Raw genomic sequence first — 55,011 nt, 5'->3', positions numbered from 1 at the left:
AATATCCTACAATGCCACACATATATATATATATTATTATTTTTGTAGTATCCTGATTTTACTCCCACCTATTACCTGCTATCGCAAGATATTGACAATCAATGATGCAATAGAAATCAATGTTCCAACGGCAGAGAACCACAATGTAGTAGATGAACCGATAGATGAGTTTTGAGCTTTCACCTTATTTGGTTCTACATAGATAATATCATTCTGCTGCAGATAATAGAATGGTGAATTAATAATATTTGCATCATTCAAGTTCATACGATAAGTATGCTTCTCTCCTGCTGCATCCTGACGAATCAATAATACATTGTCACGCTTACCATAGATAGTTAAGTCGCCACACTGTGCCAAAGCTTCAAGAATACTCATCTTCTCCTGTGGAGCATAAATAATTCCTGGCTTTTCTACTTCACCTAATACAGATACATGGTAACTGCCCATGCGAACCGTAACAATAGGATTTTCTTTTTCTGCCAGATAAGGCTTCACCTTATTCTTGATGAGATCTTCAGCCTGCTTCTTGGTCAAACCACCGACATGCAAGGTTCCAACAACAGGAAACTCAATATTACCATCATTATCAACCAGATATCCTTGCAGTGAACCACTACCATAACTCAGCTGTCCGCCTGTACCCAATGTTTGAGAGACAGAGAGGTTGAAAGGCATGGCAGCCTTTGGATCTGTTGTAATTACTGTAATTGTAAGTTCGTCCTTAGGCATAATCTTGGCTTCATAAAGCATTCTTGAAGCAGCCAAGCTGATAGAATCTGCATTTTGGAAATAAGCTACATTCTTAGTACTTCCACAACTGCCAAGTACTAAGAGCATAGTCAAAGCGACTAAAACTGAACTAACGAGTTTTTTCATTTTCTAAAATTTTCGTTTTAAAATATTGGTGCAAAATTACGGTATTTTTTTGAATACTGCAAATTTTTGCACCAATAATTCTATTTACGTCTATTTTTTTTTGAAATAATAGCCTTTTTTACTTATCTTCGATGCCATTTGATGGCAAATTAAAGCTATAACTGTTATCGAAAATCTTCTTCACTTTATTAATCTCAACGAAGGTTGTGCCTCCACCCTCTCCAAAGCTACCGCTCAGATAAGCAATCTTATCCTCCTCACCTAAGTAGCCTTTCTGGCGAAGCATACGTACCGCAGCAGTAAACATAGCCTTGGTAGAAACCTGATCCTTCTGATGGATTGGAATAATACCATAGCTCAGATTCAACCAGCGCTGAAGTTTCTCCTTATAGCAGATTGCCAATACCGGATTTGGACCACGGAAGGCTGCCAGGTCGCGTGCTGTCTGACCGGTCTCGCCATCGGTAATAATACCAGCAACACCCAACTTCTTAGTAGCTTCAATGGCAGCATGAGCCAGGAAGAGTTTCTGGTCAATCTTACCATCTTCCATTGGATCAATATCATTCAGTGGAGACTTATCCTTCTCTGCCTGCTCAGCAATACGGGCCATGGTCTGCACAGCCTCTACAGGATACTTTCCGCTTGCTGTTTCACCAGAAAGCATCAGCGCATCGGTGCGATAGAAGATAGCATTGGCAATATCGGTTACCTCTGCACGGGTAGGACGTGGATTCTTAATCATGGTATGCAACATCTGTGTAGCAACGATTACCGGTTTCTGCGCCTTCACACACTTAGAGATGATGCGGCGCTGGATGCCTGGAATTCTCTCGATTGGCACCTCGATACCCAGGTCACCACGGGCAACCATGATACCATAGCAGGCATCAATAATCTCGTCAATATTATCAACACCTTCCTGATTTTCTATCTTTGAGATAATCTTGATATCACTGTTGTGAGCATCCAAGATATCCTGAACTGCCTTCACATCGGCTGCATTGCGCACAAAAGAGTGAGCGATGAAATCAATATCCAACTCGATAGCGAGTTCAATATTTCGACGGTCTTTCTCTGTCAGTGCAGGCAGGTCGATATGCTCTCCCGGCACATTCACGCTCTTGTGAGCCCCGAGCACTCCCTCGTTCTGAACCTCGGCAACCAGCATAGGCCCCTGGTTGTCGATAATCTTCATATCGAGTTCACCATCATCGAAGAGCAAATCATCACCTACCTTAACATCGGCTGCGATGTCAGGATAGCTCACATTCACAATATCATGAGAAGACTCCATTTCCGGACGTCCAAAGATTTTCACTACATCACCAACATTGTAGTGGATAGGTTCCTTCACACCTGTAGTTCGCACCTCAGGACCTTTGGTATCAATCATAATACCAATATGTGGAGACACGGCTCTTACATTCTTTACGATGGTGCGTATACCCTCTTCTGTGGCATGAGCAGTATTCATACGAACAACGTTCATACCGGCGAAAAACAGTTTTCGGATAAAATCCTGATCACATCTACGATCACTGATGGAAGCGACAATCTTTGTTTGTTTCATATTTGTAATTAACCTTATTGAAATTTCAATGTTTGCGGTATTTCTACCATATTTCTTAAATTGCGTGCAAAGATACAAAGAATTTCTGAAATAAAAAACATTTGAAATACAAAATATATATAAAATATTGAGTTACTTTCAAATTGAAAGCGCATAAAACAGAAAATCTAGCCAATGGGACACTTCGCGTTCCCATTGACTAGATAACAAATCTATTAATCCCGTTGAAAAACAGGATTCTTAATGATCAATTCTAAATTAGATATCCAAGTCTGGCGCCTTCTCAGCTCCTGCTGCTGCCTCAAACTTAGGCATCACATTGAAATTGAAGAGGCCGGCAATAAGGGCACTTGGCATTTTTCTAACCGTCTGGTTATAGTTCTGAACGGCTTCATTATACTTACGGCGTGCCTCGCTGATACGGTTTTCCGTACCCTCTTCCTGAACCTGAAGAGCCTTGAAGTTCTCGCTGGCTTTCAACTCAGGATATTTCTCGGCTACTACCATCAGTTTGGAGAAAGCATTCGCCAACTCGCCCTGTGCTGCAGCATATTTCTTCAGGCTAGCCTCAGTAAGATTATTGGCATCCAGCTTTACCTGACCAACAGCAGCACGAGCCTTGGTTACCTCGGCAAAGGTTTCTTTCTCATGCTTGGCATAAGCCTTTACGATCTTAGCCAACTGTGGCATCATATCAGCACGACGCTGATACTGAGTCTGAACATTAGCCAACTCTGTGGTAGCCAACTCCTGTTTTTCTACCAATCCGTTATAACCACTGAACATCCATAGTACCAGCACAACTACGATGCCCAGAATAATCCAGCTTTTCTTTATACCTCTCTTTGCCGGTTGCATGTTTGAATTCATTGTCTGTTCCATTGTCATTATTATTAATTATTAATTCTAAACTATAAACTATTAACTATCAAAGGCATCACCATCCTCCGCCAGAGCCACCTCCGCTAAAGGTACCTCCGCCAAAAGAACCGCCCGAGAAACCGCCGCCGGAAGAACCGCCACCTCCCATAAAGAAAGGAGGTATCCAGTCATCGTCGTTGTTTCTCCTACGAGACTGGTTTCTCTGATTGCTCTTCGGTCTTGGCTTCACAATGCCGAGCATCTCCAGAATATACCTGATAAACAGATAGATAGGAATACCGAAGAAGATAAGGAACAGGATAATGACCAGGAACCAGTCCTCTTCGTCATTAACCGAACCTTCATCAACATCCGCAATTCCCGTCCGTCCACTTTTCACCTTATTATATATAGCACGGCTCACAGATGCTACTGCCTCGCCCGGATTGCCTTCGCGCATATACTTCACGATGCAAGCCCGGGCAATATCATCGCAGTCCACATCGGTCAACTCCCCCTCCAGTCCACTTCCTGGAGCAATAAAGTACTTATGGTCCTCCACCGCGATGACGATAACCAGTCCTCTCCGGCTCTTCTTGTAACCGATACCATATTGGTTGCCCACATCCTGCGCCATCCGAAAGGCATCCTGGTTGTCAACCTTTCCCACAATGATGAGCACATTCTGTACGCCACACTCCAACTTCAGTTTCTGAAGATAGAAATTGGCAGAATCCTTCTGAGCCTTGTCAACATATCCATCCGGGTCGGAAACATATTGCGTAGAATCCCTGAGGAAAGGAATCGGTACATTTTTCGCCGTCCAGACCTCCCCAGCCATCAACGCCAATGCATGAAAGGCAACTATCATCAAAGCCAAAAAATATCTCTTAAATCTCATAATTTCTCTATTTTGGTGCAAAAATACGCAATAAAAACCTTATATGCAAATACTTAGAGCATTATTTTTGCAAAAAAAGCCTTAAGTATTTTGTTATATCATAAAAAACTTGTATCTTTGCACACCGAAATAAAGATTAACAAGTAAAATTAGTAAAAAATAAAGAAATGACCAAAGCAGATATCATTAATGAGGTAGCTATCGCTACTGGTATGCCTAAGAAAGAAGTAGGTACTGTAGTAGAGGCTTTTATGGAAGAGGTTAAGAAGTGCCTCATCGAAAAGAAGGACAATGTATACTTGCGTGGTTTCGGCAGCTTCAACATCAAGCATCGTGCTGCTAAGACTGCCCGTAACATCTCTAAGAATACAACCATCACCATTCCAGCTCACGACTTGCCAAGCTTCAAGCCATCAAAGAGCTTCATCGAGGAGATGCAGAACGCTCAGTAATACTGCTGGACAGGAAGAGAGAAATATCATTTTTTATAATAACAATATTTTAAAATTTTAAAATCATGCCAAACGGAAAGAAAAAGAAGGGCCACAAGATGGCTACTCACAAGCGTAAAAAAAGATTACGTAAGAACAGACATAAGAGCAAGTAAGCTAGCATTGTAGCTAGTCTACTATAGCTCTCGGTCAGTTCGTGACTGAGGGGGTGTGTCAGTTCTGATATGGAATGACATACCCTTTTTTTGTATTAATTTAAAGTTAAAAGATTATTGAAGATATGACAAGCGAAGTTGTAATTGATGTCCAACAGAAAGACATCTCTATCGCACTCATGGAGGACAAGCAGCTGGTGGAATACCAGAACGAACCTCGTGAGGCATCGTTCTCTGTGGGCAACATCTACATCGCAAAGGTAAAAAAACTGATGCCGGGTCTTAACGCCTGCTTCGTGGATGTAGGTTATGAACGCGACGCCTTTCTTCATTATCTTGACCTAGGAAGTCATTTTAATTCCTACCAGAAGTACCTTAAACAAGTACAGAGCGACAGAAAGAAACTTTTCCCATTCTCTAAAGCCAGCAAAATGCCTGAATTGGAAAAGGACGGCAGCATACAGAATGTACTCAAAGCAGGACAGGAAGTGCTGGTGCAAATCGTAAAGGAACCAATCTCTACCAAGGGACCTCGACTCACAGGCGAAATCTCATTCGCGGGCCGATACCTGGTACTCATGCCATTCGGTGATAAAGTTTCTGTCTCGTCGAAAATTAAAAGCGGTGAAGAACGCTCCCGACTCAAACAACTCATTCACAGCATCAAACCAAAGAATTGCGGTGTTATCGTCCGCACTGTGGCTGAGGGTAAGAAGGTCGCTGAGCTCGATGCTGAGCTGAAAGTCCTGGTGAAGCGATGGGAGGATGCTATCGCCAAGGTACAGAAGACCCAGCAGCGCCCGCAACTTGCATTCGAGGAGACCGGAAGAGCCGTTGCTCTCTTGCGTGACTTGTTTAACCCATCTTACGAGAACATCTACGTGAACAACGAAGATGTAATGAACGAGGTGAAGAACTATGTTTCTCTAATAGCCCCTGAAAAGGCGGGCATAGTTAAGCTCTACACCGGTAAGGTGCCTATCTTCGACAATTTCAGCATTACCAAGCAGATTAAAGCTGGCTTTGGTCGTGTTGTTAACTACAAGCACGGTGCTTATCTCATCATCGAGCACACCGAGGCCTTGCACGTTGTCGATGTAAACAGTGGTAACAGAACTCGTGAGAAAGGTCAGGAAGCAAATGCACTGGATGTTAACCTCGGCGCTGCTGATGAGTTGGCTAGACAATTGCGCCTCCGAGATATGGGAGGTATCATTGTTGTCGACTTCATCGATATGAATCTTGCCGAAGACCGACAGTTGCTCTATGAGCGCATGTGTAAGAACATGCAGAAGGACCGTGCCAAGCACAACATCCTGCCATTGAGCAAGTTCGGACTGATGCAGATTACACGCCAGCGTGTACGTCCGGCTATGGATGTGAATGTAGATGAAACCTGCCCTACCTGTTTCGGTACGGGCAAGATCAAGTCTAGCATCCTCTTTACCGACCAGTTGGAAAGAAAAATCGACCGCCTAGTCAACAAGATTGGCGTCAAGAAATTCACTTTGTATGTGAATCCTTACGTGGCTGCCTTCATCAACAAGGGCTTCATTTCCCTGAAGCGCAGATGGCAGTTTAAGTATGGTTTCGGCTTCAATGTGATTCCTTCACAGAAACTGGCATTCCTCCAGTACGAATTCTACGACAAGGACAACCAGTATCTGGACATGCAGGAAGAACAGGAAACAAAGTAAGTTTTTAATTATCAGAAAAAAGCTCCATTCGCATCTGATTGCGAATGGAGCTTTTTTATTTTGTTTTTCTACACCTTATTATATATAGGGCATTTTAGTACTCTATCTCATTATTCACCATCTTCTCTGTATCCCAAGGTGCAGGAGCACCACCGAGATAACGATGGAACCAGTCGAGGTGCGCGTTGTAATAGAGCGGCATCGACTTCAGGTTGCTTGGCCAATGACCATCATACTTCAAGACTATCAGTCGCGAAGGAATGTTCAGGGTCTGCAAGGCTGTGAAATACTGCAAACTCTGGGTATACGGTACACGATAGTCCAGCTCGCCCGTCATCACGAGGGTTGGTGTTGAGAAGTTCTTGATGTATGAGGATGGCGACCACTTCTCGTAGAGATCGGAATTATAAGGCTGTCCCTCTAACTCAAAGTTAGGAAACCATACTTCCTCAGTACTGCCCCACATAGAGCGCAAGTCATATACGCCCATCATGGAAGCCAGACACTTGAACCGCTTGGTATGTCCCTGCAGCCAGTTCATCATGTAACCGCCATACGACCATCCCATCGCTCCCATCCTGGTAGAATCAACATATTCCAGAGTTGCCAATTTATCGGTAACCTTCATCACATCCTCAAATACCTTTCCGCCCCAGTCGCCAGAAATGGCACGGGTGAAAGCCTGACCATATCCCGTAGAACCGTGAGGATTAGGATAAGCCACCACATAACCGGCAGCAGGATAAACCTGCCAGTCGCCACGGAAGGAATTCATCCACTGCATCTGTGGTCCGCCATGCACATTGATGATAAGCGGATATTTCTTGCTGGCATCAAAGTTGTGTGGCTTCACGATGAATACCTGTACCTTGTCGCCACCAGCACCCTCTACCCAGATACTCTCAGATGGACGGATATCCACTTCATCCTCCAACTTCTGGTTGAGGAAGGTAATCTGCTGTTCCTTGCCGCTGGCTACAGGAGTTCCATTCCACTTTTTCATCTGCTGGCGATAGAGAGCCGATGGCTTGCCTGTCGTGCTATAGGTATAATATACCATACCTTTATTGTCGAAATCAAACTCCGAGATGGCCTTGCCCGTCAATACCGGCGAGATGGTTTTTCTGGCTATATCGAGCTTGTAGAGCGGCTCAGCGCCCTGTACCTGACCGAGGAAGAAGATACTCTTGCTGTCGGGAGCCCATTTGTAATCATCTACCCAGTTGTCAAACTTCTCTGTTAGGACGGTAGACTTCTTTGCAGCCCGGTCGTAGATAGCAAGACGGAAGCGATCAGACTCATAACCAGGCACTTGCTGCAAGCGGTAAGCGATATACTTGCCGTCAGGCGAATAGGCTGGAGTACCATCCCAAGCCTTGTTCTCCTTCGTGATGCAGACCGGTTCTCCCCCATTCACAGATACCGTCCACAGGTCGGCATTGGTGCTAGCCTCCTGATGCTCATCATGATTGGATACGAAACAGATCTCCTTGCTGTCAGGAGAGAATTGATAGGTGATTCCACCCCCAACCACGAATATCAGCGAATAATTGCCCGGAGTCAGATCCTTGTAAGTCTTCGTCTGTGTATCGAAAAGGATAAGGTGATTGCATCTGCCATCATTATAGCTCGTCCAATGACGGTAGAGCAACTTGTCGGCGATATGCGCCTGTACAGGTCCCTGCTCCTTTTTCTCCATCCGGGCCTTGTTAGCCTTGGCATCAGCTCCCAGGTCGGGATATACTTCTTCGGTAAAGGCAATGTATCGCTCATCCGGAGAGATGACAGGACTACCGATACCCAACTCATAATCAGTTACCTGTTCCGTCTCGCAGGTAGTCAGATCCATGCGAAAGATCTGAGCCGTCCCTTTCTCATAATTAGTAAAGAAGATACTCTTTCCATCCTTGCTCCATACGGCAGAACTGCTCTTTCCATCCTCGGTAAGAGCCTTGGTGTGAGAGCCATCCGCATTCATGATGTAGATGTCGGAGCCAGACTTCTGGTTCTTCAGGTCAGAAGAACTGGCGGTATAGCAAACCGTCTTACCATCAGGCGAAAGGCTCACCGAAGATACGCCCTTCACCCTGTACAAATCCTCGATGGTAACCGCCCTTTTCTGAGCGTTTGCCGAAAGCAGCGTCATCACGAGTGCTGCCGAAAACATCAATCTCTTGTTCATATAACCTATAAATATTTATTTTTCAGATGCAAAAGTAACAATTATTTTTGGATTTTCTGCAACCTTTTCACTACTTTTATCGTCTAAGCTATAAATAACATTGATAATAACATAAAAAAGAAAGGAAAAGACAATGATTTTAAGTACAACTTTACTGGTTTTCCCAGTATTTAAAGGGGTTCTTTGATACTCTGATAACTTGAAAATGCCGCAATCATGCACCATGTTGCACAATTGCGGCTCTTAACGCTTAAAATAAACTGAATAAATACTGCACGGAATTATGGCAACACTTAGACTATATTTAGATACGAGGGTAAAAAGGCAGGATGGTACGTTCTCCATCCGGCTTGCTGTCAACCACCATGGTGGGACTGCCTTCATATCCCTCAATCAATACTGCAAAAAGGATGAATGGGATAAAAGGGCTTGCAAGGTGCGCAAGCGTCCGGATCGTGATGCTATCAACGATTTTCTTCTTGACCGTCTGAATTTCTATAATAGAATGATGATGAAGGCGCAATGCAGGGAAACATACCGTGGCGATATTACGGCTAGGGAACTCCGGGACTTAATCATGCTTGAAGCCGAGCCTGCAAGGGAAAAGGTCGCCTTGCTTCGTGATGGCTTCATTGCCTACGAGGGCAGGAATCTGAAAGAGAACACGATAAACAGATATAAATATACTTGGGCAAAGATTGAAGCTTTCCTTGGGAAGGAAAAAGCGGCTCTGCTTACATACGATGAGATTAACCGCTCTTGGCTTGAAGATTTCGATGCGTTCATGGCAAAGGAAGGCTTGTCGAGGAATACAAGAGCCAGCAGGATGCTCTGTGTCGCTGCTGTCTTCAACTTGGCGATTGATAATGAGCAGACGAAAAACTACCCTTTCCGCAGGTACAGTCTCCGGCTTGAGACAACGAAAAAGCGAGATTTGTCTGTTGAGGAAATCCGCTCTATCTTCGAAGCTGGTGGTGATGAGCTGGTCGACATGTTCCTGCTGATGTTCCTGCTGATTGGTATCAATGTGAGTGACTTGTTCGCCTTGACAAAGGAGAATATCGTCCGTGGTAGATTGGAATACGACCGGGCTAAGACTGGCAGGCATTACTCCATCCTTCTTCATCCAGAAGCTCTCCGAATCATCGAGAAGTACAAAGGGGAAAAGAAGCTGCTTCGTTTCTCGGAGCATTTCAGAAACGTTGATGTTGCAACGGTCATGATTAATAAGAAACTCGCAAAGGTGCGCCCAGGGCTTACTACGTACTACGCTCGCCATACGTGGGCATCCATTGCCTTCAACATTGGTATACAAAAGGACGTGGTGTCGCTTGCGCTGGGTCATTCGTTCGGTGTCCGGGTAACTGATACCTACATCAATGCAGACCTATCGAGAGTAGATGAAGCAAACCGCAGGGTTATTGATTACGTGCTATACAACAAAAAATAGCCTTATTTCTTGCGGATTTGCCGCAGAAACGGCTCAAATTGTTTTCTGGGAAGTTCTACGTGCTTACCACGTAAGCGGCTCAGAACGCAAATTTCGGGGTAAATCGAAAGAAAGAGCACAAAAACATATATAGAATGCAGGTGGTCGGGCTGTTTGCGGAACAAAAAAAAAGGACTGGCTTTCGTCAGTCCCTTTTTATATGATTTATAAACGCTTCGTATCTATTGACTTGACCGTAATGTCGATGGCTTAAAACGTTATTAATTGATATGTTCGTCAATACACTGGTCGTATATGGCTCTCTCTAAAGTCCAATCCTTCTTGGGGTATTCTCCCCATCCTGCTCCGCAGCCGTTATCAACATACCAGAGTTCATCGTCCTCTTTGACAGTTGCAACATGATAACCATTCAGGGGCGAGAAGAAGGCATCTTGATTGTGGTCATAACATACATCAAAAGTTCCGTCTTCGTTATCACTATATCGATAACCTGTCTTAATCAACTCTTCTTCTAACATATTTTTCCGCTTAACCGTGATGCGTAGGGCTTAAATGTTACTAATTTATAATTACTCTTCAACCTTATAATAAAGCTTCAATGGAGCGTCACCATCGCATTTAACGGTGAGGATGCGATGCTCACATACAATCTCTGCCAATTCCTTAGCTTCTTCAACACTCATATCCATATCATAAGCGAGACCATCAGGATTTGAAATGTACTCTTTAGCAATCTCCATAGCCTCTGTCTTAGTGCGAGGGAAAGTATTAATCTTCATAACTCATTGGCTTAACCGTGTTGCCTAGGGCTTAAATTACTGAATGTTTAATGTGCTTATCTCCTAAACACGATGCAAAGATATTAATATTTTTCGGTTCCACCAAATTTTCAAACGATTTTCTTTTTATTTTATTGTTATTTTAATGTTATTTTACATTTACGGCTTAAAATGGGCAAAAAAATACCCCAGCGGTGAAAAGTCGAGCCGCTGGGGTAATAAGTGGAGACCACTTTAAACATTCAGTGATGCAAAGGTACGCTTTTCATTTGAAACCACCAAATTATTTGCCAAAAAATTTCTTTCTCAACAAATCATTGATGAATCGTGACTTGTTGGGCAATGCGTTGAGGAAAGGCAGCAGGTCGTTGTCTATCTGTATTCCAACTAGCTTGACCGTTGCGCCAGCACCCTTCTTCGTTCTCTTGATGTTTCTTCTATTATTCTCCATATCCGCAATTTTTTACTGGTTCTCCGTTTACTCGCAATAGGTTGCGCTGCTCGACACTGCACTTCTTCGGGTACTTGCGTGGAGTGCCATCCTTCTTGCAGGTCTTGCCTTTATATACCAGGCAAGGCAAGGAGGTGTATTCGTAGCCTCTATGTGAAATATCCCAGCCTTCGACCCTTATCGTATCGAAGCAGTCGCTGATATAATCGCCAACCTTAACCGGGTTGTGCTCCGTGGCAAATTCCTTTGCCAGCATTCTTCTTTCATTCTCTGCCTTCACCTTGATTCTGTGCAGGGCTTCTCTGTACTCTTGTTCTGTCATTGTCTTCTGTCTTTTTTAAATTGCCTATCTAACTTTGTTTTCATTCGGTTCATCTTGTGCTCAAGCCTGCCAATCTGCTTGTAGCTTAGCCAGTCGGGTTTGATGTTCAATGCAAGCCAATACTGGCGCATTTCCTTGCAATGCCGGGCGATGCTCGGGAAATAGAGGTGTCGCTCGTATGGGTTGCGAAGGAAGTACTTGCAATCGGATAGCATTCGGGATAGCATCATGTATTTATGCTTTTGCCCTTCTCCGAGACTTACAAGCCTTCCGTTGTCCCCGATCCACAGCATTGCGCCCTCTCCCTTCCAATTAAAGTCGAAAGCCTTGCTTACCGGATAATAATAGCCATCGAGCACCGTACCTTCCTTTAGGTCTCGCCCAATCTCTCGCAGGCATGTTCTTCCCCAGCTGGTCGTTACCTCGACCACTGCTTGTGCTGGTATCTTGTCGTATTCCTTCATATCTTACCAAATTTAAATTTCTCGTTCCGTGATGTAATACTTGTATGTCACTCCACCCATCTTGATTACTTAGCATACAATGTAACTACAAGTCCACGTCTCAAAGCGCAACGGCAAGCGTCCATACCAGCCTTCAATGCTCGCTTGATAAACTTATTGAAGAGTTCTGCACCGATGAGCTTCAAGATACCGCTTACACCTACGAGTGTGTTTATCTTCTTGCCATCCTCTGTGCGTACGAATACCTTGATGCGGAAGTTTGAGTTGATAAACTTTGTAGTGAACTCTAAAATGTTTGAATTTGACTTTTTCATTTTCTTTGGCTTAACCGTGTTGCCTAGGGCTTAAATTACTGAATGTTTAATGTGCTTATCTCCTAAACACGATGCAAAGATATTAATATTTTTCGGTTCTACCAAAACTTTTCCCGAAAGATATTAATATTTTAACTTTTATTGGCTGTTTATGTCGTAAGCACGGCTATTTTCGGTCGTTTTCGGTACGTTTTAGGCTGTTTTCAGTACGCTTTTGGCTGTTTTCGGTACGCTTTCCACGCTCTATATAATAATAACCTGCACGCATTAGCTAGAATGAATATAATCTAACTCTCATAACCCCTACCCCTTTTCTCTCAATGAAAAGTGTTCTTTGCAAAAAAATGGGCAGAAAAACGCTCTCCTGCGCTCCCTGCCCTTTTAAAGATATTATGATTGAACCTATTGAACTCTCTTCTTGATGCGCTCCTTTATCCAGCAAACCGCAAAGATTGCCAGGAATAGCAATACGCAATCTCCAGCGAATAATCTTATCTTGTGCCATGTGCTCGCTGGCTTCTCTACCTCCTTGGTCTTGTATCGGTTAACGTAATATTTGACCTTTACGGTGTCAGTCACGAATTTGTAAATGTCGCCCACGATGGTGTCCGTCTTGGTCGTTGTTCTCCATCTGGTGGTCGTAAGGTTGTGCCACCGCTCTTTGATTATGGTGTCGCCCTTGATATAGACCAGCACGCTGTCCTGCTTGATTACGCTGTCCTGCTGCCGGGTGTCCTGCCAGTGGATCTGCCGATGGCTCACACTGTCACGTCTTAAACTGGTGTGTGCGCTATCGCGATAAACAGTGTTATTTGCGGCTGTTTTTGCGCAGGAACAGCCCAAAATCAAAAGTGGGGTAATTATAAGCATGGCGAGAAATAACGCCACAGAACGCAAATTTCGCCCTTTTCTTGAATTTTCCATACTTTAAAATGTTTGATTGATGTGTTTATTATACAAGCACCTCGATTTTCAAGGATTCCTTGGCTCGCTTCAAATACTTCTCGCAGGCTGCCAGTCCATTATAGCCTCCGTTTATCTTCCTGCGGATAGCCTTCAAGTTGTCTTGGTCTGCCAACTCATTGCAGCCGAAGGTGTCGAATACCCACATCGAGGATTTCGTTGCTCCCAGAGGACGCTCCAGGAGTTCGGGACTGCCCACAACATCGAAGCCGCAATAATTGGCATACTTCCTGTAGTTGGCTCGCCCGGTAATCTGTATCAATCCTCTGCCCTTGTACTTCACGCCATCGCCCTGCTGGGTGTTGCCTAGGTCTTTCCTGCCCTCGTAGGCTCTGCCGCTTGCCAGTTCCTTGGTGTACCTCAACTCTCCGCTTTCGTGGGCAATCTGTGCGAGATAGTGCGCCATTCGCAAAGGAGTATTGATGCGGAAATGCTCTGCCCATCCGTTGATGATTGGAAGATAGGTGTCTGCCCTGCTGCCTGCATTCGGCATTACCTTTATAAGTTGCTCCCTAGTTATCCTCATTGTCTCCTCCTTTCTTCCGCTCTTCTTTCATTATCTCGACAACCGCCTTCGCAATTTCGTCCTTGTTCTCAAGGATCACCTGCATCGTGCGGTCTTGCTTGCGTATCTCAGCCTTCTCGTATGCCTTCTCCCGGATGCTCTTAAATTCGCAAAGAAGCAGATACACCGTCCAGGCAATGGCGAACAAAGGGAAGGGAGAGATAATGCACGTAGCCACGTCCATAAGCGAAGCAATACCGAATGTCGGGAAATACTTCTTCGCCTTGTCGCACGTCTTCTTTAGTCCAGTTGACGTTCTTGCAATATGCAGTTCCTTCGCCTTCTGTATGCCTGCTATCAAGTCAATTGTCATCGCTATCAGAATCGTAGCGAAACAGATAAAAATTACTAGGGCGCACAAATAAAGGTGGTGCACCTGAAAATCGTGAAATACTTCGCTCATATCAATTTATTTTTTTTTGGTTTATTCCAATTTCTCCCAGTCGATGGTAACGCCCTTTCCGATGATGTCTGCCGTCCACCTGCAGAATGCCATACCCTCGTATCCGTCCGGATCACTGGCTACGGCAATAGCATACTGTACGCAGTCGCTCTCGGTCTTGATTACCTTTGGATAGAAGTCCGCATAAGCCATATTTGTCAAATAGAGAATATCCCCGATGGTTGCGCCCTTGGAGATTATCTCGTTGTTTGTTGCCAGCCGGATTTCGTCTACCGTCCAACGGTGGCTCGTTCCGTCTACGTTCTTCATCTGCTCGCTTGCCTTGATTGCTAGCTGCTTCGTGAAGTGGTAGCCGTGCTTGGCAACGTATGCCACATATCCGCTGGCTCCCATGAGTGCCTTTGCTGCCTTCTCGTATGGCAAGCCGTGGATGATGTCGCTCTCTTGGTGCTGGTGTCGCTCTTCCTCGCTGTCGCAAGAATGGCGCAAAACGATGATTTTCTTCATTGTGCGCCCTCCTATCCTAGTTTGTCGAGTAATTGCTTAACCATGCCACGAATGCCGCTTATATCGCCCTCAAGTGCCTTGAAACGCTTTTCGGTTTCCTGCTTCTCCTTGATTGCCGGGTTCAAAGCTGCAAGAAGTTCCTCGCCTTTGGCTTTCCGCTCCTTGCTTGGCTCGTATGCCTTGATTATCTCATCGGCTTCATTTACCAACTTGCCTACTTCGGGCAAAAGGTCTGCCTTATCGGTTGCCAGTACGGTTTCGCCTGCAAAGGTAACTCCGAGGTGTTCGGGTATGGTGTAGATGGTCTGCTTTCCCTCCACCTCGATTGTTACGTCTCGCATTGGCTGTCCGCTGCTGGAAATGGTTGCGATGCCAGTGTTGATGTGCGGCTGGTTGTCTACGACCTTGCCTTCCTTAACTTCCACCGTCTGCTTGTCTAGCAGATAGACCGGGTGATTTCTCTGTATATTCTTAAATTCCATAATGCGCTCTTTTTTAATAGTTCGATAAATAGACAAAAAGGGGTCTCACTGATAGAACAGCGAGTTGCCCCTTGATAGATTTTGTTCAGACCGCCAGCTACGCTCCAGTGGTGGTTGTGGTGGTCTTCAGCTGCTGGATAATGAAACCAGTCTGCTCTCTGCGCTTGCTGTCCTCCAGCTGGATGCGAAGGTCTTGCTCCCAGTGGTTGTTGAGAACGTCAACGATGCGCTGGGTGTTGTCCTTGCCCGAGTTCTTCAAGTCGCAAACGACCGTCTGGATGAGGTTGCCGAGGTTACTGAAACCTCGCTCCAGCCCAGTATTGGTGTAGCAGAACCCCTGCTGCATTGCGTTGATGATGTCCTTCTGCCCCAACTGGTTCTCGTAGCCCATACGGTTGATGTTCTGCTGGGTGGTGCAGCAACAGTCCTTCAACTGCTGGATGATGTTGAGGTTTCCAAGGTTCGCTGCGTTGATTACTCGCTCTGCGCTGAAACCAACCTTGCCGCCTACATTTTGGATTGCTGCCTGCACGCCACAGACTGCATTCTGCAGCTGGTTCATATCGCAGTTAAGGTTCTGCGCCAGCTGACCAAGAGCAACGTTGTTGCCCTTCACTGCGTCCATCAGGAGTGCCGTATTATTGCCGTCCTGCATCTGTGTGCGAAGGCTCGCAATCTGATTCTGCAATTCCGTGTCCTGCAAATTGCCGCCACGGTTATTCCAGTCTCGCATCCAAGCCATCATCATCATATAGGCAAACGGGTTATTCATCCAGTTGCCCATACCACCGTTCATTGCTGCCAGCATAGTCGCTGGATCATTGTCTCTACCTCTAGCGAGCAACGCTGCTGCTAGGTTGTCATTGCCACCGTCCCCAGTGCAATAGACTTTTTCAATTGTGTCTGCCATAAAATTTTGAGTTAATTATGTCGTGGAAGCCAAATATTGGAATCCGCTGCAAAGTTACTCTGATTTTCGGCTCGCTCCAAAAAGTTAGTGCAGGGGTATTTATCGAATTATTGTCAAAGAACGCTTTTGGTTATTTTCTTTTTGTTTCTTAAATGCAAATCGGCTCTACGTCCTTGTTTAGAAGGGTCGCTTGTGCCGTGGCAAGTCGATAAACTCGAGACGTACTGATATAGGTGTAAGACATCTTGCTCAGATGTCTCACTGCTGAAACGGTGCGGTTCAGAACGGTCTCAATGGTCGTTATGCTGAATCCTGCGTGTATCATCTGCTCAACGACCATACATCTTGCCATTACGAGATTTTCAGCTCTAGACTTGCCGAGAACGTCTTCTCTCGTAATGCTCAACTCTCCGTTCTGAAGTTCAATAGCACAACACTTGATTACGTTGTCTATAACTCGCCATAGTTCTTTCTCCTTGTCATTCATAAATAAAATGTTTTAATCGTTTCCCAACATCGAATCTATCATGCCGTCAATGGCTTCATCGGTCATGCCGTTCTTAATAGTAGGGTCTGCGCCAATTGACTTCATCATCATAGCTACCCAGGGGTTGTCACTCTCCAGCGTGGATTGTATCTGTTCCTTGTATGCTTCGTGAAGTTCGCCCGATTCCTTGTATTCCAAAAGAACCGTGCGCAAGGCTTTCACCGCGTAGTTATCCATCAGCAAGGGATTGTCCCTTGCCGATGATAATTTAGTAAGAAGCACAGCCAGTGCTTCATGTAATTGCTTCTTATTCTTCTTCATATATCTATTTTTTAAGTTTCTAAAGTCAGCGACTTAGAGTTCAAGTTTACCACCACAAGCATATCTTCTTGAGGTCTTAGTAACTCCTGCTTTAGGAGTTACCGGTTTTGCTCTACCAGTACTTTTTCTCATAATAGTGTATTTTAAAATTTTAAAATTATTTTAGTTTTACTTGTTTTGAACAAACTCTGCAACAACAAGTTTATCATCATCCATCTTAATTAAGCGTGCATAGGTATTGTAATCCGTTTTCAAAAAGCCAATATTAGCAATATCTGGACCATGTGATGTTCCTTGCATTTGATACATGTAACTAATATTGCCGTTATTGCAATAAGTGTAACTTTCAAGCACTTCTCCTGCAAAGACTACCTCCAGGATGCCTCCTTTTGATGCCTTTTGAAACCAATCATATACGTTGATATTACCTGAGCGATTAACATTAACAATTTGATGATTTGTAACAAATGGAATGTTTGAATTTTGAGAACTCTCAACAATAGCTGTACCAAAACTTGCTTTTATTTTCGTCCAAAGATGGTTTAGTCCATTTTTATCTAAGAAATTCATATAAACCCCCTTTCTAATTTAATGCATCAATTACCGATATTGAGATTGCGCTGTCCGCAGTTGCACCATCAGCTATGTAATCTAATTTATTCTTGTCTCTTATGGACATTAAGCCTGACATATTAGATGCAGCCTCTTCAAGTACTATTTCTACACTTTTAACATTATCACCTAGAGTATTAAACAATATAATCTGCTTTTGTATCAGTCCCTGTGGTGTATTAGCGATAGCCCTTTTGTCTAGTCTAATTGAACTAAAGTCAACTGTCTCCATCTTTTTAGCATAAGGTGACAAGTCATAGGTGGTGTTTGTGTCAGTCCACGGAACATTAACATAAGCCTTACCGCTTCCATCTAGCAGGACGGCATAATTACGACCGCTTGTACCATAACCTATAAGAATACCACCCAACACCGATGCACTGGCAGTAGGCAGGGTGTAATTGTTTGCACCATCCGCAATGCCATCTAGCTTAGCCTTATCGGAGGCTCTCATGAAGCCGTTTTGACCAGGATAAGGTCTTCCCCCAGTAGTTCTGGGTTCAGCAAGAGGTACATCCGCTACTTTCACACTCCCATCACCTAGTGTATATACAAGATTTCGAGATGCAGTGTCTGAAGTTTGAGACCCATCGGATTCTACACCTCTGAAAACCACATTTTTTACCGCTTCCGTCTTTTTGGCGTAAGGCGTTAAATCGACCTTCACGGCGTGAGTACCGATTTTTTCCCACGCACCATTGGTATAGTAATACTCTTGATACACATCGTTGGCATCGCTTCCGTCCTTAACGATGTATATCTTGTTACTCTCGCCCGATGAAGGAAGGCTGGTTACCAACTTGAACAAAGATGTATCGAGGTTGCCAAGTTGTGCGAGCGGGATTCTTCCGTTGGCATCAAGTCCACAAATGCCGTTGGCTGCATTAATAGTCTTGGTAGAGCCATCGGCGATAAGGATCTGCGAAGAAGTTCCGGATTTTAGGTGTATTTTACTTAATAGCAAATCCCCATATTGAAGACGGGCAACCATATCTGTTTCGTCACCAATAGTATTATAAGAGACGAAGCCTGATGGCGTAAGAGTTGTAGTTGCAGAGCCTCTATTATTGACTGACAGTCCAGAATTATCGTCATCCGTATTAATTACACTTGCTCCTTTAGTGTTGACGAACGAAGCTTTAATCTTCTCCCAGAAATAGGCTAAGCCTATTGCGTCTAAAAATTGCATAATCTATTGTTTTAAATTGTTATTTACTAGTAATATCTGTTATCTGTTCCTCCGTGATTGCTGGAGGGAAGTCCTTCGTCACGATGTCGGTCACTTTGTTTGCGATATCCTTGTATATATCCGTGCCGAGTTTTTTTGCTGTCACGCTGCCGTCTCTGATGTTTCCAGTTGATATACAGTCCTCGGTCAGATGGTCGTGTTTGACCGCTCCCGGTTGTATTTTATCTGAGGTCACACAATTGGATGCTAGGTGTCTGTTCTTTACAGAGCCATCGGCAAGCTTCGCTGCCGTTATCGCCCCATCAGCAATTTGCGCTTCCGTTATTGTTATCTTGGCGAGTTCACTCTTGATAATCCTAACGACCGCATCGTTCTCCAGTTTATCGTCCATCATGGCAAGCATCCTGCTTAACTCGACAACGATGTCGTAAATTTCCGTGCCGACACGCACCGCTGTGTTTTCTCCAACCTGCGTTGCATCTCGTATCAGCTCTGCCATACGGAGCATTTTTTGAATATCCTCGTTCATGTCTTATGTGCTTTTAGTTGCCTATTGCGTGAATGTGTGCCCTTGTTCCTCGCTGTGCCTTCACTTCTCCTTTCGAGGTGAATGCCTTGAGATATTCGAGTGCATCTGATAAATATCTTTCTGCCATGTCCATGATGTCGTTGTATTGCTTGTTGTTCGACAAATCTTGAACATGGTCTGAATAATCGTCTCTGTGGCGCATTCCACCTGCTCGGCTTATAATTGTGCCATCGGCACGAAAAAGCCTCGCATACGTGAAATAAGCGAGTGCTTTGCGTATTCCGCTGGTGTACTTCTGCACCTTGGTTTCTTCTTGGCTGCAATCGCCCTCCTTCTTGGTGGTGTATTCGCCACCGTCCAGGAATACCGCAGGCTGGAAATCGGGCAATACTGAATCGCCCCACTCTCCCTGCTCGGTCGCTGCCTTGAACCGCTCATACCCGATGGCTGGTATGATGTTCGCATCTTCGCATTCCCGAATGTATGCGTTCACATCATCCTCATCTAGGTGTGTGCTGGTCGGTCGTGCCAGTTTTCGGAACTGATCAACCGTGATAAGTTGTTTTCTCTGTTCTCCCATAGGCTCAATCAATTAGTCTATCGTGTTGTTCCCTGCCACCTCGCTGCTGATATACTTTAGCGGCTGTAGCTTGGGGTCTAGGTTCTGAATGGCTGGGTCGTGCCAATTCTTGAAAATCTTCTTGAAGGCTCGCTCGATGAAACGCTGCTCGGTTGTCACTTCGCCAGCATAGTATTCGTAAGCGTCCTGCATAACTTGTCCGCTGAATCCCAGCTTGCCAATACGGATGGAGTAGAAGAGTTCTTGGTGAAACTGGGCATAGATGCGTTCGATAACGCTGCTGTCGGTCACGGAAAACTCCTTGTCGAAGTTCTTCGTTGGGAAAGCAACAACCTTCGGCTCGTCTTCCTCGTTCTCAACCTCGACCGCGAGAATCTTCGCTGTGTTCTCGTCCCCTTGGAACTGCAAAAGGTCTTCATCGGAAATCATCTGTCCGCTCTCCACCTCTTCGCCATTCTCATCGAACTTCGGAACGCCTTTTTTTGTTACAAGCATACACGATACGAGGAAGTTATTGCGGACGTTTCGCATCTTCACGTTTCCCAGTCCCTCATCGGTCGAAATCTCCGTGATGGCTGAATCGTAGCTGGCTGTCGGATAGATGAACTTTCCGTCTAGGCTCATCCACAGAACCTGCCCCTTGTAGCTGTCGATGCCTCCTGCGTTTTCAATCTGTTTAAGGACGATGTCGGGGTCGGGGTTGAAGACGTTGATGCGCTCAATAGTCTTCTCGTTTACCATCAACCGCTTTCCGTTCCTCGTTTTCTTCTGCTCCCAGTCTGGATGCAGCAAGACGTGCGCCACGCTCCCCTTGTCGTCCGTCTCTTCAAGGCGGCAATTTTCAAAGGGTACGTGGCTCACGCTCGACACCTGCCCTAGAACGTTGTAGTTTACATGAAGGGCAAAGCCTCCAAAGCGTGCGAGGTCTTGCGCTACGTTCCGGAGCAAATCGTCTGCCGTGTCCCCTTGTGGGTTCATCGCCAACGCTGCTAGAATGTCGCTATCAAAGCCGTAGCCCTCAATGAATCGGGCATATCGGTTAAGGCACAGCATTGCCGTACCGCTGGCTTCAGTGATGCGTGCGAGGTTCTGCGGATAAAGATTATCATATCCGTATGCCTGCATCTTGAATCGGCTGACGTAGCCAATATCGACTCTTCGCTTTGGCTTCTTAACTGTCTTAACGTTCATACTGCTTGTGTCGTTTTACTTGTTGTTTTGTTACTCTTCCTTGCCTGCTTTCTCGGCTTGGTCGAGGTCTTTCTTCTTGTCGCTGCCTGCTGCTTTTTCGGCAGGATCTTTCCCTGCGGTATCATCTGCACCGCTGTCGCTGTCTGCTGGCGGCTGCTTGTTCTCGCTGTCTGCTGGCGGCTGCTTGTTCTCGCTGTCTGCTGGCGGCTGCTTGTTCTCGCTGTCTGCTGGCGGCTGCTTGTTCTCGATGAGTTCATCGCTGGGTATCTTTTGGAAGTAGCTTTCCATGTGTGGGTACTTCGTCAGATATTCGTGCGCTACCTTGTCGGTCAGGTTCTCGTTCGTGAAAATCTTACCATGGTAGAAGTCCGGGCAGGAAATGATAAAACCTGCCTTCATTGCGTAATTACATGTTTTTGGCATTGCCTTTTCTTTTTTGAGTTTTAGATAAATTTCGATTAAAGCATCGTGGTAACACTGCTGGCAGGTTGTCGGAACAAAACGCTTGCGTGTTACCTCGAAATATAGAGTTTCTATAACTGCCTTGTCAGTTGCATCAAAGGGACTGTCGAAACGTGCCTTCAACTCCCCGACCTTGGCTGTTGCTTCCTTGTATGTCATAGGCTACGCTGCTGCTTCCGTCAGAAGGCTCTGATACTTGGCTGCTGTTGTCTCGCTGTCGGTGTCAAAGAAGAAGTAAGCTGCCTTTGGTACGCTCTCCTCTTCCAGCGTGATAAGCCAGCCGCCCTCGGTATCGTCTGAGTACTTGTCGTTCTCGCCTGCGCTTGCCTTCAGTGCCTGCGCATATCCGAATACCTGATACTCTGCCTTTCCTTCCGCTCCCTTAGAGAGGTTGCGAAGGATGATAACGAACTTTCCATTCGCCAGTCCGTCAATGATATTGGCGCAAACGTCAGGTGTGTTAGCCAATACCACGACTGCTACGGTGTTCTTCCAGCTGTTGCGGTACGTGCCAACGGTCAGCTCGGTCTTGGTTCCAGTGAATGGCTTGCTGCCTTCCTGCCGGATAGCGTATGCTTTCTTGCCAGTCTTCAAAACTAATGTTTTAATTATATTGCCCGCTACAACGGACTTGGTGAAGTCGATGTCGTCTCGGTTGATGATAAGTCCATCGCCCTCCAGTCCCTTTGTTACCTGGTCTTCGCAAGGGATGATGATGTCCTGGGCGATAAGGCTCTCGCAAGTTGTTGCCATATTAATTCGTTTTTAATTGTTATATCCCCAACACCGTTTTGTGGGTGTTGAGGATTGTCAAAATAACTTAATACTAAACTGAAAATTTGGAGCGATTAGTAAGCTGCATGGATCATGTCCTCTTCGAGGAGAGCCGTGCCAATCTTTCCGGTAGCGTAGAGATAGTTCCTGCGCTCCTTCTTGTCGAACCAGATGTCGAGGTCGCTGATGAGATTGTCTGCGTCTGTACCAATCATAAGATGCTTAGGGTTGCAGAATACCGCACGGTGTGGAAGGTTGACTGTCGTTGCGCCCTTCTCGTATGCTTTAATCATTCTGTCCCAGATGCCGACACGTGCAATCTTCACTCCGTTGTAGGTCGCTACTTCGAAGCCATCGAACAACTTCTCCCATGGCATAATGTCGTGGTAGGTCTTCTTGAGGTCGTAGGTCAATGCGTCAGCAAGCGAGCGTGTCATGAGCAATACGGCATCGCTGTCGTCAACGATACGTGTGTCTGCATCCATCAAAATGGTGTCTACAAGTGTAGTAGCCGCACCACTCTTGCGCAATGCAGAAATCTGCAATGCTGCCGTGGTCTCGCTGTTGGCTGCGATGGTGGTATGGTTCTTTGTCGCTGTGGCTGTAAAGATGCGCTTGAACAGACCATCGCAGACGTTGAAATTACTGACATCTAAGCCTGCCGTCAGCTTGCCGCCACCGCCACCTTCTTCACTTGCCAGTGTTGCTTCCTTGTCGCCAAGCCAGCCGAAACGCCAAATCATCTGCTCCATGGCTCGCTGGAGTGCATCTGCATAGATTGCCATAAAGTCGGTGCTGGTGAGGTCGCCAATGGCTGTACCAGTCTTCAGTGAGTACTCTCCGATGGTTCCCTTTATTGCCTCGTAGCAAATCTTGACTGGGATTTCCCACTGTCCGAATTCCCAACGCTTCTGGGAGTTGGCGATACCCTTCTCCTCATAGGTAGGGTCGCAACCGCCACCCTTCTTACCTACCATTTCCATCTCTCCGAGAAGAGCGATAGGGTCTTTCTCTTTGACCTTCTGAATGTTCACGAATGAAGAAAAGTCTTCATCGTTGTAGAAGGTTTCCTGCACGGCATCCTTGATGCTTGCGAGGTTTTCTGGCTCGAGTTTAAGGTTCTCGAGCTGCTGTTTTGTAAATCCTGCCATTATTTTCTTTTGATTTAATGGGTTAATACTTGGTTACTTCTTGCCCTTTTTGTGGAGCTTGGCAAGTCTCTCCTTGATGGCATTCTTGCCTTCCTCGACTGGGTTCACGTTGTCGCCTGCGCCCTTGCCGCTTGGCTGTCGCTGCGCTGGCTGGTAGTGGCTGCTGTAGCCTGCCAACACCTTCTCAGCACCGCCTGCCATCTTCACGGCATTCAGGATGCGCATGTCTTCCTTGCTCTTTGCGAGTTTCTGTGCGCCTGCCAGCTGTGCCTTGGTGTCGTTCAACTGCTGCTTGAGTGCTGCAACCTGCTGTTTCAACTTGGCTACGGTTTCGTTGTCGGTGCTTGATGCGCTGCCGCCCTCACCGCCTTCATTGCCTTCACCGCCTTCATTGCCTGCGGTCTGAATGTCGGTAATTACACCGTCCTCGACAACAATTGTCTTACCGTCCGGCATTTCAAACGTTCCGTCCGGACTTGCCTTGTCGCCAACTTGTGGATCTCCCTCTTCACGCTCAACGGTCAGAACTTGACCGTCCGATGTGTTGAGTTCCATCGCCTTTGGCTCTGCCTTGGCTTGTGGCTCTTCCACCACCTGCTCTGCTTCCTCCAGTGTCTTCACGCCCAACTTGGCGAGAATCTTGTCGAGGAGAGAAGCCTTTACTTCTGTCTTTTTCTCCATTGCTTTTGGATTTTGTTGTTTTGAATTAATAAAATTTTCTATGTTGCGTTTCGATGCGCTTGCGCTGAGTGGTACAATGGTGCTGCTGATAAGACCTAGGCGCAAAGCCTCGCTGGTGTTGATGAAGATGTCCTTATCCATCAAGGCTTGTATCTCTTCCCTATCGCACTCGCACCGCTCTACGTATGCGTCCACCATCATATCCTGCCACATCTGCAATTCCTCGCTCTGGTTTTTCAAGTCCTTTGCGTTCAGCTGGTCGCCTAAAAGGTAGCCAGGAACATATGGGTTGTGCAGGAGGAAGGCAGCGTTCTCGTATGCCTTGCGGTTCTCCTTTGGTGCTGCAAGCATGATGATTGTTGCCATGGATGCTGCCTTGCCCTCAACGGTGCAGGAAATCTTCTTTCCGCTCTGTCGCAGTCGGTCGTAAATCGCCCAGCCTTCAATCACAGAGCCGCCATTGCAGAAGATGCGCATATCGATTGAATCATCGTCTTTCGGTATGCTTGCTGCAAAAGCATCTATATCCTGAAAACATACGCAGTCGCCTCCCCACCATTGATACCAGAACTTGTTGTCTTGGCTGTCGATGTCGTTGTATATTCTGAGTTTTGCCATTGAATCGGTATTTTTAAGTTTTAAAACGCTGCAAAGATACGATATTTTTCAATATGTTTATCTCGTAAGCAGTTAATTTTTCTAAACAAGCCCAAATTTTGCGCTCTAAGCGGCTTTTGTTGCCTTGGGTGTGTAACTTTATCACCTTTAATCAAAAACCGCTCAGAACGCAAATCTTGATTAAATAACAGCAACCTTAGATCCTGCCGATATTCTCTATCGTCTGCACTCTCCGCTGGGTTCTGTTTATCTCCTCCACGCTCACTACTGGCTGTGGAGCCATCTGATATCCTCTTGCTACAGCTGCCGCCAGCATATCCATGCCGATGTTGCTGCCTCCGTTGTTTGCTACGATAGGAACGCCACCGCCTAGCTGGTTGAATGCGGATAATATAGGGCTGAACATCGATGTCGCCTTGGCGGTCATTACGCTCTCGCCATTTGAGAGCCTTGCCGGGATGCTGTCGCTGGTTCCAGTGCCCGAGCCTTGGACGTAGCCACCAGTGGAGAAACCCTTGACGAGTGCTTTTGCGCCCGCAAACGCAGCCTTGATAAGTACCATCAACGCAGCTGCACTCGCAACACCTCCCCACGACTTGCTCGCAATCTCCTTGGCGAGAATTTGAGCGTAGTATGCGTTAACTGCTATTTCAATAGCGTCAAGTATTGATGTCAGCATCGATTTGAGGAATGAGTGCAGCGATTTATCCTCGCTCTCGAAGAACTCGGACAGACCGTCTCCCATGGTCTGTATCATGTCGCTCATCATTTTCAGTTGCTCTTCCTGCAAAGCTGCCTTTTTCTTGTTGGCTTCCTCTTGCTCCTTGACTTCGGAATCGCTCAAATCCTTCTGCAGCTGCTCCTGCACGGCTGCATAGTCCTTGTAGGCGTCCATCTTGCTCTGAAGGAAAGCCTTGTATCTCTCAAGCTTGGCTGTATCGTCTTCCTCTCCAGTGCCACCGTTCATGATGTCCGCATCCCTTCGCTTCTTCTCTGCGTCCTCGAACTCCTTGTTGAGTTCGTCCACAATCTCCTTTGCTTTATTCTTCAAGTCCGCTTTCGCCTTAATCATGATGTCGAGAAGTTTAGCCTGCATTTCTTGCGCCTTTTCCGCTCCTATCTCACCAGCCGCCACGTATGCGTCAATGCTCCTCGCTACCATGTTCTTCTCAAGCTGTTCGAGGTCGTTGTTGTACTCTCGCTCGTTGTCGTACATGCCTGCGAGGTATCGCTTCTTTGCGTCCATTACTTGATCGTTGTACTGATACTGTATAAGCGCAATCGCTTCCTGCAATTCCTTTTCCTGCTTCTTCCTGCGCTCTGCCTCTGCCTTTGCCGCCTTGTCGGCTGCTGCCTTCTCCTTCTTGGTCTTAGGGGGAGTGCTGGCTATATTAGTGCCGTCCTTGAGCTTTGTATTGTCGGTTGTGGCGGTCGCCATGGATGGCGCATCTGCGCTGACTGGTATCTTGATGTTAGCATGGTTAAAAGTATTCTTCATGCCACCCACGATAGCATCAGCCATTCCGCTGCCGAATTTCTTCAAGTCTCCCCAAGCCTCCTTCACGGTATTGCCAAGACCCGAAAAGACGGAGTTAAAGCCATCTCGCATCTTCTTCACGTCAAAGGAGAAAAAGCCCTCAAACATCTGCAACAGTCCCCTCACTGGTCTTGCAACAAGCTTAATGGCATCTATGATGATGTTGAAGGCAGCCAAGGCTACCTGCCAGACAGACTTAAACGCAAAGCCTATCAACTGAATCAATCCCCTAAATGCCACGCTTTGGTTATAAAGGTTGATGATTGCCCTCAATAGTTTCGTTAGATGGTTGCTCACGAATGTTGACGCCTGAGCCTTCATCATTTCGAAGCCGCCACCAGTAACGTCAAAGAGTGCACTTGCGGTATCCTTCAAACGCTTGTTGGCTTCCACCTGCTTTTCCTGAGCCTTGGCAACATCACTGGATTGTTCCTTGACCTTATCCATGTTCATCTCAATGTCTCCGAGGGTCTCGATGTACTTTAGACCTGCATCCTCGCCAGGACCTCCAAATATATCTGCGATGGCTTTTCCTACCTTGGCTGAAGAAGCAGGGTACTCCTTTAGCTTGTTTCCGACCTCCTGCATGATGTCAAATGTGGTCTTGCTACCGTTTTGCAGTTCTTTCTGAACTTTCTCGCTTGATATACCTATGCCATCCAATGCGGCTGCTGTTGCGGTGGTCATCTCTCGAAGTCTAAGATTACCCTCCTTGATGGTGTCAAGACCCTTATCAGAGAATATTCCCTGCTTGGTGGCGTTGGTTGATATAGCCACGAATTGCTCAGCATTCAATCCAGCTTCCTTTAGGTACGTTGGGTATTCCTTCACGTTCTCTAGGAATTCATCACTAGCATTCGCACCAGCCACAAAGCCATCTTGCAAGAGCTTTAGCGATTCTGATACACTGATGCCAAACTGCTTGCTCATTACATTTGCGGATTGCAAGGTTTCGCCAAAATCAACAGAAAACGTCTCGCTGATTGCCAAGGCTTGATTTCTCACTGATTTCATTTCGTCACCGAAAAGCCCAGTGAACTGCATGGTCTTGCGTGTGGCTTCCTCTATGCCCTTGTTGTAGTCATAGAACCATTTGAAAGCCATTCCGACACCAGCCACACCTACCATGGCGAGGAAATAAGGGTTGGTCAATAAGGAAAGAGCCGTATTTTTCAACGCACCAAACTTTACCTTTAGGTCTTCCACGGACTTTCCCATTTCCATAACCTTTCCGATTCCAGTATCATCAACAACATCAAAACCGAAAAACTCGGTGTTCTGCAGGTCGTCAGCCGCCTTCATCATTGAATCGTAATAGCTGCCGACACTGCGCTGAAATCTTCCAGTAGCCTCCTCAGCCTCTTTCAGCTCCTCTATCAAGTCTTGGATATGCTCCTGCATCTCCTGACCCTTGGAACTATCACGCTCGGCACGGCTCATCTCATCGTAAGCCTTGGTGGCATTGGAAAGCTGGGCACGCAGCTGCTTCAAGCTGCCTTCCTGCTCGTTCTCTGTGCGCACGTTGTTCTGGATCTCCTTCCGCAAGGTGCGCACGTTGTACTGATACTCCTTGATGGTTGCGTTGATGGCTTCCGTCTGCACCTTCATCTCGTTGGTCGTGATGGTCTTGTCTTTCTCCTGCTGCTGCAAGTCCTTGATGCTTGCCTTTAGCTGGTCTATCTTCTCTTTGTATCTGATGATGCCATAGATTGCATCCTCGTACTTGACCTTGATGTCAAGAATCTGCTGTCTGTCTTCACTTACCATAGTTCTTTCTTTCTAATTGTTCAACTCTATCATTGTAACCTCGCAATATCCGCTGTTTGTTGTCTTGATTTCAAGAACCGCAAAATACGCTCCGTACTGGGCAAGGTACACTGGCTTCGTTTCGTCAAAGTTCAATATCTCCAAATCGGAAAGGTTGAACCGCTCCACAATATGGTGTGGGTTCGCCACCGTCTTTCTCAACTTTTCCAGCTTGTTGTCGAAGATGTCCTGAAGGTCGATGTTGAAAGCCAATTCCGCATAGCCGGCATCGTTCTTCGTCAGGTTCACTATTCGGTCTTTACATGCCTTGTATTTCGTTGCGACTTGTCTGGTGTACGTTGTGTTGTTAAACGTGGATTGCTTGCTTTCCCATTCGTATATCGGTATGCGGTTTCCGTCCGTGGCAGCAAATGGTAGCGTACAGACGTCTTGCGTATACTCCAGCGTCTTGTTGTCTATAGTCATATCCGCATCGTGCTGCTGGTATACGGTGTCGTCTTCCTTCCACTTGTAGATATTATGCTGGCAGTAGTCCTCTACGCTGAAATCGGTCTGCCTTGGATGGTTGCTTGCTTCGCTCGGGATGAGCTTCTTCGTCCAGTCCACCGCATGCGCCTTGTCTTCCCAAAGGTTCACGATGTCTGCAAACGTAAGTGTTCCACCAATAAACCGCTGGCTTGGAAACGTTGATGTCAGAATGCAGATACACTTCAGAAAATCCGTTACCTTGATGTCGGGAAGGTTCTTGCCGATAGGGAAATTTCCTCCGTAGGGTACTTCATCGCTCTGCTTGATGCTGGCAGACAACCGACCGTTGTAACACTTCAATCCAATTAATGCCTGATTTTTCGGGTGCTTCATTTCAAAGGTTACGATGTCGCCCTCTTCCAAATCTATCTCCCCTCGTCCTGCTACAAGGTGTATGAATCTGCCGTTTACCTTATCCGATTCATAATCGGTCACATATTTTCTAGAAGTCTCATCCTGCTGCAACCCTGCAATATATAGAGTTTCCGTCCAAGTTCCGTCATCGTTCTTGTGTTTAACCTTCATTTCGATGTAATTCGGTGGATATGAGTAGAATGCCTGCCACTCAGTACTCCCCTCACCGAAACTCCATGATTTGTGTCCGCTAGGAGTTACCTTCGATGCGTCCCACGACCAGTTCATCTGAACATCAAAAATCATCTTGCAGGAAATCTTAACATTCAGCTGGCTGTATCTGTGCCCAATCTCCAGCCCATCGAATACCTCCGATAGGCTCGTCGGTTGGAAGTCGAGAATACCAAGGCTCTCTGCATGAAAAAAAGTGCCCTCTAATCTGCCTACAACCGTCTGCACATCTGCCTTTCTTGTAATCAACGGAACAGCAAGCCCCTTGATGATTTCTTTCGCTTGATTGCTCCAGCCGAATGCCACACCAGTCTGTGCCGTTACGAGGTCTAGGATATACTTTGCTGTGACGCTTGGCTGGATTGTTCCATTGCCCCAGGAACTACCAAAAGAGCCACCTCCACCAAAAGAGCCGTTTCTTTCAAACGTGCCACTGCTCGCTCTCGCATTGTTCTCCGTCTCGCTTTTACTCTTAACAAGAATAGTCGTGCCAGTGCTGTATGCTTTGATGGCGTTGATGATAAGCCATTCCGCTGTTGCTGGTGCTTGCAGGTCTACATCGATAGGCATGCTCTCGCTCGTATATTTGACGCTGTACGCTCCGGCAAGCCGCAACTTGGATAACTTACCGCCCGAGAGATAATAAGCCGCCACAGCCGTGCTTAACACCATATTTACCATGTTATCTACCGAAGGCTTGATGTATACGAGGAGACCGGAAGGTTTACTCTTTACCACGTTGAACTCTGTTTCTCCGGCTGCATTTATCTCATACGTTCCCCATGGTGTTGTCTCTCCGGTCTCCTTGTTCAGTACTCCGTATTCGATAGAGCCAGCCTTCTCTGCCCGAACCTTGATGGATATTGTATCCATGTCAACGCTCGTTTCGATATTGGCGATACATGCCCCGGCATAAACAAACATTCCGAGAATAGGATCCGGAGCTGGTAGTACCGGATAAGTCTCTTTTTCTGTCTTCCCGGAATCATCGGCAAGGCTAATAACGTTCTTGTTGGTGTCGAGTATTGCCCATGTCCGGAATTGTCCCTTGCCTAAAACCTTTCTGATGGTGGCTCTCATTCCAGCCTCGAAAGGTATGATTGCACACTGGTATGTCTCATCGGTCAAAACCTCGCCCGATACATACTTTCCGACTTCTGTTCCAGTTCTTATCTTACCTTCAACGAGTGAGTATGTCGTGTCACTGTTCCCTCCCACGCTGCGGTCGTATCCATACCATTCATCGCTTGATGTCTTAGCCACTGCCGTTTCGTATCTTCCATAGAAAACTCCATCCTCTATTGCCTTCTCGTAGGTGTCGTAGCTGTTGTCTTTGGTGAACAGCAGATACTTCGTGCAATTCAACTCGTTCAGCTTTAGGTCAGACGATTGCAGCGTTGCCAATGCTTGGAACAATCCCCAATAAATCGAAATTTCGATGGTTTCCTTGACGCTCAGAACGCTTGCCCTTCCGCTGTGGATAATCTCCAAGCCGTTTCGGAAATAACGTGCTGTGTGGAAAATATAGGGGTATTTGCTGCTGGTGCTCGGTTTCCCTGCGAACTCCAGCACAGCCATATTGTGCGCTGTCTTGGGCAGGTTGATGGTGTATGTCGTGTTGGCGGTCATTTTCGTAATATCGCGAAAAAGGTTGCTCTTGATGTCGAGAGTGATTGCCGAATCCTCGCTCATATCCATCAAGATGCCATCGATGTATAGTTGCTGGTCTGTCATAGCTGCTGAATTTGTGTATTGTTAATAACTAGGTTGCAGACGAAATCCTGCAACTCTGCTGTTGTCTTGGTGTAGGTTCCTGCCTTGATTGTCACACTCTGCCACTTGTCGCCACCGAGGTACATATCAACGACCGGGCTGCTGGCTAGGTCTTGCAGGAAATCGAACGTCTCGCTGTCTACCAATGGTGCGCAAAGAGGTATGGTGTCCTCTCTGCCGTAGCCCTGCCTTCTGCCGTTCGCTCCAAGGTATCCGAATATGGTATCGTCATACGCTCCGAGGTTGTTGCGTACAAAGCTTGTGCCGCTGCTTATCGCTCTACTCTCATCGCCTTGCGTGAATAGCCAGTAACAGTAAAAGCCGTGTCGGTCAACCCACCGAAGATAAATGCCCTTCTCCGTGTCGTTCCTTTCTATCCTTGCAAGGAGAGACTGCTTGCCACCGCTCGCCATCGCAAAGGTAAGGTCGAAAACGTCCGTGAACGTTCCCAGTTCTATCTTGCCATCGTAGTCGTAGATGTTCCAGTACCTCGCCTTGTTTGGCAGAACGCTGGTGTTAATGTCCACGATGCCATCGATGCCGGGCTTAACTAACTTGTTTGGTGCTCCCTCATAGCCGACAAGTATCTGGGAAGCCGCATTGAGATAAAAACCAAAGGAGAATGGGAAATGCGTGAACCATGTCAGCTTCTTTCTTGCGTTCCACGTCTCTCCTGCCCTCATCGCTCCCCAAACGTAGAAGGTCGTGTAGCTGAATGTTGCAAGGTCGCTCCCCTCGCTGTCCTTGACCTTCACGGAAACATCGAACACCGCCCCGAGGTTGCTCTTCTGGCTCTCCCTGCTGTAGTCGATGTTTCCGAAGCTGATGCCATCGAAGAGTGCCTGCACATATTCCCGGTAGTCCATGATGCAATTATCTGCAAACGCTTCCACGCTGTACGTGTACGTCTTGGTCTCCCTGCTGATGGTTGCCTCGATGCTCGCAACACCCGAGCCGCTTGCCTTGATGATGCAGGGAAGGAATGCGAAGCCTACAGCATCCGGGTATTTAATCGTGATATTGTTTTTCTCTGTCTGTCTCATACCGTCTCATTGTTTAGTTTGATACTTCCCACCGACTGGTGGATTAAGAAAATAAGTCGCTGCCCGAGCCGCTTCATCGTGTCGGGCACAACGTTGCTGTATACGTCAGCCCTGCCGCCCGTCCGGTGCAGTTTAGAACCCTTGCTGGCGATGGTGTGGGCGATGGCTCCTGCCATGCTCATGTCGCCACGCTCTTGTGGTGTATACTTGTGTGCCCGGTCGGTCTTGTAGGGGATAGGTCTGCCGTGCAGTCCCTTGTCTTTCATCCACTGCCGGATGATGCTACGGAAGCCGTATGGTATCTTTCCTGCCCTTCGTCCGGTCTCAAGCACCCCGAATGGCTTGTGTCCCCATAGGATGGTTTCTTCCTCGCTGGGCTGCTCCACCTTTAGGCTAGCTATCGTTCGCCCTGATGCGTTCTGTCCGTTGATACGAATGTGGTTGATGATAAGCTGCCGTGCTCTCTCCACTTCCTCACGCATGATGAGCGATGCCGCCTTGGGGTCGAATTGAATACCTCCCTTGCTCATACCTCACACCCTCCTATGCTCTGTGTCAGTTGCAGGGAGTACATTACGCCAGACACGATCGTGCTCAAACGCTCGATGATGGTCTCGTAGTACTGCTGCCCTTCCAATGGTTCGAACTGGTGCGACTGATTGATGGCTCGTATCATCCTTGCCCCTGCCAACTTCATTCGGTCGATGCACTCTCCGTTGTCTTCTCCTTCCGCTGCTCTCGGTACGGTGTCGAGATAAGCCAGGGCAACGTTCACGGTGTCGTATACCCTGCCGTTGCGTATCTCTGTCGTGCCGCTGGCTGGGATGATGCAGACGATTGCCGGATAGTTCAGTTTCTCCAGCTTGGTGTCTGCTGTGTCCCAGTCCTCGAATAGGTAGGTGTAGTCTGGTAGCGTGTCTGCTGCCAGCTGCTTCAATGTTTCTCTGATTGTTGCCATAATTATCTAGATTTACGTTTCATTTCTTCCGCTTGCAACTTCTGCAGGTTTCGCTCGTACACGCTTCTCTTGTTGTCCATTTCCATGCACTTGTAGATGCGAAGCCATGGCGTTTTTAATACTTGGTCGTGGTCGCTGATGCCCATCCTTACCGCATACCAGTCCAGCATGCCGAATAGTCCGAACCGCAGGGTATCGATGCCAGCCTCCTTCTCCAGTCTCGTTGGCTTCGCTGTGTCTGTGCTCTCGAAGAGCTTGTTGATGCGCTCCACCTCTGCTGTTACCCAGCCGATGAGCATAACGACATCAACCGCCATAGCCTGCTCCACTTCCTTGTGGCTCAGACCGAGGACGGTTGTCACTATCTGATACAGACTTTCCTCGCTGTCTGATAGCTGGGAAAGGTCTATTAGCTGCCCGATTGATAACTGGTTGAGATTGCCGGGCACTTGTTTTCCTCCGACAAACGCTGGTCGTGGCTGCTTGCCGATTTTATAGCTGGTGTGCCTAGCAACTGCCAGCCAGTACTTGAATGTAGTGTTATTATCCATACGCTTTATAATTTTGTCGTTATCTTTGTCTCAATACGTGCGCCCTAGCCGTTCCATGGCTTGCTACGGATAACTTCTTCAAGGCTACGTATCGTATTGCGTCTATGCCGTGGTTGAATGCGTCTATAGGCTGGTTCGTGGTCTCTCCATCCCTTGACTTCTTCCACTTGTATTGCTGCATGTTTCCGATGATGCCGTGGCTGCGTCTTGTTATGTTGATGCGGAAACGCTTCAAGATGTCGATACCGTTGTTGATACTGTCCGCTCCCTTGGTGCTGCCGATTATCCACAGCCCTCGGTTGTGTATCTCCTGAATGCTCTTAGGCTCTGCCGAATCTGCAATGATAAGGTCTCGTTTCGTCCGTCCTTGTTCCTTGCATCGGTCTGCGATGTCATCGTTCGTCATTCCAGGCTGGTAGATTTCTTCGTCCACCCATAACTCTCCGTGCGCCAATATAACGTGCTCCAGCGCAGTTGGGTCGTTGGTGAATCCGAAGTCCATACCCCTGCATTCCATCTTCCACTCCTCCCTTGGTGGCAGCTTGTCAACGATGCCCCAATTTGTGAATATAAGTCCGGTTATCTTTCCGGTCAATCCTCTAGCGTACACTCGCCACAGTTCGGGGTCGTCAATCTCCTCAATCTTCTTGTGCTCCTGCTCCGTCAGAAATCGGTTGTTTCGGTGGTCGCTCAGGATCAGTCGGCAGTCATCCCTGCCGATGATGTTGTTGTGTACCCAAAACCTTGCGCTTGGGTTGTAGTCGATGAATACCTGCTTACGTGTTCGGATGGCAAGCTGCCAAAACACTTCGTACGGCACACCGTTCGCCTCGTTCACGAACAGATAGTCTCGCTTACCGTTCTTTGCATCCTGCGCATCTTGATAACTCTTGAACTCGATGATTGAGCCATTCTTACCTCTGTAACTGCTGTCGCTCTTGTTGTTCTTGAACCAGTCCAGCAACTCTGCCCTTGTGTGCAGGATAGTGTCGAGGTCTCGCATGGCTCCCACCTTCAGGTTCGGGAGGTCTTGACCGCACACCGTGATAATCACCCTTGGGTGCTCAAAAGAAAGCACTATAAGACGCTGCATGATGGTGTATGTCTTCCCCGAGGACGTGCCTCCTTGGTTTACGAGAAACCTTGGCTTCACGTCCGCATTCGGTTCATAAAGTTCACCAATAACGTCAAATAGTGCCATTCTTTCAAACAATAAAAACTTAAAACAAAATTATGGTTAAATTATTCTTTATCCAATCCTTCACGCTCGATTACTTCCTGCTCGCTGGATGCACACTGGTGTCCCGAGTTGATGTAGCGTACCTCGATGCCACCTTGGAAGCCTGCGTTCAGGTCGAGCACGACCTTATCCAGTCCGAGCAGCTTGCAAATCTGCGTCTCTGCCTTGATGATGATGTCGAGGTAGCGTGGTTCTCCGAATCCTCGCTTCTCGGCATCGTACATTATCGCCTTGACGGTCTCGATTGAAATCTGCTTTCCTCGTTCATCAAATAAAGGCTGTCCATGCTGGGTTGATTTCTGCAAGTGGTAGTCTTCCTTCGACTTCTCCCAGGCTTCCCACGCTTCACGTATCACCAGCTTCAACCTTGCCACCTCGCTGGTTATTTTCTCGTCTGTGTCGGTCAGTCTCTCTTCCCTCCACTCCTTCAATAACCGCTGAATGTCGCAGTGTGCTTGATTGTATTTCGGTCTGTCGAGCCGCTTGCGAACCTCTGCCGTGATTTCTCGCTCCGTCCATCCTCTGCGGTATAGGGGTGCGATAATCTGCAGGCGGTTCTCGATGTCGATTTTCTGTGCTCGATGCTTATTGTTGTTACCTTGTGGCATATTTTGATTACTTGAAATTTATTTGATTTTTTATAAAAATTCTACTTGAAAAACTTGCATATTTCAAATAAATTTCGTATCTTTGCAAACGTAATAAGGGAAGAGTCCTTATTTACTGAAACCCTCCGAGGATGAGGGAAAAGTAAAATGAAATCCCAAAGCCTTATGAGAACTTACATTTCGATTAGGATTTGGAAAATCAAAATAACCTTCACGATTGAGCTCTGAGGGTTTTGATTATTCCAAGGGGTGGTGCTCGAACCACCACCCCACTTTGGGATTTCGTTTGCAAATTTACGAATTAATTTTCATATAACCAAATTTTTAACATTATGAGTACTACGAATGAAACTACCTCCAAATCTTGGGGAGGTGCTCGCAAGGGTGCAGGGCGAACGAAGAAATACGCTGCAACATTCTATTTCGGTGCTACCGAGGACGTGGCTAACATCTTGGCAGGGGTCGATAAGAAAGACCGCAGCGGCTTCATCAACCAGTGTATTCTCAAAGCGATGGGCAGGGGTTAATCTCCTGCCTTTTTTCGTTTCCGCTCCCTTGGAGTTATTTTGTGCGAATTTTGCGTGTGTGCCGCTCTTTCCGCAAACTGGTGTAGTTTATCAACCTTGAAGAGAAAAGCCGACACATCGCAACTATTCGCCATGCTTCTTAAACTCGTCTATCTTGACCGCTTTCTCGCCAGTCAGCTTTTCCCAGCGTGCAATGATAACATCGCAATAATGTGGGTCGAGCTCCATCAAGAACGCATTGCGGTTTAACTGCTCGGCTGCGATAAGCGTTGTACCACTACCACCGAACCCGTCATATACATTCCAATCTTCCTTTGTGCTATTGCCCATCAAATAAGCAAAAAGCGGCACTGGCTTCATCGTAGGGTGTTCCCTTGATACTTTAGGTCGAGCCATATCAATAACCGTTGTCTGCGCTCTGTCGTTGAACCAATTGTGCGCACCTCCATTTTTCCACCCATAAAGACACGGCTCATGCTTCCACTGGTAGTCCTGCCGCCCTAGACAAAGCGAATCCTTGTTCCATATCAATATCTCACGTAGCTCCAAATCTTTCGTGCTCATTAGAGCCTCTCTGAACCACATCGAATAATTGTCGCTGTGGAAAATATAGAAAGCAGCACCCTTCTCCATAGTTTCTTCTGCTGCCAAAAATGCAGCCGACAGGAAATCCCGGAACTTGTCATTGTCCATTTTGTCGTTCTTGACCGTCAGCCCATCCGTTCTATGCTTTCCCCTGCTCATCATAGCAGAACCTTCGTAACCATAGCCAACATTGTATGGAGGGTCTGTAAGATACAGATTAACCACTTGCTCCCCCATAAGGAACTTGACCTGCTCTGCATCCGTGGAGTCACCACACATAAGGCGATGCTTTCCGAGTTGCCAAAGTTCGCATTCCTTGCACCGCTGTGGGATTTTCTCTGCATCCTCATCGAACTCATCATCCTTTGCCTCCTTCTGATCCTCGTCTGCCTGCTCTCCATTTTTCAATGAATCAGGACTCATCCACCCTTGCAGCTGCCAGTCTTGAATACCCCAGTCCTTCAAGAGGTCGGTATTCCACTGGTTCGCCAGAGCATCGGTGTCCCAGTCTCCGAAGCCAGCATTGTCCTTGATGATGAATTCTTTCTTCTGCGATTCCGTGAGGTCTGATGCCTTGACGATGGTTGCAGTTGGCTGCTCCTTCCACTGGCTCCAGTAGTTGGCGATTGCCAGCTTCTCTGCATCGGTCAGCCGCTGGTCTGTGTCGAGAACGTCCATGATGGCTTCGGGTGTCATGCTCACGATGTGGCAGAGTGCCCTCGTTCTCATATTGCCACCCAGTGCCTTGTAGGTTTCGTCTACGACTATCGGGCGAAGCTGGAGCATCTTAGGAAATACAAGGATGCTCTTTACCAGCTTTTGGAAATTCGCCTCAGTTATGGTTCTCGGGTTCGCTTCGTTCTCGCTGACCCTCGATAGTGCGATTTCTTCTGTTTTCATTTTCTTCTTGTTTTAAGTTCGAAATTTGTGCTTATTTGATAAACACTGGCGCAAAGATACGACTTTTTTGCTTTAGTTGTTTGTTCTTTGCATACTTTTAACTTTTTCAAACACTTCACTTTGGTTTTATCCATCAAAGGCTCTGATGGTTTTCTGCAGGGTTGTCTGCGATTTCTTCGGCATCAATCTGACCGGGTATCCTGCACAGACCCACGCGAGGAGAAGTGCGTCTCTCTGGTCTTGGTTCATTCTCGGCATTTTCTCTCCTGCGCTTACAAAATAAGCAATTTCGTCTTGCGTGATTTTTCCGTCTTTACCCTTCCAGCACTTCTTTAGCGGCTTGATGATTTCGCAGGGGATATTGTAGTGTTTGCAGCACTCGACAATCAAGATTCCGGTCTGATGGTTCATTCCGGTAGAGCGTCCGATGGCTGCTGCCTTGACTGCTGTCATGAACCGATTAAGCACATGCCAGTTGCTTTTGTTGAGCCAGCCGCCTTCAATAACGACCTTAATCTTCTTGCAACTCTCGTTCATTGCTCTGAGGTAATCTATCAAAGCTGGGAAGTTCATTTTATAGGCGAGAAACTTCTTGTCGTCAAAGACTGCTCCAACTCCGCTTTCCTGATTGTCGGGGTCGATTCCGATTATAACTGTTCCTTTTTCCATTTTTTCTTTAAAGTACTTATTTTGTTCAAATTTCACGAATAAGCGTTTATTTTGTTCTGCTGGTGTAGTTTACTATCCAACACCCTTTACGTGCGCATATACGTGCACACATGCGTTATTATCCCTATCTTTCCCCTACCCCTTTCTTTCCCTTCTTTTCGGTTGCGATAGAGAAAGCTGGCAGGGATTCCGGAAGTTGTGCCTGCGCTTGCAAAATAAATGAATAACAAAATGTATATGTTGCAGGGTTCTTCCTTCTTCCACCGCCAGCCGAATGAATAAAAGCATAATTTTCTAACGATTTCTTTTTCTTACTTCTTCATGTACCACCTCGCTTTCTTTGTTTGTTGTCAGACTTCGGGAGATGCGTTTCCGGCTCTCATATCGTAATTTCAAGATGTTATAAGTTTATTTGTTTTGATATTAGAGCCTATCTCCTTCTGTCCTCGCTGGTTAATAACTCTATTATTGAACTCACGACCGATTATTCTTTTTGTTCTCTAGCAGCCATGCCAGATGCGCTGCCTGCTGCGGATTCTTGAACATGGAAAGAGCCTTCTCTACGTCCGGCTTCTTTCTCTCACGCATCGCTCTGTCGGCTACCCGGTTCTTCGTACCGTAGTTCCGGTAGTGCTTACTCCAGTACTCTTTCTGATACGCCCGGTATTTTTCCCGGTTTCTCTTTCGCCATTCCTTCGTGGCTCTGAGGATCTGTTCCCGGTGCTCCTGGTAGTACGTTCTGTTCTTCTCCCTTGTTGCGAAATCGCTCATTGCATTCAAGTATTACCTGATGTTCTACATATTGCTTGCGTGCCGGGCAGTATATGCCATTTATGCAGTTTCGCCCGGCATCGCAAGCCTTGCATAATTCACTCGCCATACGCCCACTAGAAAGGAAGGTTCTCGATGTCGTAGTCAGTGAAGGCGATATTCTCGTGTCCATCGTATGGGATGCAGCTGGTGAAGTCTCCCACTTTTCCTTTTTCGATAAGCAAGACTTTATATCGGTAAATTGCTTCCTCTCCACGATCACGAACAAAGAAGGCTGGCTGCCACTTGAATCTCTTTCCGTTCCTTACCAGCACCTTGTCAAAGACCTTGAAGGCTGGCTGCTCCTTCGCTTCCTTCTCTTTCTTCCAGATGGCATAATGCTTGTTGAAAAGTTCGACTTCGTTCTCTGTCGCTTCTCGAAGTTCCGTGTTAACGCTGATACGCAGGTCGAAGGCTTGGTCGGTCACGAAATTCTCGTTCTCGATTTCGTACTGGTTTCCGAATGTCAGCGTATCTTCGCTTTCGTTCTTGTCGATAAGTTCGCCTATGATTGCCAGCTCTCCGTCCTCGTCTCTCTCATGGAAAACGTAAAGTTTGCCAATTTCAAACGTAAGTTTCACTGGCTTCTCAATCTCCAGTGTTTCCCGGTTCAGCTTTCCACCGAGCCGCTCTTCAATGGTCTTGATATATTCGGCAGGATGGTCGCTCTTGACCCAATCGTGTATATCCCAGCTCGTAGGGGTATCCCAGATTTTACCTTTCGTCAACGTGTATAGTCCGGTAAAGCGCAATTTCGTCTTATCATCCTCGTAACTGTCGAATAAGCAAGTGGCTTGATTGTTTTCTTTCTTGTACTCCAGCACGTCTCCCTTCTTGAAGAACTTGCTCCAGTCTCTCATTTGTTTCGAAGGGAAGAGCAGAATTTCTCCTTCTTTATAGATTTTTCCGTTCTTGTCGAAAAAGTGTTCTCTTCCGGCTTCGTCCTCAGTCCAGATTGCTTTCGCACTGTCCTTGTCGTTTGCCATTCCACTGTGCCACACCCTTCCGCATTTAGGTGTGTACAACTCTGTACCGTACTCTTCATTTTTGAGAATCTCAAAAATATCAATATCTTTCTGTTCCATTGTCTGAATGTTTTTTATTGTTTATAACTTCACTCGTCCGAGTTTAAAATAAAGTTCCAGCAGTTCCTTGGTATCGAGCCAGAAATCGGTGTTGCCGATGTATACGTGATGTCGGTGTTCGTCTGTGATGATTTCTATCTTCTTCATTTCTTATCTGCGTTTAAAATTGTTCGTGTCCGCATTGTAATCTTTGAGGATACATTCAAGTGCCTTTACCTCATCATCTGCCAGCCAGATGTCTCTGTTGTCAACTGACAGATGATGAAGACCACACTCACGGACCAGTTTTATATCAACTCTGTACATAGCTAATACGGTTTATGATAACTATTTAAAAAGTTCTTGTTGCGGATGAATGATGTCTGCCCGCTTCTTCTTAGCCGCCCAGAGAAGGAGGTTGTTGTTCTTGGTTTCAGCATTCTTCTCGAGGTCTCTGATGATGCAGGTCAAAGCATCGTACTCCGCTTCTTTCTCGTTACCGTAGAAGATGTTGAGAGTGTCATATCTACTCGGGTAGCCTACCGGGCTGTCGTACCAATGCTTTCCCTTCTGAATGCTGTAGCCCCATATCCAGCCGAACTGTGTATTGGCGGTCATTACCTTCCATCCCCAGTTGTCTGCACCCTCTGCGGCATACTCGATTACGTGCGGATTGATGCAAACATCGTAGATGTTGTACTTGAAGCCTTCGTGCTCTGCGACCGGCTTCTTGATGTCGTAGCTGTTTTCGGTCAGCCACTTGCACCAATCGTTCGATGTCTTGAAGACGAGCCCTGCGGCTCTGCATTCGTGGAAAAATAATTCATTCATGGCTATTCCCCCGATTTTTGATTATCAGTAATTAACTTGCGTAATCTAGATATAACCTTACTTGCGTTCTTATCATGCACCCCTTCGTAAAGTCCAAGATGCATCATAATGATGTTTAACGCTGGGTCATCTATTTCAATAGCCCTTTCTGCAAGTATTCCAAGCACACGTGACAAAATCGTAAAAGTCACAGGATAAGGAGTGCTTTTCGAACACTCTGCTATCTCTTTCAATAGCCTTGGCATATCAACCTTAAACACCATATCGTTCATAACATAGTCCTGAACTTTCTTGCTTTTTATTTTCTTCATATCATTCATACTTCTAAATCTTTATGAAGTGTACGTCCTTGTGGTCTTCTCTTTCACTATTCAGACAAGCAAGATTCCTGCACATAATGCCTTTTCTCTTACCGTTCAAGATGCACTCGTAGCAGTTATATTCAGATAGACCTATATCCTCAACAACCTTGCAATTTACACCTTCAATGCTAATTGTCGCCCCTACTGGGTAATCTGTATTAAAGCATTCGTTGTTTACAATACATACTTCTTTTGCCATAATTCTTTTGTTTTAAACGCTTAAAATCTGTTTGCCTTATAATTTACCGCCCGAAGCGCGAAAACGGCTCAGAGCGGCTATTTTTGCCCTCATTTGTTATTTTTCGGGCTTCCAGTCGATACCCAGCCGCTGCAGAACTCCCTTCTCGTAGTATCTTGTCAGCGAATCCTTGGCAGGCTTGTTGCTCGGGTTCTTCTTTAAATCTTCGAGGTTCTGCTGGATTACCCATCTGAACTTGCTGTCTTGGCTCTGCTGGCTCGCTGGCTGCTGATGCTTGGCTTGCTCGTAGAGTTCCCCGATGCTCGGTCTTGTCGTTGCCGCAGGATCCTGCGCCTTGACTGCTGCCGATTGCGGCTGCTGGCTTGCGGCTGGCTCGTTGTTGAAGTTGCCTTCCAGCACCTTTGCGAAATTCTGCTCATTACCGAATATCCAATCAAACTTTCCGAGCCATCCATGCTTATTATTGCCGTTCATGAAGTCAGATGCCATCGCAATGTCAATTACCCGGTACAGAGTTTTCACGTCTCCCTTGCATTGACGAACCCTTGCCTTGACCATCACCTTTCGGTTCTCGGTCATGAGCGTAATAGGCGGCATCGCACTCTTCGTCTCATCATGCTTGCGGTTCCAGTATTCCTTGACGGCAGCATAGTCTATCTTTTGAGATTTCGAACCCTTGCCGCCACCGGGTGCTTCGGTCTTGACCGATGCACTCTGAATACCTTCTTTAGAAGGTTCTAATATATTTGTTTCTTTAGAAACAACATTATCATTTACATATTCATTATCATTATGCATTGCAATTTGTGCATTTGCATGCTTTTGCATGCTTTTGCATACGTTTGTATGCTTTTGCATGTCTTCGCTTGCTTCTGAATCCAATTGCTTTTTATCCCAGCGTTTTCGTGCATTTGCACGGAGTCGCTCGCACTTCTCCTCGTATTTACGCTGGTTTCGCTCCATATCATCTTTGATGAATGCGAAAGATAATTTAACGAGAGGATCTTCGATTGAAGGTTCTTTGCCAGTCTTAGCAAAAGAAAGCATGTGCCTTGTTAGCTGCCCGAGTTGTGCATCGGTCAGTTGCTCGAAGATTTTTAAATATGATGTGTATATGATAAAAGAATCACTCATGATGTCTTATTCTTATAATGATAATTTCTTTTCCAGCTTCCGTTTTAAGACTGTAGCCATCCGGATTTTGTTCCGCTGGCTTGTGTCGGTCGGTGCTGTCACTTTCCCACCTAGGGAAATATAATTCTCCAGTTGGGAAATTATATTCCTTAGGTCGGTTTTTGATATAGGAACAGCCATAAGCCCTGCCTTTACTTAATGAGCAATCTTCTTGCGCCTTGCACCTGCTTGATGTACTTGGCGCACTCTTTAGGATGGTCTGCCTGATAAGCCTTGGCATCGAACTTCTCGCTTGCCTTCGGTGCTTTCCACGTTGCCAGCGTTTTTCCGGAATCCGAAACTATGCTCTCTGCGTCCCCGAAGAACAGCTTCAAGTTGTCCTCAATCTCATCCTGCTCGGTCTCCAGTTTCTTGTTCTGAACCTTGAGTTCTTTGAGCCTAGCAATCTGTTCGAGTATCTCCTTCGTTGCAGTCACTTCCTTGCCAGCTACATGTAGAGGAGACTTTAGGAGAACGTCTTGTGCGCTGTATGCTGGCGGTTCTTGGTTGCCCACGATGTAGTCAAGCCAAAATTTGGTTATCTCGTCCCTCATCCATCCGAAGAATTCGGGGTCGAAGTCGATGTCACGGTAGCCGAACTCCCTGCCTGCTGTCAGCCAGGCAAGTGCTCCGTCCTTGTATTCGCCCACTCCGAGGTTCATCTGAAGCTGGCAGAACCAATGTTTCGGGAGGTCGTCTGCGTCTATCTGCATCTGCGTGGTCTTACACTCTAGGATGCTCTTGCTCGCTTCGTTGTGCGTTGCAGAGACTCTCCAAAAGGTACGGTCTGGGCTTACTCTCAGATACGGAGTATCGGTGTTCGTGATGGTGTAGTCGTCCGTGCTCGCCTTGATGATGTGGCAGTGGCTCTCTCGCTTGAAGAACTGCGCCACGGCATCCTCCAGCAGATGTCCTGCAACCATCGCAAAGTTCTCAGCCTTTGGTGGGTCGATACCCTTCTTGCGTCTCCACAACTGGTATGGGGTCTCCCACGGATTCAGTCCCAGTACTGTGCCTGCTTCACTTGCGCCTATTCCCTTGGAGCGGTTCTGCAACCACTCCTCTCTGCTTTTATATTTGATTATCTGTTTCATTGTCTGAATGTTTTTATTTATCAAAAAAGAATTTTCTAGCTGCTGAAAGAACGACCGAGCGAAGGAATTCCTCCTTTTGCATTGTTTGACCAATTCCGCTTGCGAGGGAATTGGCTTTACCGTGGTAGGAAATATGTAAATCGTAACTTTGGTTTCCGTCTTCGTCTACATCTCCAGTCGGCTCTATTGCAACAAGCAGATAGTTTCTTTCTTCCTCGTCTTCCTCTGCCCATGCCTTGAAACCATCTGCGGTTTTGCTAAAGTACTTGTCGATGGTGCTCTTGTGTCTTTTATTGTTTTCTTTTTCTGCCATAATTTTTACTGAATGTTTAATAGTTGCCACGGCTTCCCTTGGTAGGTTATGATGGGAGCCCACCCCATAGGTTGTGCCGTGGCGGTTCGGGCAAACGTTATAACTTTATAAACTAAACTATTTCTTTGCGGCTGTGCCAGTCTTTCCTTGGCTGCGGCTCATTGCCTTCTCAGCCTTCTTCTGTGCGCTCTCGGCTGCTGCCTGCGCCTGCTGTGCGATTGCTTCCTGCTGCTTTGGCTTCTTGAAGGTCTCCTCTACGGTGGTTGTGCCTTCCTTGATGGCGTTGTACACACCAGCCAGCTTCTGAATATCCTCTGCCGTGACTTCCTCGGCTGATTTCTTGCCGATGTAATCAAGCAGCATAAGGTCTGTCACCTGGTAGGCTTGGAAGCAGGCTACGCAGCTCTTCCACTGGCTCTGTACGCCAGTCTGCTTGATGTGCTCCAGTGCCTTCGCCTGCACATCCTTCACCACGCTTGCAATCAATACCTGCGGCACGACCTTACAGATTGCGTTACGCTGGGCGATCGCCACGGCTGCATTGCCAACTACCACCTGCATGTCCTGCGAGTAAGTGTAGCCTTTCGATGTCAGAATGCTGCGCTTCACTTCGGTAGAGTAGGCAACATTGCTCTCTAGGTCGTGGCAGACGCCTTGTGCCGTGATGGTCTTGCCATCGTTTGCGATGATGCGTCCAGCGATGCGCAGGTTCTTCCAGCATGCAGAAATGATTTCTGTAAATCGGACACTAGGACCCTCGATTACTGTTGTCTTTCCGTCCTTACCTTGTCGTTCGAGGTGATAGAAGCAGTTGTAGGCTACATCATCGTCCATCGCTGCCAGTGCGACCATATTCTGCTTGCATTGCATGATGTCTCTCGGGAACTTGTGCGCTGTTGCAATCTGTCCGTCAATCTCCGAGCGGTTGATGGCTTCCAGCATTTCGCCACCGCTTACATTGATAATTTCATTTTCCATAATTCGTTCTTTTTATTGTTCAACTTATTGTTCATTAACTCTAGTGGAAGGCTGGGGATTCGAACCCCAGTTGATTGCTATGCCACCCTTGCCTGCTGGTGGATGCCCTTCCGTTGCAGGGCGCACGCTGTCGTTTCCGCATATTGCATGGTAAAAACAACTAATTTTAGATAACCTTGAAAAATGAGTTTTGCGTGCGCCCTTTGCCCTGCCGCTGCAGGGAGCCATATAATAATTGTTTAACATCGTAATCAAACCAGTTGAGCCATAAGGCTGTCGAGCCTGCTTTCCTCGAAGGCGTCCATCGGGTCTTGGTCTGCGTATTGGCTGTTCTCTTCCAACCAGTCGTCCATCACGTCTTGATAGTTGACGCAACCCTCGATAGCTTCCTCCAGCCGCTCGCTGTCGTTGTTGTTATTCTTGTGCGTCACGACCGCTGTGTTTCCGGTTCTGTCGCACCATACGCAGATGTCGCCTGCCTTTGTTTTAATGTCTACCCTTGCAACCGCTGGTCGCTGTGGATCACGGTCTAACTCCAGCCAGATGGCATCGTACATTGCCTCTTCGCATTGTTTGATAATTCTTGGTTCCATAGGCTCTTACCGTCTGATTAAATAGTTAAAGAATGTCAGACGTGCGTCCGCAAGCGTCTGCTTGTTGAACTCGCTCATCGGGAGCACCGGAACTCCGTCTAGTGAAAGACAAAGCATATTGTCGAACTCCCTTACCTGAATGCGTCTTTCCGCTTCCTTCATGGTTGCCAGTCGCTTGTTGTCCTTTCGCTCCTGCTCCCACTTGGCGGTAAGCTGCTTCGCTTTTTCGTAGGCATTCATCATAGGGCAATCCTCCAGACTTTTTTAATCTCGCTGCCCTCGAAAACCTTGCGGTTGTCGATTCTGCGGAACTTGACCTTAATCTTACCAGCCTGCAACCATCTGCGCAGGGTGTTGCGATGGATGCCCAGTACCTTGCAGGTTTCTGTCATGGTGTATCTGCCTGCGTCAGCTACCTTTGGTTCTTCGTTCGTCATAACTAAGCCCTCCAAAAAATTAAAGTTACTAATACGATGGCAACTGCCAGGGATAATACTTCGTCACTTGTGATAATCTCGATAAACTTCTTCATACGCTCTGAATGTTTAAATTGGTTCTACTTGATTATTTGCGCACGGCTGCACGTCTCTTCTTTGGTGTTATCAATCCAGCCTTTATGAGGATAACACGCACGTTCTGCTGGGTGCAACCAACACGCTGTGAAACTGCGAGCATTATTCTGCTGTCTGAGGTCTCGGCAGGTGCCTTTGCTCGGAAATCTGCAAACATCGCTATGATGTTCTTCTTTCTTTCGTCCTGCTGCTTCTGCAGTGGGGTTCTGAAATCATAATTAAAATTTTCTCCCATTTTATTTGTATTTTAAATTATTTTCTTTATCTTTGCAAAAGAGTTTTTAAACTCGTTCTGTAATTCGGTTGCAAAAATACAATAAAATATTTATATTCACAAACATTTGTGTTTATATTTATAAATTGTTTACTTTAGTTTTAATTTATTTAGAATTAACTATGACTGGTGAAGAAATGAAAACATATTTGAGGCAGAGAGGGTTATCTCTTGCTTCTGTTGCTGAAGAACTGGGCACAAGCCCACAAAATCTGAATGGCAAGTTAAAGGCTAAAAGTCTGAAATCGGACTTTATATCTGCAATAAAAGCAATCATCGACAAGTGTGCCCCTCCCCTCCCTGCAGAGATGGAAGCGGCTGTTATCGGGTCGAACGTCAATGGCTCGAACAGTTCCAACGTTTCTCAGTCAATAGGTAGTGATGCAGCCTTGGCTGCTGAGAATAAACTGCTGCGAGAACAGAATGAGTTCCTGCAAAGTCAAGTAAAAACGCTGCTTGCCATTGTGGGACAGAAATAATTTAGTAACTTTGCAAAATGAAAAAGAATGGTTAGTCAGAAAACAACAGATGATAGGGAGACGGACAGAAGAAAACTCTTGGCTGGGTATCTGTACGACTGCTCGAAAATGATGTACGGAAGCGTTGCTGTCGGTGGTCTGTCTCCTCTACTAACTGGTGACCCATTGCAGGCGGTTCATCAAGTCTGCTTGGTGTCGGGTGTGGCTTGTGGCGCATCACTTGCGTACCTTGCAAATTATATAATGAAATTTAAAAAATAAAGATTATGGATGCATTCTTGTTATTTAACGTGATGGCATTGGGAATGACCATTGCATTCGGCATTTTCTTGAAATCAAAGAAAGGTCAGAAGTGGTTGCGTGAACTTTAGTTCTCGCTCCAGGTACAATATCAACTAAAATTCTAAGTAACGATGAAAGATGAGGATTTCATAGAGCGGAAGGAGAAGGTTCTTCTTGCCGCTCTCGGTAAAAGCTGGCTATGGAAAGCCAGCAGGTTGATAATAGGCATCATCCCTCCAGTGGGTGCGTTTGTGATGCTGGTGCACTGCACCCTGCTCTCGTTCGGCATTCGGGTAAAACTCACGGAGTGGATATTCGACTGCTCGCTCTTCGGCTTCATCGCCTGGATCATCGTCAGTCTAGCCTATGGGTTCTGCTGGGTGCATCGGGCGTTCTCTACCTACAGAGTGCTGATTTCGTTCTGCATCGACTTCCAGCGTTCCTTCGGGTTCGGTGTCTTGTGCCATCCGCTCTATCTGCTGATGGTCGCCCTAGGACTGCTTCTCTTCTTCATCTTCATCAAGAAAAAGGCTTGGAATGAGTTCTACGAAAGAAATATTAACCATTTAAACGAAAAGTAATATGAAAAAGATAATAATGTTATTCGTGCTTGCGCTTGCGTGCGTGGGTGTGCGTTCGCAAACACTTTTATCTAGGAGTTATGACGTTTCTCCAGTTATTAGCTACACCGTTTTTGAGCCGCAAAAAGACACGGTGTATTACTGGCAGATAAACAATGTTAATTCAGCCAAGATGATTGAATCTTTCTATCTTAGGTTTCGTGGAAGAAACGAACTGCAAAGAACGCTCAAATTTCTTGTCTCACTTGAAGGTGAAGAAAAGGGTAGGACTTACAGGCTTGACGACACGATTGACGGAAACGAGGTAACAACTGGAAAGGTAGAAGGTTTCCTCTTTATCCCATCCGCAGAAGGTGTTACCATCGAAAACAAAAAAGGGTTTCTTCCATCCTCATCATTCTATACCTACAAAAGTCTAGCTGATGTTGCCAAAGGTGGCTTTGATGAAATTAAAAGAAAGAAACAACCTCGGCAATTCTTGTTTGAATGAAGTATCTTAGCGTTCTTCTCGCCTACGAGAAATATTTGCCAGTGCTAACCCCTTCCGAGGTGGATGGTCTGCTGGCTTCTCGTCCCTCGCTGGCTCAGTTGCAGGACTGGTCGCAAAGATTGAATAACCACCGGGCAAGGCTGGAAAGCGTTTTCTGTCGTGCCTACAAAAAGATAAAATGAATATGGAAGATAAAAATCTGATGTCCGCTGATGTGGATATAGTAGTTCGTTTCTTCTCTGCCATCGACCGCCTGAAGGCTGATGGTTGCGTTGGCGGTCTGAAGACAATAACCGACCGGTATGGTATCAACCGCTGGAACATCATGTCCCTGCGTGAAAAGCCTACCGAGTACTACGGTCGCTTTCGTCCGTCTTGGGTTCAGTTCCTAGTCCGTGACTACCACATCAACCCATACTGGCTGCTCCTTGGCTCTGGGGAGTTTTATGCAACTGGCTTCACGCCCGAAATCGTGAAAAACCTGAATAAAAACTGCACAAGAAAAAAGCAGTCTGCATAAGTTTTTAATTTTCAATTATTTAGAACATACGTTATGATTTTAAGTACCACTCCAACAATAGAAGGCCACCCTATCCGTGAATACCGTGGCGTAGTGACCGGCGAAACCATCATCGGTACCAACTTTGTAAAGGATTTCTTTGCCAGTGTCCGTGATGTAATCGGCGGCAGAAGCGGTTCTTACGAAAGCACCCTCCGCGAGGCTAAGGATACAGCCCTCAGAGAGATGGCCGACCGTGCCGCATCCCTGGGCTGCAACGCCATCGTGGGCATCGACCTGGATTACGAAACCGTAGGAAAGAGCGGCTCCATGCTGATGGTAACATGCAGCGGAACGGCGGTGATTATCTAAGTTCTGCGACTGTACAAAAGAACAAAACATGCTTGAAATGGGGCGGTAACTACCTAAAAAATCGAGTTACCGCTCCTGTTCAGGCATATTTTTATCTATATAGTGTGGTGACATACACCTGATGAAGGTCACCAACTTTCTTCTATTTCATTTATTCTATCACCCAATCCTCTATACTTCGCTGGTTTTCCGAGAAGTTAATACCCACTTTCACAACCTTTCGCCCATCATCGGCAAAAGCCTTGGCATAGTCCTTGTCGCTGATTTGCGCCATGGCGATGTCGGCAGACTTCTTATATTTCAACTCAAAGATAAAGATACTCTTATCCGTCTTGAGCACAAGGTCTATTCTTCCATCCGAAGTGGTATGCTCCACCTTCACATCTTCGCCAAGCATGGTGAAGATGGTGAATATCACGGCTTGATAGTGACGCTCATTATTGTTGATAATCGTATATGGGAACTTATCATAGAATGCCTTCAAGTGAGGCATAAAGGCACCCATGTCGTCATTGATGAGCACATTCTTGGAATAAGCATACACGATGGCATCATATCTGTTCATGTCTTGCGCAGAATAATACCTGACGAGACTTTCCGAGAAACCTTGTCTTACTTCTTGATTTGGGAAACAGAGATGATACAACTTGCCTTTCTTCTCATATCCTTTAATGGTAAGGTAGCCACTTTGGAAAAGGACAGGAATAGGATCAGCAAGCTTTTCCGTAGGTGTATCAAAACGTGATGCCTGTATCCACAGATCGTCCAGATTGAGCATATCCAAATTCTTCTGCTGCAACAACTCCACCAGAAACGTAGGCGTACCAGATGTAAACCAATAGCTATTAAACTCCTTATCATCCAAAGCATTGATAATGCTGTAAGGATTGAAGATATCCTCGCTATTGATACTGAAATGGTAGCCATCATAATGCTGCTTGAGTTGCCCTAAGGTCTCCTCATAAGTAAGTCCATTATGCTCAGCCATCTCCTCGATTCCCTCACGGAAATACTGAGTCAATTCACTCTTGGTAATACCACAACAGCTACTGTATTCATCCTTCAACGTGAGAATCTTGAGATTGTTCAATTCACTAAAGATGCTGAGCTGACTAAACTTGGAGATGCCTGTGATGAATACAAAGCGGATGTTTCCCTCTTGCTGCTTCAAGGGGCTGAAGAAATCTCGCATGATATTGCGGATGGTCTTCTGCAAGTCTTCGTCACTGACAGAATCATGCATTGGAGCATCATATTCGTCGATGAGAACGACAACTTGCTTCCCTGTTTGAGCGGTAGCAGCAAGCAAAATATCCCTAAAGCGAGCCCCAAAGCCTTCACGCTCAGATTCTGGAACTTCTATTCCATATTTCTGCTCTTCAACTTTAAGGATATTGTTTAATATGATTTTAGTATTCTCCAAACTATAATACTTACCACAGCTCAGATCCAGGTGGATGACAGGATATGCCGTCCATTCCTTCTCCATCTGTTCGATGGCAAGTCCCTTGAATAGCTCTTTCTTGCCCTCGAAGTAAGCCTGGAGGGTAGATACAAACAAGGATTTTCCGAATCGACGTGGGCGACTCAGAAAATGAAACTTGGCATAATGAGCCAACTGATAGACGATAGCCGTCTTGTCAGCATAGAAGTAATTCCCCTTCACGATTTCGGAGAACGTTTGTATTCCCAAAGGATATCTCTTTGAAGCCATAATCTTACTCTTAATAATTAATGTACAAAGATACAGATAATATTTCAGAAAACAAGTGTTTTTCTGTTTATTAACAATATATCACTGTTTTTTTATTGAAAGTTGGCTGTTTTCATTAGATGGGCATTGATAGCTGACTTTATGGAGCTGATCCACCTGTCATCGTTTTAACACATTAGAACCATGTACTTCGACATGCTCAAATTATAAAACAAAAACGACCCGCACATTTGAGCATCGTTGAGAGGCTTGGCGGGTTCTCGTGTTGCAAAGATACGAAATAATCTTTGATTACACAGACTTTTGAGCAAGAAAAATCATGGGAAAGAAGATTTCTTTGATATATTTGTATTTAATAGTGTTAAATCAGACCATAAAAACACATTTTGTCTATAAAAAAAGAAAGAATATGAGATAAAAATGTTACCTTTGTAACGTCTATACCCATACCGAAAGCCTCGAGGGGCAGAGGTTGGGCAGACATATACATAATAAAAGGCGTATCTGACGCTTTGGTTTTGACGATTCGTGAACTTCGCAAACTCATTTGTCAGTCAAGAACAAAGCAACAAGGAACGTCTCATGGGTGTATTGTATACAGCCCTCATTGGCTTCGGTTGCATTTCGCATTCGTTGCAAAAAGGGTATTTATATATTTACACATACGTGGGGCTTTCGGCGTTGCTCGTTTCGGACTGACAGGGCAATGCGAAGGCCTACGAATCGTGGAACGAGTGACAGACTGGCTCCACGTTTTTTATTTTGTATATCCACCAAAAAAAAAATAACCCTGCTGTGGTAGCCAGGCAGCCATCTTAATAATAATACAAGATGAAAAGATTTTTATTCGTTACCGCAGCATTGCTCGCAATGTCGGTATCTTTCTGTTTCGGTCAGTCCAAAGAGGACATTAAGGCTAGTATTGACCGTTGTGCAAAATTGGAGAAACTTTGCTCTAAACAGCCAAAGCAAACAGGAATTGCAGATGTTGACTCCTATGTACAGGGAGTTTACAATGCAGCCATCAGTTCCGCAGCATCATCAGCTTTACTTCAAGACCTTTATTATCGTCAGATTGGCGAAACAAAGGATGGTGTTACAGACGTAACCATCAAGAAGCCTACCGTAGAGGAACTTGTCGCATTAGGCACAACTCTAACTGCAGAAGGTGTTTCTATCGCTGAGGCGGGGAAAGGTGCAGAAGCTGCAACCAAGGCATCTTCTACTAACAAAAATCCAATGAAAGTAGCTAAGATAGCATCAGCTCTCGCCTTTACAAAAGATGCTTACCCAGTCTTGCTTGAAGAATCAAAGGCAAAGGTCGCTGCCATCAAGCAGATGATTGAAACAGCAAAAACTGCAAAGAATCTGTAATGGGAAATTTTCGTATTTTATATGCGGTCATACTTGCGTGTATCCTTTGTGGATATACGCAAGTTTCCTTAGCAGCCGATGACCGCCCTGTCATAGGCGTAACTCAGTTTACCTGCGATGAAGAGAGTCCGTACACAGGACTTATAACAGAGAAAGTTGTGGAAATGTTGACTAACACTCACCGTTTTGTTGTTGTTGACAGAACAAGTCGTGATAAAGTAATGGATGAGCTTGAACTACAGAAGAGCGAGGCTTTTCTCGACAGCCATAATCTTGCAGAACAAGGTGCGGCTGTTGCTGCCGAGCAATTGGTAACAGGTCATATTGTCAAGATTCCAGTTTATCGCATGAAGAACGGTGACGGAAGCACACGTGGCTATAAAGCGAGTGTAGCATTTCAATTGAAAGTTGTTGACGTAGAGACAGGCGTAAGCAATGAGGCGCAGAGTTTTGATGGAAAATGCAGTAAGGAAATGCTGTCGCCAGAGAGTGCCGTTACTGTAGCCATGCAAAGCTTACAGTCCGATATCTACGAATATTTCCGTATCAATTTTCCTGTCAAAGGAAAAGTCTTGAAGACGATAGGTAAAAGCACGATACTTCTCAATGTTGGCAAGGAAGCCGGAATCAAGGTCGGCGATATGTTTACGATAGAATCAGTAGAGATGCTTGAGGGCAAACCGTATCCGTCAGAACTCGGGAAGGCCAAGGTGACAAAACTATCAGGAGAGTCATTCGCCGAATGCAGCGTGTCAAGCAAAATCATTACTGCTATTGAAAATAGTAAAGCTTCTCACAATTTAATTCGTTGTAACCTAATTATCAAGAAATGAGTATGAAAAAAATTGTAACAATACTATTGGGGCTGTGTGCGTTCTGCTGCACATGGGCACAAAGCATAGAGTCTCAAGTTACTCCTTTACCTACGGCACGACCAAAGATTATGGTCATACCATATACAACGCAAGGTGAAGACATACGTACCGTTTTGGAGAATGACGTGAATAAGCGTATTGCCTTGACCAAGATAAAGGAAGCATTCGACCAAAGGGGGTATACAACAGTTGATTTTTTTGCCAAGTTAAAAGCCTTGTCAAAAGCAACCGCATTAGGCAATACCCAACAACAGGATGTCAAGACTATGATTATACAACAGTCTGGTGCAGATGTTTATGTCGAAGCGGAAATAAGCCTGTTGGAATCTCCTTCCGGCAATGCCATGAAAGTAATCCTGTCTGGTTATGAAACATCTACTGCAAATTCGCTTTCCAATGCTGTGTGCGAAAGTGGTAAGTTTTACACCGATGACTATGGTAAACTTACATCAAGAGCTGTTGAGATAGGGATGGACAAATTCTTGAACACCATGCAGGAAAAACTGATGGACATAGCTGAAAACGGACAATCCATAGCGGTAACAGTCGGCATTGACGAGACATCATCTCGCTCTATGTCGCAAGAGATTGGCGCTGACGGTCTTGCTTTGTCCGATGCATTAGAAATGTGGGTAGAAGAAAATGCTTATAAAGGCAATTACCATATCCAGGGAACAACCGACAAGCAGATGCTCTTCGACGATATTCGCATACCGCTAAAAGACGAGAACGGAAGAACATATAATATCAATAAGTTTGGATTGAAGCTGCTGACATTTTTCAAGAATCTTGGAATCAAGATTGAGAGAACTACAAGCAACAATATGCTGATTGTAACCATTAAATAACAGGAGGGTGGATTATGAGAAAAGTATTGCTTACAATGATAATCTTGCTGACCTCTTATGCAACTATTTTCGCACAAGGAATAGAAATAGCTTTTGCACTTTCTGTTGGTAATTGTCAATTAAGTGATAATACTGCAAAGATGCTAAGGAGCAAGTTCTTGCCAGCCATGACAGAAAGTGGAGTTGAAACAGCCGAAGTAAGTACCATTGCCATAAAGCCAGAGATTAGTTTCGTTAATAAACAAGTTGTTGAAGGCAGTATGAGGAATATACATACAAGCGACATACAATTCAATTTTGTCTGTACCAATCTTGCCACAAGTACAACTTTTGCAAGTTGTGTCGTTACTGTACGTGGAGAAGGATTCTCTGATGATGACGCAATAAAAAATGCCATTTCTAAATTGTCCGCCCAAGACAAACGTCTAACAGACTTTGTAAATAAGGCTAAAGACAAAATCATAGATTACTATCAGCATAATCTTAATTCTGTTATATCACGTGCTCGCACTTTCGCCAATATTCAACAATATGGTGAAGGACTGGCTCTGTTGTTTTCTTGTCCAGCGACAATCTCTGGTTACACAAAAGTCAATAACGAGATAATTACAATTTATCGTCAATACCAAACGCAGGAATGCAATAATGTCATTCAGAAAGTTCGGGCAGAATTCTCTAATGGTAATTTTGATGCGGCAGTCGAATATCTACAACAAATAGATATGACAAGCTCTTGTGCTACTGAAGCCAAACAACTATGCACGCAAATCAAGCAAACTAAAGATGCAGAAGCTCGGCGGGCAGTTGAACTCATCGAAAGACAATCACAACGTGAGACAGATCTTGAAAAAACTAGAATAAAAGCGGCACGTGATGTGGCTGTTGCTTATTGTAAAAGAAGAAGTGATGTGTATTTTGTTTGGTAACATTATTCGCGTTGAGAGTGTAAATTAAACTGTGTCAAGCTACAATAAAAGTAGTTTAACACAGTTTTTATATTATGGACAACTTAGAAATTGATTACAAGAAAGCAGCTCAGCAGTTGCGTAGTGGTGAAG

68 protein-coding genes and 1 pseudogene (1 of these 69 only partly in view) are annotated in these 55,011 nt (G+C 45.9%); 13 read left to right on the top strand and 56 right to left on the bottom strand.

Annotated features, from left to right (window positions below; all coding sequences use genetic code 11):
• The 5 genes from glmS to NNC77_RS11010 all read right to left on the bottom strand — a co-directional run.
• Positions 1–22 carry the 5' portion of a glutamine--fructose-6-phosphate transaminase (isomerizing) gene (gene glmS / locus NNC77_RS11030; protein ID WP_117692286.1) on the bottom strand. It extends 1,883 nt beyond the left edge of the window, so only the first 22 of its 1,905 coding nucleotides appear in the window; its start codon is at positions 20–22; the stop codon falls past the left edge of the window.
• Positions 23–78: 56 nt separating this feature from the next.
• Positions 79–879: a polysaccharide biosynthesis/export family protein gene (locus NNC77_RS11025; protein WP_022121476.1), complete on the bottom strand. Its 801-nt coding sequence runs from the start codon at positions 877–879 to the stop codon at positions 79–81.
• 118 nt (positions 880–997) lie between these two features.
• Complete coding sequence (gene pyk / locus NNC77_RS11020) at positions 998–2,452, bottom strand: pyruvate kinase (RefSeq protein ID WP_022121475.1); 1,455 nt, start codon at positions 2,450–2,452, stop codon at positions 998–1,000.
• 258 nt (positions 2,453–2,710) lie between these two features.
• Positions 2,711–3,334 (bottom strand): LemA family protein, encoded by a 624-nt coding sequence (locus tag NNC77_RS11015; RefSeq protein ID WP_228114989.1) that lies wholly within the window; start codon positions 3,332–3,334, stop codon positions 2,711–2,713.
• Between the two features lie 55 nt (positions 3,335–3,389).
• Entirely contained in the window at positions 3,390–4,214 is an 825-nt protein-coding gene (locus NNC77_RS11010; RefSeq protein ID WP_254970912.1) for a TPM domain-containing protein, read from the bottom strand.
• Positions 4,215–4,369: 155 nt separating this feature from the next.
• Between NNC77_RS11010 and NNC77_RS11005 the strand changes: the two are divergent.
• A pseudogene (locus NNC77_RS11005) lies at positions 4,370–4,666 on the top strand (HU family DNA-binding protein); the annotation flags it as partial.
• A gap of 280 nt (positions 4,667–4,946) precedes the next feature.
• Positions 4,947–6,518 carry an Rne/Rng family ribonuclease gene (locus tag NNC77_RS11000; protein ID WP_117692278.1) on the top strand — a complete coding sequence of 524 codons (1,572 nt, stop codon included), beginning with the start codon at positions 4,947–4,949 and terminating at the stop codon, positions 6,516–6,518.
• A gap of 94 nt (positions 6,519–6,612) precedes the next feature.
• Here the strand turns inward: NNC77_RS11000 and NNC77_RS10995 are convergent, their stop codons facing one another.
• Positions 6,613–8,700 carry a S9 family peptidase gene (locus NNC77_RS10995; RefSeq protein ID WP_254970914.1) on the bottom strand — a complete coding sequence of 696 codons (2,088 nt, stop codon included), beginning with the start codon at positions 8,698–8,700 and terminating at the stop codon, positions 6,613–6,615.
• 283 nt (positions 8,701–8,983) lie between these two features.
• On the opposite strand from NNC77_RS10995, the gene NNC77_RS10990 reads away from it, so the two are divergent.
• Complete coding sequence (locus tag NNC77_RS10990; protein WP_254970916.1) at positions 8,984–10,150, top strand: site-specific integrase; 1,167 nt, start codon at positions 8,984–8,986, stop codon at positions 10,148–10,150.
• Positions 10,151–10,410: 260 nt separating this feature from the next.
• Here the strand turns inward: NNC77_RS10990 and NNC77_RS10985 are convergent, their stop codons facing one another.
• The 31 genes from NNC77_RS10985 to NNC77_RS10835 form a co-directional block, all read right to left on the bottom strand.
• Positions 10,411–10,668, bottom strand: coding sequence for a hypothetical protein (locus tag NNC77_RS10985; RefSeq protein WP_254970917.1), 258 nt, complete (start codon positions 10,666–10,668; stop codon positions 10,411–10,413).
• 51 nt (positions 10,669–10,719) lie between these two features.
• Positions 10,720–10,929, bottom strand: coding sequence for a hypothetical protein (locus tag NNC77_RS10980; protein ID WP_254970919.1), 210 nt, complete (start codon positions 10,927–10,929; stop codon positions 10,720–10,722).
• Positions 10,930–11,212: 283 nt separating this feature from the next.
• Positions 11,213–11,380, bottom strand: coding sequence for a hypothetical protein (locus tag NNC77_RS10975; protein ID WP_153094088.1), 168 nt, complete (start codon positions 11,378–11,380; stop codon positions 11,213–11,215).
• The gene (locus NNC77_RS10970) at positions 11,370–11,702 is read right to left on the bottom strand and encodes a hypothetical protein (RefSeq protein WP_254970926.1); all 333 of its coding nucleotides are present in this window, start codon (positions 11,700–11,702) and stop codon (positions 11,370–11,372) included. The genes NNC77_RS10975 and NNC77_RS10970 overlap by 11 nt, the downstream gene beginning before the upstream one ends.
• Positions 11,699–12,166, bottom strand: coding sequence for an LPD11 domain-containing protein (locus tag NNC77_RS10965; RefSeq protein WP_254970927.1), 468 nt, complete (start codon positions 12,164–12,166; stop codon positions 11,699–11,701). Before NNC77_RS10965 ends, NNC77_RS10970 begins: the two co-directional genes overlap by 4 nt.
• 65 nt (positions 12,167–12,231) lie before the next feature.
• A complete protein-coding gene (locus tag NNC77_RS10960) occupies positions 12,232–12,480 on the bottom strand; it encodes a ribosomal large subunit pseudouridine synthase B (protein WP_254970928.1) in 249 nt (82 codons plus the stop codon).
• Positions 12,481–12,882: 402 nt separating this feature from the next.
• Complete coding sequence (locus NNC77_RS10955; protein ID WP_254970929.1) at positions 12,883–13,242, bottom strand: hypothetical protein; 360 nt, start codon at positions 13,240–13,242, stop codon at positions 12,883–12,885.
• A gap of 190 nt (positions 13,243–13,432) precedes the next feature.
• Positions 13,433–13,969 (bottom strand): glycoside hydrolase family 19 protein, encoded by a 537-nt coding sequence (locus NNC77_RS10950; RefSeq protein ID WP_254970930.1) that lies wholly within the window; start codon positions 13,967–13,969, stop codon positions 13,433–13,435.
• Positions 13,956–14,411 carry a hypothetical protein gene (locus NNC77_RS10945; protein ID WP_254970931.1) on the bottom strand — a complete coding sequence of 152 codons (456 nt, stop codon included), beginning with the start codon at positions 14,409–14,411 and terminating at the stop codon, positions 13,956–13,958. The genes NNC77_RS10950 and NNC77_RS10945 overlap by 14 nt, the downstream gene beginning before the upstream one ends.
• A gap of 21 nt (positions 14,412–14,432) precedes the next feature.
• Complete coding sequence (locus NNC77_RS10940) at positions 14,433–14,918, bottom strand: DUF7841 family protein (protein ID WP_254970932.1); 486 nt, start codon at positions 14,916–14,918, stop codon at positions 14,433–14,435.
• Positions 14,919–14,929: 11 nt separating this feature from the next.
• Positions 14,930–15,400 carry a hypothetical protein gene (locus tag NNC77_RS10935; protein WP_118139115.1) on the bottom strand — a complete coding sequence of 157 codons (471 nt, stop codon included), beginning with the start codon at positions 15,398–15,400 and terminating at the stop codon, positions 14,930–14,932.
• Positions 15,401–15,497: 97 nt separating this feature from the next.
• Positions 15,498–16,310, bottom strand: coding sequence for a hypothetical protein (locus tag NNC77_RS10930; protein WP_254970934.1), 813 nt, complete (start codon positions 16,308–16,310; stop codon positions 15,498–15,500).
• Positions 16,311–16,458: 148 nt separating this feature from the next.
• Positions 16,459–16,662, bottom strand: coding sequence for a hypothetical protein (locus NNC77_RS10925; protein WP_254970935.1), 204 nt, complete (start codon positions 16,660–16,662; stop codon positions 16,459–16,461).
• Between the two features lie 147 nt (positions 16,663–16,809).
• Positions 16,810–17,118, bottom strand: coding sequence for a hypothetical protein (locus tag NNC77_RS10920; protein ID WP_254970937.1), 309 nt, complete (start codon positions 17,116–17,118; stop codon positions 16,810–16,812).
• 168 nt (positions 17,119–17,286) lie between these two features.
• Positions 17,287–17,688, bottom strand: a complete 402-nt coding sequence (locus NNC77_RS10915; RefSeq protein ID WP_254970939.1) for a hypothetical protein — start codon at positions 17,686–17,688, stop codon at positions 17,287–17,289.
• Between the two features lie 13 nt (positions 17,689–17,701).
• Positions 17,702–18,919, bottom strand: a complete 1,218-nt coding sequence (locus NNC77_RS10910) for a hypothetical protein (RefSeq protein WP_254970940.1) — start codon at positions 18,917–18,919, stop codon at positions 17,702–17,704.
• A gap of 19 nt (positions 18,920–18,938) precedes the next feature.
• On the bottom strand, positions 18,939–19,418 hold the full coding sequence (locus tag NNC77_RS10905; protein WP_147350935.1) for a hypothetical protein: 480 nt from the start codon (positions 19,416–19,418) through the stop codon (positions 18,939–18,941).
• A 43-nt stretch (positions 19,419–19,461) separates the two neighbouring features.
• The gene (locus NNC77_RS10900) at positions 19,462–20,028 is read right to left on the bottom strand and encodes a DUF6712 family protein (protein ID WP_254970942.1); all 567 of its coding nucleotides are present in this window, start codon (positions 20,026–20,028) and stop codon (positions 19,462–19,464) included.
• A 12-nt stretch (positions 20,029–20,040) separates the two neighbouring features.
• Positions 20,041–21,219 carry a hypothetical protein gene (locus tag NNC77_RS10895; RefSeq protein WP_254970944.1) on the bottom strand — a complete coding sequence of 393 codons (1,179 nt, stop codon included), beginning with the start codon at positions 21,217–21,219 and terminating at the stop codon, positions 20,041–20,043.
• A gap of 30 nt (positions 21,220–21,249) precedes the next feature.
• Entirely contained in the window at positions 21,250–21,840 is a 591-nt protein-coding gene (locus NNC77_RS10890; protein ID WP_254970947.1) for a hypothetical protein, read from the bottom strand.
• A 3-nt stretch (positions 21,841–21,843) separates the two neighbouring features.
• On the bottom strand, positions 21,844–22,434 hold the full coding sequence (locus tag NNC77_RS10885) for a hypothetical protein (protein ID WP_118191934.1): 591 nt from the start codon (positions 22,432–22,434) through the stop codon (positions 21,844–21,846).
• 95 nt (positions 22,435–22,529) lie between these two features.
• Positions 22,530–23,606, bottom strand: a complete 1,077-nt coding sequence (locus NNC77_RS10880) for a hypothetical protein (protein ID WP_254970950.1) — start codon at positions 23,604–23,606, stop codon at positions 22,530–22,532.
• Between the two features lie 33 nt (positions 23,607–23,639).
• Positions 23,640–24,905, bottom strand: a complete 1,266-nt coding sequence (locus NNC77_RS10875) for a Clp protease ClpP (protein WP_254970952.1) — start codon at positions 24,903–24,905, stop codon at positions 23,640–23,642.
• 196 nt (positions 24,906–25,101) lie between these two features.
• Positions 25,102–28,209, bottom strand: a complete 3,108-nt coding sequence (locus NNC77_RS10870; protein WP_254970954.1) for a phage tail tape measure protein — start codon at positions 28,207–28,209, stop codon at positions 25,102–25,104.
• A gap of 12 nt (positions 28,210–28,221) precedes the next feature.
• Positions 28,222–31,056 carry a hypothetical protein gene (locus NNC77_RS10865; RefSeq protein ID WP_254970956.1) on the bottom strand — a complete coding sequence of 945 codons (2,835 nt, stop codon included), beginning with the start codon at positions 31,054–31,056 and terminating at the stop codon, positions 28,222–28,224.
• Positions 31,053–32,138: a hypothetical protein gene (locus NNC77_RS10860; protein WP_254970958.1), complete on the bottom strand. Its 1,086-nt coding sequence runs from the start codon at positions 32,136–32,138 to the stop codon at positions 31,053–31,055. Before NNC77_RS10860 ends, NNC77_RS10865 begins: the two co-directional genes overlap by 4 nt.
• A complete protein-coding gene (locus tag NNC77_RS10855) occupies positions 32,135–32,668 on the bottom strand; it encodes a hypothetical protein (protein WP_254970960.1) in 534 nt (177 codons plus the stop codon). Before NNC77_RS10855 ends, NNC77_RS10860 begins: the two co-directional genes overlap by 4 nt.
• Positions 32,665–33,096, bottom strand: a complete 432-nt coding sequence (locus tag NNC77_RS10850) for a hypothetical protein (protein ID WP_254970962.1) — start codon at positions 33,094–33,096, stop codon at positions 32,665–32,667. The genes NNC77_RS10855 and NNC77_RS10850 overlap by 4 nt, the downstream gene beginning before the upstream one ends.
• Positions 33,097–33,098: 2 nt before the next feature.
• Positions 33,099–33,647, bottom strand: a complete 549-nt coding sequence (locus NNC77_RS10845) for a hypothetical protein (protein WP_254970963.1) — start codon at positions 33,645–33,647, stop codon at positions 33,099–33,101.
• Positions 33,648–33,666: 19 nt separating this feature from the next.
• The gene (locus tag NNC77_RS10840) at positions 33,667–34,848 is read right to left on the bottom strand and encodes a PBSX family phage terminase large subunit (protein ID WP_254970965.1); all 1,182 of its coding nucleotides are present in this window, start codon (positions 34,846–34,848) and stop codon (positions 33,667–33,669) included.
• 41 nt (positions 34,849–34,889) lie between these two features.
• On the bottom strand, positions 34,890–35,495 hold the full coding sequence (locus tag NNC77_RS10835; RefSeq protein WP_254970968.1) for a hypothetical protein: 606 nt from the start codon (positions 35,493–35,495) through the stop codon (positions 34,890–34,892).
• A gap of 332 nt (positions 35,496–35,827) precedes the next feature.
• Between NNC77_RS10835 and NNC77_RS10830 the strand changes: the two genes are divergently transcribed.
• Positions 35,828–36,022 carry a hypothetical protein gene (locus tag NNC77_RS10830; RefSeq protein WP_118220278.1) on the top strand — a complete coding sequence of 65 codons (195 nt, stop codon included), beginning with the start codon at positions 35,828–35,830 and terminating at the stop codon, positions 36,020–36,022.
• A 123-nt stretch (positions 36,023–36,145) separates the two neighbouring features.
• Here the strand turns inward: NNC77_RS10830 and NNC77_RS10825 are convergent, their stop codons facing one another.
• The 17 genes from NNC77_RS10825 to NNC77_RS10745 all read right to left on the bottom strand — a co-directional run bounded on the left by NNC77_RS10825 (position 36,146) and on the right by NNC77_RS10745 (position 46,400).
• Positions 36,146–37,507, bottom strand: coding sequence for a site-specific DNA-methyltransferase (locus NNC77_RS10825; RefSeq protein ID WP_254970972.1), 1,362 nt, complete (start codon positions 37,505–37,507; stop codon positions 36,146–36,148).
• A 126-nt stretch (positions 37,508–37,633) separates the two neighbouring features.
• The gene (locus NNC77_RS10820; protein WP_254970974.1) at positions 37,634–38,176 is read right to left on the bottom strand and encodes a hypothetical protein; all 543 of its coding nucleotides are present in this window, start codon (positions 38,174–38,176) and stop codon (positions 37,634–37,636) included.
• Positions 38,177–38,810: 634 nt separating this feature from the next.
• The gene (locus NNC77_RS10815; RefSeq protein ID WP_254970975.1) at positions 38,811–39,056 is read right to left on the bottom strand and encodes a hypothetical protein; all 246 of its coding nucleotides are present in this window, start codon (positions 39,054–39,056) and stop codon (positions 38,811–38,813) included.
• Between the two features lie 7 nt (positions 39,057–39,063).
• Complete coding sequence (locus tag NNC77_RS10810; RefSeq protein ID WP_254970977.1) at positions 39,064–40,071, bottom strand: hypothetical protein; 1,008 nt, start codon at positions 40,069–40,071, stop codon at positions 39,064–39,066.
• Between the two features lie 21 nt (positions 40,072–40,092).
• Positions 40,093–40,218, bottom strand: coding sequence for a hypothetical protein (locus NNC77_RS10805; protein WP_254970979.1), 126 nt, complete (start codon positions 40,216–40,218; stop codon positions 40,093–40,095).
• A 3-nt stretch (positions 40,219–40,221) separates the two neighbouring features.
• Positions 40,222–40,377 carry a hypothetical protein gene (locus NNC77_RS10800; protein WP_254970981.1) on the bottom strand — a complete coding sequence of 52 codons (156 nt, stop codon included), beginning with the start codon at positions 40,375–40,377 and terminating at the stop codon, positions 40,222–40,224.
• Between the two features lie 21 nt (positions 40,378–40,398).
• Positions 40,399–40,881, bottom strand: coding sequence for a hypothetical protein (locus NNC77_RS10795; RefSeq protein WP_254970983.1), 483 nt, complete (start codon positions 40,879–40,881; stop codon positions 40,399–40,401).
• Between the two features lie 2 nt (positions 40,882–40,883).
• On the bottom strand, positions 40,884–41,201 hold the full coding sequence (locus NNC77_RS10790; RefSeq protein WP_254970984.1) for a hypothetical protein: 318 nt from the start codon (positions 41,199–41,201) through the stop codon (positions 40,884–40,886).
• Positions 41,202–41,205: 4 nt separating this feature from the next.
• Complete coding sequence (locus NNC77_RS10785) at positions 41,206–41,442, bottom strand: hypothetical protein (RefSeq protein WP_254970986.1); 237 nt, start codon at positions 41,440–41,442, stop codon at positions 41,206–41,208.
• A gap of 96 nt (positions 41,443–41,538) precedes the next feature.
• Entirely contained in the window at positions 41,539–42,576 is a 1,038-nt protein-coding gene (locus tag NNC77_RS10780) for a DUF6291 domain-containing protein (protein WP_254970988.1), read from the bottom strand.
• 191 nt (positions 42,577–42,767) lie between these two features.
• Positions 42,768–43,709 (bottom strand): YqaJ viral recombinase family protein, encoded by a 942-nt coding sequence (locus NNC77_RS10775; RefSeq protein WP_254970989.1) that lies wholly within the window; start codon positions 43,707–43,709, stop codon positions 42,768–42,770.
• Positions 43,710–43,722: 13 nt separating this feature from the next.
• A complete protein-coding gene (locus NNC77_RS10770) occupies positions 43,723–44,022 on the bottom strand; it encodes a hypothetical protein (RefSeq protein WP_254970990.1) in 300 nt (99 codons plus the stop codon).
• Between the two features lie 117 nt (positions 44,023–44,139).
• On the bottom strand, positions 44,140–45,000 hold the full coding sequence (locus tag NNC77_RS10765) for a hypothetical protein (protein ID WP_254970991.1): 861 nt from the start codon (positions 44,998–45,000) through the stop codon (positions 44,140–44,142).
• 251 nt (positions 45,001–45,251) lie between these two features.
• Complete coding sequence (locus NNC77_RS10760) at positions 45,252–45,593, bottom strand: hypothetical protein (protein WP_254970993.1); 342 nt, start codon at positions 45,591–45,593, stop codon at positions 45,252–45,254.
• 6 nt (positions 45,594–45,599) lie between these two features.
• Positions 45,600–45,836, bottom strand: coding sequence for a hypothetical protein (locus tag NNC77_RS10755; RefSeq protein ID WP_118220290.1), 237 nt, complete (start codon positions 45,834–45,836; stop codon positions 45,600–45,602).
• Positions 45,833–46,030, bottom strand: a complete 198-nt coding sequence (locus NNC77_RS10750; protein WP_118220291.1) for a helix-turn-helix domain-containing protein — start codon at positions 46,028–46,030, stop codon at positions 45,833–45,835. The genes NNC77_RS10755 and NNC77_RS10750 overlap by 4 nt, the downstream gene beginning before the upstream one ends.
• Before the next feature lie 127 nt (positions 46,031–46,157).
• Positions 46,158–46,400, bottom strand: a complete 243-nt coding sequence (locus tag NNC77_RS10745) for a hypothetical protein (RefSeq protein WP_144152341.1) — start codon at positions 46,398–46,400, stop codon at positions 46,158–46,160.
• Between the two features lie 161 nt (positions 46,401–46,561).
• On the opposite strand from NNC77_RS10745, the gene NNC77_RS10740 reads away from it, so the two are divergent.
• Positions 46,562–46,918, top strand: coding sequence for a hypothetical protein (locus tag NNC77_RS10740; protein WP_254986889.1), 357 nt, complete (start codon positions 46,562–46,564; stop codon positions 46,916–46,918).
• 31 nt (positions 46,919–46,949) lie between these two features.
• Here the strand turns inward: NNC77_RS10740 and NNC77_RS10735 are convergent, their stop codons facing one another.
• A complete protein-coding gene (locus NNC77_RS10735) occupies positions 46,950–47,153 on the bottom strand; it encodes a hypothetical protein (protein WP_254970998.1) in 204 nt (67 codons plus the stop codon).
• Between the two features lie 178 nt (positions 47,154–47,331).
• On the opposite strand from NNC77_RS10735, the gene NNC77_RS10730 reads away from it, so the two are divergent.
• From NNC77_RS10730 to NNC77_RS10715, 4 genes are all read left to right on the top strand, one after another.
• Positions 47,332–47,781 (top strand): hypothetical protein, encoded by a 450-nt coding sequence (locus tag NNC77_RS10730; protein WP_254971000.1) that lies wholly within the window; start codon positions 47,332–47,334, stop codon positions 47,779–47,781.
• A 1-nt stretch (position 47,782) separates the two neighbouring features.
• Positions 47,783–48,271 (top strand): hypothetical protein, encoded by a 489-nt coding sequence (locus tag NNC77_RS10725; protein WP_147347159.1) that lies wholly within the window; start codon positions 47,783–47,785, stop codon positions 48,269–48,271.
• Positions 48,272–48,455: 184 nt separating this feature from the next.
• A complete protein-coding gene (locus NNC77_RS10720) occupies positions 48,456–48,791 on the top strand; it encodes a hypothetical protein (protein WP_254971001.1) in 336 nt (111 codons plus the stop codon).
• A 33-nt stretch (positions 48,792–48,824) separates the two neighbouring features.
• Positions 48,825–49,142 carry a heavy metal-binding domain-containing protein gene (locus NNC77_RS10715; protein WP_117587376.1) on the top strand — a complete coding sequence of 106 codons (318 nt, stop codon included), beginning with the start codon at positions 48,825–48,827 and terminating at the stop codon, positions 49,140–49,142.
• A 151-nt stretch (positions 49,143–49,293) separates the two neighbouring features.
• Here the strand turns inward: NNC77_RS10715 and NNC77_RS10710 are convergent, their stop codons facing one another.
• A complete protein-coding gene (locus NNC77_RS10710) occupies positions 49,294–50,856 on the bottom strand; it encodes an ATP-binding protein (RefSeq protein WP_254971002.1) in 1,563 nt (520 codons plus the stop codon).
• 831 nt (positions 50,857–51,687) lie between these two features.
• On the opposite strand from NNC77_RS10710, the gene NNC77_RS10705 reads away from it, so the two are divergent.
• From NNC77_RS10705 to NNC77_RS10690, 4 genes are read left to right on the top strand one after another with little or no spacing between them, the layout of a single operon-like run.
• A complete protein-coding gene (locus NNC77_RS10705; protein WP_147347066.1) occupies positions 51,688–52,230 on the top strand; it encodes a hypothetical protein in 543 nt (180 codons plus the stop codon).
• Complete coding sequence (locus tag NNC77_RS10700; protein WP_118066865.1) at positions 52,230–53,063, top strand: CsgG/HfaB family protein; 834 nt, start codon at positions 52,230–52,232, stop codon at positions 53,061–53,063. The genes NNC77_RS10705 and NNC77_RS10700 overlap by 1 nt, the downstream gene beginning before the upstream one ends.
• 2 nt (positions 53,064–53,065) lie before the next feature.
• On the top strand, positions 53,066–53,953 hold the full coding sequence (locus NNC77_RS10695) for a DUF6175 family protein (protein WP_254971003.1): 888 nt from the start codon (positions 53,066–53,068) through the stop codon (positions 53,951–53,953).
• Between the two features lie 14 nt (positions 53,954–53,967).
• Positions 53,968–54,879, top strand: coding sequence for a hypothetical protein (locus NNC77_RS10690; RefSeq protein ID WP_254971004.1), 912 nt, complete (start codon positions 53,968–53,970; stop codon positions 54,877–54,879).
• The last annotated feature ends 132 nt before the right edge of the window (positions 54,880–55,011 follow it).

The organism is Segatella copri, from assembly GCF_024330485.1.
Taxonomy (GTDB): domain Bacteria; phylum Bacteroidota; class Bacteroidia; order Bacteroidales; family Bacteroidaceae; genus Prevotella; species Prevotella copri_L.
Note: the sequence above shows the minus strand (reverse complement) of the source record. Positions and strands in the feature narration are given on the sequence as shown.

Coding starts and splice junctions, on each gene's coding strand:
- NNC77_RS11025 (WP_022121476.1), bottom strand. CDS start 879: ATGAAAAAACTCGTTAGTTCAGTTTTAGTCGCTTTGACTATGCTCTTA.
- pyk (WP_022121475.1), bottom strand. CDS start 2,452: ATGAAACAAACAAAGATTGTCGCTTCCATCAGTGATCGTAGATGTGAT.
- NNC77_RS11015 (WP_228114989.1), bottom strand. CDS start 3,334: ATGGAACAGACAATGAATTCAAACATGCAACCGGCAAAGAGAGGTATA.
- NNC77_RS11010 (WP_254970912.1), bottom strand. CDS start 4,214: ATGAGATTTAAGAGATATTTTTTGGCTTTGATGATAGTTGCCTTTCAT.
- NNC77_RS11000 (WP_117692278.1), top strand. CDS start 4,947: ATGACAAGCGAAGTTGTAATTGATGTCCAACAGAAAGACATCTCTATC.
- NNC77_RS10995 (WP_254970914.1), bottom strand. CDS start 8,700: ATGAACAAGAGATTGATGTTTTCGGCAGCACTCGTGATGACGCTGCTT.
- NNC77_RS10990 (WP_254970916.1), top strand. CDS start 8,984: ATGGCAACACTTAGACTATATTTAGATACGAGGGTAAAAAGGCAGGAT.
- NNC77_RS10985 (WP_254970917.1), bottom strand. CDS start 10,668: ATGTTAGAAGAAGAGTTGATTAAGACAGGTTATCGATATAGTGATAAC.
- NNC77_RS10980 (WP_254970919.1), bottom strand. CDS start 10,929: ATGAAGATTAATACTTTCCCTCGCACTAAGACAGAGGCTATGGAGATT.
- NNC77_RS10975 (WP_153094088.1), bottom strand. CDS start 11,380: ATGGAGAATAATAGAAGAAACATCAAGAGAACGAAGAAGGGTGCTGGC.
- NNC77_RS10970 (WP_254970926.1), bottom strand. CDS start 11,702: ATGACAGAACAAGAGTACAGAGAAGCCCTGCACAGAATCAAGGTGAAG.
- NNC77_RS10965 (WP_254970927.1), bottom strand. CDS start 12,166: ATGAAGGAATACGACAAGATACCAGCACAAGCAGTGGTCGAGGTAACG.
- NNC77_RS10960 (WP_254970928.1), bottom strand. CDS start 12,480: ATGAAAAAGTCAAATTCAAACATTTTAGAGTTCACTACAAAGTTTATC.
- NNC77_RS10950 (WP_254970930.1), bottom strand. CDS start 13,969: ATGAGGATAACTAGGGAGCAACTTATAAAGGTAATGCCGAATGCAGGC.
- NNC77_RS10945 (WP_254970931.1), bottom strand. CDS start 14,411: ATGAGCGAAGTATTTCACGATTTTCAGGTGCACCACCTTTATTTGTGC.
- NNC77_RS10940 (WP_254970932.1), bottom strand. CDS start 14,918: ATGAAGAAAATCATCGTTTTGCGCCATTCTTGCGACAGCGAGGAAGAG.
- NNC77_RS10935 (WP_118139115.1), bottom strand. CDS start 15,400: ATGGAATTTAAGAATATACAGAGAAATCACCCGGTCTATCTGCTAGAC.
- NNC77_RS10930 (WP_254970934.1), bottom strand. CDS start 16,310: ATGGCAGACACAATTGAAAAAGTCTATTGCACTGGGGACGGTGGCAAT.
- NNC77_RS10925 (WP_254970935.1), bottom strand. CDS start 16,662: ATGGCAAGATGTATGGTCGTTGAGCAGATGATACACGCAGGATTCAGC.
- NNC77_RS10920 (WP_254970937.1), bottom strand. CDS start 17,118: ATGAAGAAGAATAAGAAGCAATTACATGAAGCACTGGCTGTGCTTCTT.
- NNC77_RS10915 (WP_254970939.1), bottom strand. CDS start 17,688: ATGAATTTCTTAGATAAAAATGGACTAAACCATCTTTGGACGAAAATA.
- NNC77_RS10910 (WP_254970940.1), bottom strand. CDS start 18,919: ATGCAATTTTTAGACGCAATAGGCTTAGCCTATTTCTGGGAGAAGATT.
- NNC77_RS10905 (WP_147350935.1), bottom strand. CDS start 19,418: ATGGCAGAGCTGATACGAGATGCAACGCAGGTTGGAGAAAACACAGCG.
- NNC77_RS10900 (WP_254970942.1), bottom strand. CDS start 20,028: ATGGGAGAACAGAGAAAACAACTTATCACGGTTGATCAGTTCCGAAAA.
- NNC77_RS10895 (WP_254970944.1), bottom strand. CDS start 21,219: ATGAACGTTAAGACAGTTAAGAAGCCAAAGCGAAGAGTCGATATTGGC.
- NNC77_RS10890 (WP_254970947.1), bottom strand. CDS start 21,840: ATGACATACAAGGAAGCAACAGCCAAGGTCGGGGAGTTGAAGGCACGT.
- NNC77_RS10885 (WP_118191934.1), bottom strand. CDS start 22,434: ATGGCAACAACTTGCGAGAGCCTTATCGCCCAGGACATCATCATCCCT.
- NNC77_RS10880 (WP_254970950.1), bottom strand. CDS start 23,606: ATGGCAGGATTTACAAAACAGCAGCTCGAGAACCTTAAACTCGAGCCA.
- NNC77_RS10875 (WP_254970952.1), bottom strand. CDS start 24,905: ATGGCAAAACTCAGAATATACAACGACATCGACAGCCAAGACAACAAG.
- NNC77_RS10870 (WP_254970954.1), bottom strand. CDS start 28,209: ATGGTAAGTGAAGACAGACAGCAGATTCTTGACATCAAGGTCAAGTAC.
- NNC77_RS10865 (WP_254970956.1), bottom strand. CDS start 31,056: ATGACAGACCAGCAACTATACATCGATGGCATCTTGATGGATATGAGC.
- NNC77_RS10860 (WP_254970958.1), bottom strand. CDS start 32,138: ATGAGACAGACAGAGAAAAACAATATCACGATTAAATACCCGGATGCT.
- NNC77_RS10855 (WP_254970960.1), bottom strand. CDS start 32,668: ATGAGCAAGGGAGGTATTCAATTCGACCCCAAGGCGGCATCGCTCATC.
- NNC77_RS10850 (WP_254970962.1), bottom strand. CDS start 33,096: ATGGCAACAATCAGAGAAACATTGAAGCAGCTGGCAGCAGACACGCTA.
- NNC77_RS10845 (WP_254970963.1), bottom strand. CDS start 33,647: ATGGATAATAACACTACATTCAAGTACTGGCTGGCAGTTGCTAGGCAC.
- NNC77_RS10840 (WP_254970965.1), bottom strand. CDS start 34,848: ATGGCACTATTTGACGTTATTGGTGAACTTTATGAACCGAATGCGGAC.
- NNC77_RS10835 (WP_254970968.1), bottom strand. CDS start 35,495: ATGCCACAAGGTAACAACAATAAGCATCGAGCACAGAAAATCGACATC.
- NNC77_RS10830 (WP_118220278.1), top strand. CDS start 35,828: ATGAGTACTACGAATGAAACTACCTCCAAATCTTGGGGAGGTGCTCGC.
- NNC77_RS10825 (WP_254970972.1), bottom strand. CDS start 37,507: ATGAAAACAGAAGAAATCGCACTATCGAGGGTCAGCGAGAACGAAGCG.
- NNC77_RS10820 (WP_254970974.1), bottom strand. CDS start 38,176: ATGGAAAAAGGAACAGTTATAATCGGAATCGACCCCGACAATCAGGAA.
- NNC77_RS10815 (WP_254970975.1), bottom strand. CDS start 39,056: ATGGCGAGTGAATTATGCAAGGCTTGCGATGCCGGGCGAAACTGCATA.
- NNC77_RS10810 (WP_254970977.1), bottom strand. CDS start 40,071: ATGGAACAGAAAGATATTGATATTTTTGAGATTCTCAAAAATGAAGAG.
- NNC77_RS10805 (WP_254970979.1), bottom strand. CDS start 40,218: ATGAAGAAGATAGAAATCATCACAGACGAACACCGACATCACGTATAC.
- NNC77_RS10800 (WP_254970981.1), bottom strand. CDS start 40,377: ATGTACAGAGTTGATATAAAACTGGTCCGTGAGTGTGGTCTTCATCAT.
- NNC77_RS10795 (WP_254970983.1), bottom strand. CDS start 40,881: ATGAATGAATTATTTTTCCACGAATGCAGAGCCGCAGGGCTCGTCTTC.
- NNC77_RS10790 (WP_254970984.1), bottom strand. CDS start 41,201: ATGAATGATATGAAGAAAATAAAAAGCAAGAAAGTTCAGGACTATGTT.
- NNC77_RS10785 (WP_254970986.1), bottom strand. CDS start 41,442: ATGGCAAAAGAAGTATGTATTGTAAACAACGAATGCTTTAATACAGAT.
- NNC77_RS10780 (WP_254970988.1), bottom strand. CDS start 42,576: ATGAGTGATTCTTTTATCATATACACATCATATTTAAAAATCTTCGAG.
- NNC77_RS10775 (WP_254970989.1), bottom strand. CDS start 43,709: ATGAAACAGATAATCAAATATAAAAGCAGAGAGGAGTGGTTGCAGAAC.
- NNC77_RS10770 (WP_254970990.1), bottom strand. CDS start 44,022: ATGGCAGAAAAAGAAAACAATAAAAGACACAAGAGCACCATCGACAAG.
- NNC77_RS10765 (WP_254970991.1), bottom strand. CDS start 45,000: ATGGAAAATGAAATTATCAATGTAAGCGGTGGCGAAATGCTGGAAGCC.
- NNC77_RS10760 (WP_254970993.1), bottom strand. CDS start 45,593: ATGGAACCAAGAATTATCAAACAATGCGAAGAGGCAATGTACGATGCC.
- NNC77_RS10755 (WP_118220290.1), bottom strand. CDS start 45,836: ATGATGAATGCCTACGAAAAAGCGAAGCAGCTTACCGCCAAGTGGGAG.
- NNC77_RS10750 (WP_118220291.1), bottom strand. CDS start 46,030: ATGACGAACGAAGAACCAAAGGTAGCTGACGCAGGCAGATACACCATG.
- NNC77_RS10745 (WP_144152341.1), bottom strand. CDS start 46,400: ATGGGAGAAAATTTTAATTATGATTTCAGAACCCCACTGCAGAAGCAG.
- NNC77_RS10740 (WP_254986889.1), top strand. CDS start 46,562: ATGACTGGTGAAGAAATGAAAACATATTTGAGGCAGAGAGGGTTATCT.
- NNC77_RS10730 (WP_254971000.1), top strand. CDS start 47,332: ATGAAAGATGAGGATTTCATAGAGCGGAAGGAGAAGGTTCTTCTTGCC.
- NNC77_RS10725 (WP_147347159.1), top strand. CDS start 47,783: ATGAAAAAGATAATAATGTTATTCGTGCTTGCGCTTGCGTGCGTGGGT.
- NNC77_RS10720 (WP_254971001.1), top strand. CDS start 48,456: ATGGAAGATAAAAATCTGATGTCCGCTGATGTGGATATAGTAGTTCGT.
- NNC77_RS10715 (WP_117587376.1), top strand. CDS start 48,825: ATGATTTTAAGTACCACTCCAACAATAGAAGGCCACCCTATCCGTGAA.
- NNC77_RS10710 (WP_254971002.1), bottom strand. CDS start 50,856: ATGGCTTCAAAGAGATATCCTTTGGGAATACAAACGTTCTCCGAAATC.
- NNC77_RS10705 (WP_147347066.1), top strand. CDS start 51,688: ATGAAAAGATTTTTATTCGTTACCGCAGCATTGCTCGCAATGTCGGTA.
- NNC77_RS10700 (WP_118066865.1), top strand. CDS start 52,230: ATGGGAAATTTTCGTATTTTATATGCGGTCATACTTGCGTGTATCCTT.
- NNC77_RS10695 (WP_254971003.1), top strand. CDS start 53,066: ATGAAAAAAATTGTAACAATACTATTGGGGCTGTGTGCGTTCTGCTGC.
- NNC77_RS10690 (WP_254971004.1), top strand. CDS start 53,968: ATGAGAAAAGTATTGCTTACAATGATAATCTTGCTGACCTCTTATGCA.